At 47.9% G+C, this 57671-nt stretch carries 44 protein-coding genes (2 of these 44 cut by a window edge); 25 read left to right on the top strand and 19 right to left on the bottom strand.

Annotated features, from left to right (window positions below; translation table 11 throughout):
• From ACWIP2_RS08565 to ACWIP2_RS08580, 4 genes are all read left to right on the top strand, one after another.
• Positions 1-2816, top strand: partial view of a hypothetical protein gene (locus ACWIP2_RS08565; RefSeq protein ID WP_448519507.1) — the 3' portion only. It extends 409 nt beyond the left edge of the window; 2816 of the gene's 3225 nt are visible here — the last part of the coding sequence; its start codon lies off the left edge, out of view; its stop codon occupies positions 2814-2816.
• Positions 2817-2891: 75 nt separating this feature from the next.
• Positions 2892-3500: a bifunctional nuclease domain-containing protein gene (locus ACWIP2_RS08570; RefSeq protein ID WP_448519508.1), complete on the top strand. Its 609-nt coding sequence runs from the start codon at positions 2892-2894 to the stop codon at positions 3498-3500.
• The gene (locus tag ACWIP2_RS08575; protein WP_448519509.1) at positions 3501-4091 is read left to right on the top strand and encodes a Maf family nucleotide pyrophosphatase; all 591 of its coding nucleotides are present in this window, start codon (positions 3501-3503) and stop codon (positions 4089-4091) included.
• Between the two features lie 18 nt (positions 4092-4109).
• Positions 4110-5195 carry an aminotransferase class V-fold PLP-dependent enzyme gene (locus ACWIP2_RS08580; RefSeq protein WP_448519510.1) on the top strand — a complete coding sequence of 362 codons (1086 nt, stop codon included), beginning with the start codon at positions 4110-4112 and terminating at the stop codon, positions 5193-5195.
• Between the two features lie 11 nt (positions 5196-5206).
• Here the strand turns inward: ACWIP2_RS08580 and ACWIP2_RS08585 are convergent, their stop codons facing one another.
• Positions 5207-6331, bottom strand: a complete 1125-nt coding sequence (locus ACWIP2_RS08585) for a glycosyltransferase family 4 protein (RefSeq protein WP_448519511.1) — start codon at positions 6329-6331, stop codon at positions 5207-5209.
• 128 nt (positions 6332-6459) lie between these two features.
• Positions 6460-7224 carry a tRNA pseudouridine(38-40) synthase TruA gene (truA, locus tag ACWIP2_RS08590; protein ID WP_448519512.1) on the bottom strand — a complete coding sequence of 255 codons (765 nt, stop codon included), beginning with the start codon at positions 7222-7224 and terminating at the stop codon, positions 6460-6462.
• Positions 7225-7293: 69 nt separating this feature from the next.
• Here truA and ACWIP2_RS08595 point away from each other — a divergent pair, with 69 nt between their 5' ends.
• The 3 genes from ACWIP2_RS08595 to ACWIP2_RS08605 all read left to right on the top strand — a co-directional run bounded on the left by ACWIP2_RS08595 (position 7294) and on the right by ACWIP2_RS08605 (position 8973).
• Positions 7294-7566: a hypothetical protein gene (locus ACWIP2_RS08595; RefSeq protein WP_448519513.1), complete on the top strand. Its 273-nt coding sequence runs from the start codon at positions 7294-7296 to the stop codon at positions 7564-7566.
• Between the two features lie 213 nt (positions 7567-7779).
• The gene (locus ACWIP2_RS08600; protein ID WP_448519514.1) at positions 7780-8598 is read left to right on the top strand and encodes a glycoside hydrolase family 16 protein; all 819 of its coding nucleotides are present in this window, start codon (positions 7780-7782) and stop codon (positions 8596-8598) included.
• A gap of 54 nt (positions 8599-8652) precedes the next feature.
• The gene (locus ACWIP2_RS08605) at positions 8653-8973 is read left to right on the top strand and encodes a DUF1800 family protein (RefSeq protein ID WP_448519515.1); all 321 of its coding nucleotides are present in this window, start codon (positions 8653-8655) and stop codon (positions 8971-8973) included.
• A gap of 243 nt (positions 8974-9216) precedes the next feature.
• Here the strand turns inward: ACWIP2_RS08605 and ACWIP2_RS08610 are convergent, their stop codons facing one another.
• From ACWIP2_RS08610 to ACWIP2_RS08635, 6 genes are all read right to left on the bottom strand, one after another.
• The gene (locus ACWIP2_RS08610; protein WP_448519516.1) at positions 9217-10413 is read right to left on the bottom strand and encodes an efflux RND transporter periplasmic adaptor subunit; all 1197 of its coding nucleotides are present in this window, start codon (positions 10411-10413) and stop codon (positions 9217-9219) included.
• Between the two features lie 43 nt (positions 10414-10456).
• The gene (locus ACWIP2_RS08615; protein WP_448519517.1) at positions 10457-14884 is read right to left on the bottom strand and encodes a CusA/CzcA family heavy metal efflux RND transporter; all 4428 of its coding nucleotides are present in this window, start codon (positions 14882-14884) and stop codon (positions 10457-10459) included.
• A gap of 223 nt (positions 14885-15107) precedes the next feature.
• Complete coding sequence (locus ACWIP2_RS08620) at positions 15108-15476, bottom strand: hypothetical protein (RefSeq protein WP_448519518.1); 369 nt, start codon at positions 15474-15476, stop codon at positions 15108-15110.
• Between the two features lie 54 nt (positions 15477-15530).
• Positions 15531-16661, bottom strand: coding sequence for a trans-sulfuration enzyme family protein (locus tag ACWIP2_RS08625; RefSeq protein ID WP_448519519.1), 1131 nt, complete (start codon positions 16659-16661; stop codon positions 15531-15533).
• Between the two features lie 8 nt (positions 16662-16669).
• Positions 16670-17521: a hypothetical protein gene (locus ACWIP2_RS08630; protein WP_448519520.1), complete on the bottom strand. Its 852-nt coding sequence runs from the start codon at positions 17519-17521 to the stop codon at positions 16670-16672.
• A 35-nt stretch (positions 17522-17556) separates the two neighbouring features.
• Positions 17557-18366 (bottom strand): DUF2490 domain-containing protein, encoded by an 810-nt coding sequence (locus tag ACWIP2_RS08635; RefSeq protein WP_448519521.1) that lies wholly within the window; start codon positions 18364-18366, stop codon positions 17557-17559.
• Positions 18367-18682: 316 nt separating this feature from the next.
• Here ACWIP2_RS08635 and porN point away from each other — a divergent pair, with 316 nt between their 5' ends.
• Positions 18683-19510, top strand: a complete 828-nt coding sequence (gene porN, locus ACWIP2_RS08640; protein WP_448519522.1) for a type IX secretion system ring protein PorN/GldN — start codon at positions 18683-18685, stop codon at positions 19508-19510.
• A gap of 60 nt (positions 19511-19570) precedes the next feature.
• Here porN and ACWIP2_RS08645 read toward each other — a convergent pair whose 3' ends face one another.
• Positions 19571-20329 carry an OmpA family protein gene (locus ACWIP2_RS08645; protein WP_448519523.1) on the bottom strand — a complete coding sequence of 253 codons (759 nt, stop codon included), beginning with the start codon at positions 20327-20329 and terminating at the stop codon, positions 19571-19573.
• Positions 20330-20450: 121 nt separating this feature from the next.
• Here ACWIP2_RS08645 and ACWIP2_RS08650 point away from each other — a divergent pair, with 121 nt between their 5' ends.
• The 4 genes from ACWIP2_RS08650 to ACWIP2_RS08665 are packed head-to-tail and all read left to right on the top strand — an operon-like array spanning position 20451 to position 23363.
• Complete coding sequence (locus ACWIP2_RS08650) at positions 20451-21950, top strand: magnesium chelatase (RefSeq protein ID WP_448519524.1); 1500 nt, start codon at positions 20451-20453, stop codon at positions 21948-21950.
• 18 nt (positions 21951-21968) lie between these two features.
• Complete coding sequence (locus ACWIP2_RS08655) at positions 21969-22268, top strand: nucleotidyltransferase family protein (protein WP_448519525.1); 300 nt, start codon at positions 21969-21971, stop codon at positions 22266-22268.
• Complete coding sequence (locus ACWIP2_RS08660) at positions 22249-22605, top strand: HepT-like ribonuclease domain-containing protein (RefSeq protein ID WP_448519526.1); 357 nt, start codon at positions 22249-22251, stop codon at positions 22603-22605. The genes ACWIP2_RS08655 and ACWIP2_RS08660 overlap by 20 nt, the downstream gene beginning before the upstream one ends.
• Positions 22602-23363, top strand: coding sequence for a DUF2279 domain-containing protein (locus tag ACWIP2_RS08665; RefSeq protein WP_448519527.1), 762 nt, complete (start codon positions 22602-22604; stop codon positions 23361-23363). Before ACWIP2_RS08660 ends, ACWIP2_RS08665 begins: the two co-directional genes overlap by 4 nt.
• Before the next feature lie 219 nt (positions 23364-23582).
• On the opposite strand, the gene ACWIP2_RS08670 is transcribed toward ACWIP2_RS08665, so the two are convergent.
• Positions 23583-24659 carry a zinc finger Ran-binding domain-containing protein gene (locus ACWIP2_RS08670; RefSeq protein ID WP_448519528.1) on the bottom strand — a complete coding sequence of 359 codons (1077 nt, stop codon included), beginning with the start codon at positions 24657-24659 and terminating at the stop codon, positions 23583-23585.
• Between the two features lie 133 nt (positions 24660-24792).
• Entirely contained in the window at positions 24793-26472 is a 1680-nt protein-coding gene (gene lnt / locus ACWIP2_RS08675) for an apolipoprotein N-acyltransferase (RefSeq protein WP_448519529.1), read from the bottom strand.
• A gap of 128 nt (positions 26473-26600) precedes the next feature.
• On the opposite strand from lnt, the gene ACWIP2_RS08680 reads away from it, so the two are divergent.
• The 9 genes from ACWIP2_RS08680 to ACWIP2_RS08720 all read left to right on the top strand — a co-directional run bounded on the left by ACWIP2_RS08680 (position 26601) and on the right by ACWIP2_RS08720 (position 38646).
• On the top strand, positions 26601-27467 hold the full coding sequence (locus ACWIP2_RS08680; RefSeq protein ID WP_448519530.1) for a hypothetical protein: 867 nt from the start codon (positions 26601-26603) through the stop codon (positions 27465-27467).
• An 11-nt stretch (positions 27468-27478) separates the two neighbouring features.
• The gene (locus tag ACWIP2_RS08685) at positions 27479-28333 is read left to right on the top strand and encodes a hypothetical protein (RefSeq protein WP_448519531.1); all 855 of its coding nucleotides are present in this window, start codon (positions 27479-27481) and stop codon (positions 28331-28333) included.
• Between the two features lie 113 nt (positions 28334-28446).
• Positions 28447-29328: a hypothetical protein gene (locus tag ACWIP2_RS08690; protein ID WP_448519532.1), complete on the top strand. Its 882-nt coding sequence runs from the start codon at positions 28447-28449 to the stop codon at positions 29326-29328.
• A 17-nt stretch (positions 29329-29345) separates the two neighbouring features.
• The gene (locus ACWIP2_RS08695) at positions 29346-30140 is read left to right on the top strand and encodes a hypothetical protein (RefSeq protein WP_448519533.1); all 795 of its coding nucleotides are present in this window, start codon (positions 29346-29348) and stop codon (positions 30138-30140) included.
• A gap of 71 nt (positions 30141-30211) precedes the next feature.
• On the top strand, positions 30212-31819 hold the full coding sequence (locus ACWIP2_RS08700) for a sensor histidine kinase (RefSeq protein ID WP_448519534.1): 1608 nt from the start codon (positions 30212-30214) through the stop codon (positions 31817-31819).
• Entirely contained in the window at positions 31791-32477 is a 687-nt protein-coding gene (locus ACWIP2_RS08705; RefSeq protein ID WP_448519535.1) for a response regulator transcription factor, read from the top strand. Before ACWIP2_RS08700 ends, ACWIP2_RS08705 begins: the two co-directional genes overlap by 29 nt.
• A gap of 63 nt (positions 32478-32540) precedes the next feature.
• Complete coding sequence (locus tag ACWIP2_RS08710; RefSeq protein ID WP_448519536.1) at positions 32541-35909, top strand: ThuA domain-containing protein; 3369 nt, start codon at positions 32541-32543, stop codon at positions 35907-35909.
• Positions 35910-35950: 41 nt separating this feature from the next.
• Complete coding sequence (locus ACWIP2_RS08715) at positions 35951-37318, top strand: lactate utilization protein B (protein ID WP_448519537.1); 1368 nt, start codon at positions 35951-35953, stop codon at positions 37316-37318.
• A gap of 83 nt (positions 37319-37401) precedes the next feature.
• Positions 37402-38646: a pyridoxal phosphate-dependent aminotransferase gene (locus ACWIP2_RS08720; RefSeq protein WP_448519538.1), complete on the top strand. Its 1245-nt coding sequence runs from the start codon at positions 37402-37404 to the stop codon at positions 38644-38646.
• A 208-nt stretch (positions 38647-38854) separates the two neighbouring features.
• On the opposite strand, the gene katG is transcribed toward ACWIP2_RS08720, so the two are convergent.
• The gene (gene katG, locus ACWIP2_RS08725; RefSeq protein ID WP_448519539.1) at positions 38855-41107 is read right to left on the bottom strand and encodes a catalase/peroxidase HPI; all 2253 of its coding nucleotides are present in this window, start codon (positions 41105-41107) and stop codon (positions 38855-38857) included.
• A gap of 311 nt (positions 41108-41418) precedes the next feature.
• Between katG and ACWIP2_RS08730 the strand changes: the two genes are divergently transcribed.
• Positions 41419-43614, top strand: coding sequence for a DUF4954 family protein (locus tag ACWIP2_RS08730; protein WP_448519540.1), 2196 nt, complete (start codon positions 41419-41421; stop codon positions 43612-43614).
• A 6-nt stretch (positions 43615-43620) separates the two neighbouring features.
• On the opposite strand, the gene ACWIP2_RS08735 is transcribed toward ACWIP2_RS08730, so the two are convergent.
• From ACWIP2_RS08735 to ACWIP2_RS08760, 6 genes are all read right to left on the bottom strand, one after another.
• The gene (locus ACWIP2_RS08735; RefSeq protein ID WP_448519541.1) at positions 43621-44601 is read right to left on the bottom strand and encodes an AAA family ATPase; all 981 of its coding nucleotides are present in this window, start codon (positions 44599-44601) and stop codon (positions 43621-43623) included.
• Positions 44602-44665: 64 nt separating this feature from the next.
• Positions 44666-45907 (bottom strand): 3-isopropylmalate dehydratase large subunit, encoded by a 1242-nt coding sequence (locus tag ACWIP2_RS08740; protein ID WP_448519542.1) that lies wholly within the window; start codon positions 45905-45907, stop codon positions 44666-44668.
• 215 nt (positions 45908-46122) lie between these two features.
• Positions 46123-47958, bottom strand: a complete 1836-nt coding sequence (gene glmS, locus ACWIP2_RS08745; RefSeq protein WP_448519543.1) for a glutamine--fructose-6-phosphate transaminase (isomerizing) — start codon at positions 47956-47958, stop codon at positions 46123-46125.
• 140 nt (positions 47959-48098) lie between these two features.
• Complete coding sequence (locus ACWIP2_RS08750; protein WP_448519544.1) at positions 48099-49181, bottom strand: DUF6268 family outer membrane beta-barrel protein; 1083 nt, start codon at positions 49179-49181, stop codon at positions 48099-48101.
• Between the two features lie 4 nt (positions 49182-49185).
• On the bottom strand, positions 49186-49653 hold the full coding sequence (locus ACWIP2_RS08755; RefSeq protein ID WP_448519545.1) for a DUF2147 domain-containing protein: 468 nt from the start codon (positions 49651-49653) through the stop codon (positions 49186-49188).
• 64 nt (positions 49654-49717) lie between these two features.
• Positions 49718-50455: a hypothetical protein gene (locus ACWIP2_RS08760; protein ID WP_448519546.1), complete on the bottom strand. Its 738-nt coding sequence runs from the start codon at positions 50453-50455 to the stop codon at positions 49718-49720.
• Between the two features lie 210 nt (positions 50456-50665).
• On the opposite strand from ACWIP2_RS08760, the gene ACWIP2_RS08765 reads away from it, so the two are divergent.
• The 3 genes from ACWIP2_RS08765 to ACWIP2_RS08775 all read left to right on the top strand — a co-directional run bounded on the left by ACWIP2_RS08765 (position 50666) and on the right by ACWIP2_RS08775 (position 55565).
• Positions 50666-52621, top strand: a complete 1956-nt coding sequence (locus ACWIP2_RS08765; protein ID WP_448519547.1) for a CBS domain-containing protein — start codon at positions 50666-50668, stop codon at positions 52619-52621.
• A gap of 14 nt (positions 52622-52635) precedes the next feature.
• Positions 52636-53688 (top strand): hypothetical protein, encoded by a 1053-nt coding sequence (locus tag ACWIP2_RS08770; protein ID WP_448519548.1) that lies wholly within the window; start codon positions 52636-52638, stop codon positions 53686-53688.
• Positions 53689-53759: 71 nt separating this feature from the next.
• Entirely contained in the window at positions 53760-55565 is a 1806-nt protein-coding gene (locus ACWIP2_RS08775; RefSeq protein ID WP_448519549.1) for a M61 family metallopeptidase, read from the top strand.
• 451 nt (positions 55566-56016) lie between these two features.
• Here the strand turns inward: ACWIP2_RS08775 and ACWIP2_RS08780 are convergent, their stop codons facing one another.
• Positions 56017-57671, bottom strand: the 3' portion of a protein-coding gene (locus tag ACWIP2_RS08780) for a TolB family protein (RefSeq protein WP_448519550.1). 1240 nt of this gene lie beyond the right edge of the window; 1655 of the gene's 2895 nt are visible here — the last part of the coding sequence; its start codon lies beyond the right edge, outside the window; the stop codon is at positions 56017-56019.

Consider the following 57671-nt stretch of genomic DNA (forward strand, 5'->3'; position numbering starts at 1 on the left):
ACCGCGCCGAGTTGCGACTGCGAATTGCCGAAATGCTCATCTCCGAAATGATGTACGGCGGCAATCTGAAAGACGTACTTCAAAGCTCCTACCTGCTCAATTTGCCTGATTGGTTTTTAGCAGGCGCTGCGCGATACATTGCCTACGGCTGGAGCGCAGAAATGGACGACTATACCCGCGACGCACTGGAAAACAGAAAACTGCGCAAAATAGCCAACATAGAAGGTGAGGAAGCCTATATGATCGGGCATTCCATCTGGAATTACATCGTCGAAAAGTATGGGCGCACAAACGTTGCCAATATCCTCAACCTGACGCGATTAGTGCGCAACGAAGAAAGCAGCATCGAAAACACGCTGGGCATTGCCTACCAGCGTTTCCTGAACAACTGGCGCAACTTTTACTTAGATCATGCAAAAGCCTTGCGCGACAACCATCAGTATATTCTCTCGGAAAACAGAATTCTTGCCAACCCAAAAGGTATGCTGTTCCATCGGGTAAAAATTCATCCGAAAGATGACCTAATCGCCTATGCGCAGAACAACAAAGGACGCTACCATATTCGTCTGAAAAATCTGACTACCCAAAAAGAAACCGTACTTATGCGCGGCGGAAACCGCGTCCTCAATCAGGATATAGACAAAGTTCTGCCGCTTTTCGTTTGGAAAGATGCACAAACACTACTGGTAATCAACCGATTCGAAGATTATTATCGCCTCAGCCAAATCACCACGGGTAAACGCCGTAAAATCAGCCATCGCCCTCTTCCCACTTTTACCAGCATCCACGATATGGACATATCAGACGATGGTAAGCGTTTAGTCATCAGCGCAACGCAGGGCTTGCAGAATGATATTTACACCTATGATCTCGAGCGCGAGCAGATCAACCGCATTACCAACGATAACTCAGATGATCTGCATCCTACATTCCTGAAAGGCAGAGGCTATCGGATTGTCTTTAGTTCCAATCGCAACAACGATACGCTCGGTACGAAGTCTAATACTGAAGATGAGAACATAAAGCGTTTCAATCTTTTTATCTACGATCCGCAACAAAAAAATGTGCTTAAGCGCATTTCCAATACACTCAGCTACGATACGCGCCCCAAGGCAATGTCTGAAAATGTACTGCTTTTTCTCAGTGATCAGCGCGGTATTACCCACCTGTTTCGTTATGATGTCAAAGACGAGGTAAGTACACAAATTTCCGCATTGCCGTACAGCATCAAATACTACGACATTTCGGGCAAGCAATTGACATTCATAAGTATGTTTCAAGGTGCTGACGGGATTTTCAATATCTCCGATTTTAATATTGGCAACTCGCTATTTACGCCGAAAACCTCGCGGCAGCAGTTGGTAGATTTGCGCAGGCTGAACCAGATGCGGCAAAAAGCAGAACGCAACCAACTGCCTGCTACCTCCGGCAGTACCACGCAGCCTACTGTACCCAGCGAGGAGCCTAAGGTTGCTCTATCAGATACGATAACCCATAAGAAATCGGACGAAATAGACACAGAAAATTACCAGTTCGATACTTTTACCAAAACCGAACGACGCAAACTGATCAAGAACTATCGCCCCGGTAATCCATTCGAGCCAATAGAAGGCAGGAACATTAGCCTGACACGCCCACAAGCCTACGAAAGCAAGTTTAGCGCCGAAAACTTAGTTACTTCTATCGTTACCGATCCTTTGCGCGGGCTGGGTATCGTACTGGAAACAAGCATGAGCGATGCTCTCGAAAATCATAAATTCAATGCAGGGTTGTTTGGACTGACTACTTTGCGCAGCGCGATGTACTACGCTGAGTATCAGTACTTGAAGCAGCGCATAGACTACAAAGTCCGCTTCGATCGCCAGTCGCTCACAGTTACGCCGCTCGATTTCGTCCAGAAATATACACTCAACAAATTACAGGGCACAGTCTCTTATCCGTTTAGCGTAACTACCCGCATTTCGGCAAGCCCATTCTTTGCTAATACGACATTTACCCCAACCAGCGATATCAACCCCGTTGTGCAGCAAATCTCCGATCGCTCGTTCAGCTATGGGGGTATTGGCTTCGACTTTGTTTTCGACAATAGCCTGACCATTGGCCCAAACCTCATGGAAGGAACGCGTGCCTTTGTTCGCTATGAAAACTGGGTTGGGGTTACAGCGCGTGACAGAAACTTCAGCAACCTGACCATTGATGCCCGCACTTATCGGAAACTCAACAGTTCGCTGCTTTTTGCTGGACGCTTCAGTTACGGGCAGTTTTTTGGTCCTGCGCGTAAAAGCTATCGCCTCGGCGGCATGGATAACTGGATCGGCAACCAGAGCGATCCTGTGCCTAATACAGATCCTTTGTTTGTAGATGCCACCCAACCCGGCAAAGACTTGAGCGATTTGTTGTTCGTCCAATATATCGGCAACCTGCGTGGCTTTAACTGGAATAAACTACGCGGCAGCAGCTATATCTTATTTAATGCTGAGTTGCGACTACCCCTGCTCAAGTATTTTTACAAGAGCGCCATTACATCAAACTTCTTCCGCAACCTGCAGTTTATTGCCTTTACAGATATTGGCGCAGCATGGAGCGGCACAAGCCCGTTCAATCGCGAGAACTCTCTTAATACCGTAGAGATTGTTCGGGAGCCATTTGTTGCACGTGTTTCAAACTTTAAAAATCCATTCCTGATTGGCATAGGCAGCGGGATGCGCACGATGCTTTTGGGGAGTTACTATACTAAATTTGATGTAGCGTGGGGCATCGAAAATGAACAGATACAAAAACCAATGTTCTACTTTACGCTGGGCTATGATTTCTGATTTTTCCTGAAAGGGAATAGCCGTTTCGGTGAACTTTTGTTAAATTCGCACACTATTTTTTATTAGCAAGACAAGGTGGAAAAAATACAACTTGAAATACTGGGTCTTTCATCAAGTCAGTCGCAATCAGGCTCGTTTGCACTTGTGCTTGGGGAGGTTGGTAAAAAAAGACGTTTACCTATTATCATTGGTATGTTTGAAGCACAGGCAATTGCTATCGAGATCGAGAAAATTACCTCTGCCCGTCCAATGACCCACGATCTATTCAAGGCTTTTGCAAAGGCATTTCATTATGAAGTAAGCGAAATTATTATTTCCGAACTTCGCGAAGGTGTGTTCTATGCAAAAATTGTTTGCAATTCAAATAATTCTTATGAGCGTGTTGAGATAGATGCCAGACCATCGGACGCTATTGCTATAGGGCTGCGATTCAACGTTCCGATCTATACCTACGAAGACGTACTGTCAGAGGCAGGTATTACCATATCAGACATGGACGAAGACGAGGAAGAAATGGAAGCATCTCCTCCAAAAGAGCGCAGTAGCGAAAAGCGCCCTGTCGCTTCGGGCAACCTTGCAAACCTGACCAAAGAGCAGTTGGAAACCGAATTGCAACAGGCAATTGCCAACGAAGACTACGAAAAAGCTGCCAAAATCAGAGACGAACTCAACAAGCGCAGATAAGTGCTGATACGTACAGATTTACATTTGATCTTAGCCTCTCAATCTCCGAGACGCAAGCAGTTGCTGACCGAACTAGGTTTTGACTTCTCCGTTCAAACCAAAAATACTGACGAAGCAATCCCGCTGCATATCGGGGCAACAGAGGCAGCAGCCTATCTGGCAGAAAAAAAAGCCCGTGCGTTTGAAAATGAATTGCTTGATAATCAAGCAGTTTTGACGGCTGATACCGTTGTAGTCTGCAACGGCGAAGTGCTAAACAAACCTGCTGACGAAGCAGAAGCTGTAGCTATGTTACAACTGCTTTCCGGTAATGCACATCAGGTAATTACGGGGGTGAGTCTTTTGACCAGACAAGGGATTACCACGCGTAGCGACACAGCAAAAGTTTACTTTCGCGTTCTTTCACTACAGGAAATAACCCATTACGTCCAACACTATCGCCCTTTTGACAAAGCAGGCGCTTATGGCATCCAAGAATGGATCGGCATGATTGGCATTACCAAAATAGAAGGCTCTTTCTTTACTGTTATGGGGCTGCCAACGCACTTAGTTTACGATATGATTCAGCAGTTGCCTGCTGCTACTCGATGATTAGAAGCTATATTGATCATGGCGCACACTTATTTTCTTACCCCCGGTCCTTCCGAGTTGTTCCACACAGTTCCTGACCATTTAAAAACAGCTCTGAAAGAAAATGTATGTGCTATTTCGCACCGCAGCAAAGCATTCCAGCAAGTTGTTGCGCACACAGTCGCGCAGCTCCGCGAGCTTTTTCGGCTGCCAGAAGGCTATTATATCGCTTTTACATCCTCTGCTACCGAAGTATGGGAGCGGGCCATTCAGAACATGAGCGAGGAACACACGCTGCATTTTGTCAATGGCAGTTTTTCAAAGAAATTTTACGACTTTAGTAAGCAGTTGCATCGGCAGGCAGAAAAATGGGAAGTGCCACTCGGACAGGGCTTCGATCTGACACAAATGCCTGATTTCCAATCGCCGGAGTTGCTTTGCCTGACGCATAACGAAACCAGCACGGGCGTTTCAATGCCTCTGGCAGATATTTATGCGATGCGCAAAAAGTACCCCGATGCATTACTAATCGTAGATGCAGTGTCCTCTGCTCCCTACCCTGCTATTGATTTTACGCAGATAGACAGCTTATTTTTCTCTGTACAAAAATGCTTTGGATTGCCTGCCGGTTTGGGTGTTTGGATTTTTAACGAGCGCTGCCTTGACAAAGCCGAAGCACTCTTAAGCAAAGGCAGGAGCATCGGCACCTATCACACGCTGCCCGCACTGGTAAATGCCATTCGCAGAAATGAAACCCCTGAAACACCTAACATGCTGGGGATCTATCTGTTGGGCAAAGTCGCGGAAGATCTCAACCGCCGCGGCATCGAAACAATCCGCCGAGAGACTGATGCAAAGGCGGCTATTGCCTATTACAATCTACAAAAAAATGCAGATAAGTTTTCGTTATTTGTAGAAAATCCTACACATCGCTCAGCCACCGTAATTGTAGCCAATGTACTGAACCGCCCTGCCGCAGATTTTATCAACTACTGCAAAGAGCAACACATCGTGCTGGGCAATGGCTATGGCAGCCTCAAAGAAAGTCAAATCAGGATAGCCAACTTTCCGACGCATTCCAAAGAAGTATTCCAGCATCTGTCAGACCTGATGGCGAGCTGGTAAGCGCCTGACTTTTACAACACCTGCACACTTGCCACCACAGATGCCAGCGCCTGTTGGTATTTGTTAATTACAATTTTTTGATCGAAACGCTCAACAGCAAGTTTGCGGCTGTTATCACCCATTTTGCGCAGGGTAGCTTCGTCTGTCTGCATCATTTTTTCCATTTGCAGCGCTAAGTCCGCCGGATCTTTTACTTTGCAGAGGAATCCATTGAAGCCGTGCTGTACGGTCTCGCGGCATCCCGGTACATCGGTTGCAATGATCGGTTTCCCTAAGCTCGCAGCTTCCAGCAAAGTACGCGGCGTACCTTCGCGGTAAGACGGCAACAGCACACAATCAGCATGGCGAATGACAGAAATCACATCATCAGTTGTTCCCAGATACGAAATCAGTCCCTCTGCTTCCCAAGCTGCTACCTCTTCGGGCGGAATGCCCAATCCTGCATCAGTGTCAATCTTGCCCAACAGGCAAAATCTCGCCTTCACCCCTTTTGCCTGAAGTAAACGAATAGCCTCCACATACTCTAAAATTCCCTTGTCGTACAGCACGCGGGCAATGAGCAAAAAAGTGAATAACTCATTACGCCCCTCTGCCTGCATGGGCACAAACTTTTCTACATCTATGCCCGAACCCGGCAGCACATCCGTAATTTCCGGTTTTACGAGTTTGTGCGTGATAAACAGTTGTCTGTCGTCCTGATTTTGAAAAAATACAGTTTGAGGGAACTTGAAAGCAATACGATAAAGCAAATGTGCAATGCGGGCTGTCAGATTGCGGTGCAAAAAAACAGTGCCCAAACCCGTAACATTATTGATCACAGGGATACCCAAGATCGCAGCGGCAAAAGTACCGTAGATATTAGGCTTGATGGTATAATGAAGGACAACATCAGGCTTTTCTGTGAAATAAATTTGTAGAAGTTGTATAAAAAGCCAGCAATCGCGTAGTGGATTAGAGCCTTTGTTGTCAATATCAATGATATAGTGGCGGCATCCTAACTTTTCCAGATGCAAGATATATCCGTCATCGGGAGCTACCGTTACGATCTCGTGCTTGCTCTTTTGCAGGGATTGAATCAGACCGGAACGAAAATTATAGATGTTCCATGATGAATTGATAACAATGCAAATCTTCATCGTTTATTCGTCAGTGTTTAATACCATGCCAGCGCGTTTCGCTGCTCTAAGTGCTTCAAAAGCCTTACCAATCTGAGGGACTAATGAAAAATTTTGAACTTAAAAAATCAAACTTAATATTAAATTCATCATATTTTGAGCCAAACATCGTCAGGATAGCTCACCTCACAGAGAAATAAACCGTGTGGAGGCACAGCCCTGCCCGCCTTTGTGCGATCTTTGACCTCAATCATTGATCTAAAATCATCAGCGGTGCTTTTACCCAAGCCGACATCTATCAGCGAGCCAACGATTGCGCGTACCATACCACGCAAAAAGCGATCTGCTTTAATCCGAAAAATATATCCTGTTTGGGTTGCTTCCCAAAAGGCATAAAAAATATTACAGCGAAAAGTTTTGACATCTGTCTTTACTTTGCTAAAAGACTGGAAATCATCATATGCCAATAGTATGGCAGCCGCTCGATTCATAGCCTCTACATCAAGTATGTAAGCAAACTGATAGGAGAGATCTTTGCTGAATGGATCTTTTTCGCGGGTAATATGGTATTCGTAAGCCCTACTCAGCGCACTGAAACGAGCATTTGCCTCAGGCCGTACAGGCAGGCAGTTTTTCACCAAAATATCAGGTGGAAGGCAGCGGTTCAGCGAATAAATAAATTTGGAAATATCCTCGATCGCTTTTTCTGCGTCGAAGTGTACATATTGGCTTTTGCAATGTACCCCCGTGTCGGTGCGCCCACTGCCGATAGTCTCTACTGCCGATTGGCGCAAAATAAATCCTAATGCGCGGTTAAGCTCACCCTGTACGGTTGAGGTGGTATTTTCCTGCGCCTGCCAACCGTGGTAATTTGTGCCTTTGTAGGCTATTTCGAGAAAGTATCGTTGCTTCATGCTGATTGTCTTACAAAATTACGCCTTCCGTTTTATTTTGTAGCTTTGACTATACAGCAATTTTTTGCCATGCGACATCGGATCAAAAGCGAACAATGCCTGAACTGTGGGCTAAAATACCAATCACAATACGGCCGCTGCCTACAATACGGACAGGAAAATACCACCATTTGTATATTTTTCCTACAGCCATTGCGCGATTTATTTGACAGCCACATCACCCTCGATTTGCGATTTGGCAGGGCTATCATTCCCTTTCTTTTCCGCCTCGGCTATCGGAGCGCCTATTCAATGAAGGTAAAAGCATCGGCTATGTACATCCGGCACGGCCCTGTATCCTGATGAGTTGGCTGTATTTTTTATGTTTGGGCTATGCGTCTAACCTTAAAAATCTGACCATTCGGGCAAGCAAAAAATAAAATACAGCAGGATAGTGCAGAAACGAAGCATTCCGGCTCATCTTTGCAAAATATTAGCAACAACTGGCTGATATGGCACACTATTCTTTATTTTTCTTACCTTGAAATTCTTAGTTTCATTTTCCCATTCTAAGCTATGAGAACAACACTTGGCTACCTGACGCTTGGGGCTATCTTGCTACTAAGCGCCTGCGGGTCGGACAAAAACAAACAGGTTGCCGATGGCGTAGCTACCATACAACCATTTTGGCAGGACGAATTTGACCGCGACGGAATGCCCGATACGACCAGATGGGGCTACAGCGTCGGCGGGCATGGCTGGGGCAATAACGAATTGCAGTATTACACCAATGCCAACCCAAAAAACATCCGTATTGAAAATGGCATTCTCATTATTGAAGCCCACAAAGACAGCATGGAAAACAACGCCTACACTTCGGCTAAACTGATTAGCCAAGGCAAGGGCGACTTTATGTACGGACGGATAGAAGTACGGGCAAAACTCCCCAAAGGTAGAGGCACATGGCCTGCGATCTGGATGTTGCCGACGCAAGAACCGCTGAAATGGCCGGAAGACGGCGAAATTGACATCATGGAGCATGTAGGACACAATCAGGGTTTCATACACGGAACTATCCATACCAAAGCCTATAACCACATCAACGGCACACAGCGCGGAGATACGCTCTTTGTAGCCGACTGCTCGGAAGTCTTTCACACGTATGCTATTGATTGGACACCTGAAAAAATTGACTGGTTTGTTGACGGCGAAAAATATTTTACCTTCCCCAATGAAAAGAAAACCGACGCAGAATGGCCTTTCAATAAGCCTTTTTATCTGATTCTGAACCTTGCCGTAGGTGGCGAGTGGGGCGGTGCAAAGGGCATAGACGAAAGCATTTGGCCGCAGCGAATGGAGGTAGATTGGGTACGAGTTTACAAAAATCAAAAGTAAGCTAATTAAACCATCGCCAATCAGGTTTGTCAAACGCTGTAAAACCAATTGGCGATGTCTGCTCATCAAAAACACATCCAGCATCTTTATCTACGCGCCGGCTTTGGCTTGCTGCCACAGGAACTATCTGCCGCACTGCAAATTCCCCTGAGGCGGCACGTAGAAATAATTTTTGCCGATAACCATGACTTTCAGCTACTAAATCTGCTGAATGACAACGAGTTGCGACTTGCGCGTATGTTCTTTTCCGACAAGGACGAATGTCGCGAAATAGTGATGGAATCGCTGAACCATGGACGCGAACTCAACCTACTCTGGCTGCGGCAGATGGCTGAAAGTAAGGCAAGTTTGCGCGAAAAAATGACGCTTTTCTGACACGCACACTTTGCTACACGCACCAACAATGCCTTCTTTGCACAACTGCAAAACAACCTGATTTGTGAAAAATCATTGCGCTCTTTGCAGTAGCGCCTTTTTTACCGCAAAGAATGCCAAGTTTTACGCGGAGAATACTGAGATTAAATTCATTTTAGTATAAGGTAAGGGGTTCGCAATAAAATAACAGGCGGATGGCACAAAATACTGTACTATCCGCCTGCCTTTGATCTGTTGTTTTGATTACTCACCGCCGACATTCATACCGCTCATTTGGCGGCGCTGCGTTTCCAGCACCATCACGTTAGTTTTAGCAACCATCGTATTAGGCGGCAACCCATTGGGAAAAATAATTTCTGCAAGTGTATCGTTGGTACTGCCTACTTTTACTTTGTAACGGGTAATTTTCAGTTTCCCTTCTGGATTGGGTTTATTCTCTCCTACGAAGACATAAGTCTGATCGTCTTCTTTTATCAACGACGACAGCGGTACGGCAATAGCGCCTTTGGTTCCTTCTTTATTAAGAATGATTGCCCGCACGTTCATGCCGGGAAGGATCAGGTCGCCTTTGCGGGCAGCGAATTGCACAAAGGCGGTAATCGCGCGGGTTTCTGTATTGATCGCGCGGGAAACGCTCATTACTTTGCCCATTACGTTGTCAAATTTGCTGTTGATGAAGTCAATTTCTACTTCCTGACCTTCTGTGATAAGGTCAAGATCTTTTTCATAGACAAAAACTTCCGCATATAGTTGGCTTGTATCTACAATTTCAGCTAATTTGGTTTGCATGGAAGCAAGCATTCCTATAGTAACAGGAAGTTCGGTAATGTAGCCGTCAATCGGCGATTTGATGATTACCGAAGGGGCAATGACTGAGGTTTTAGGGTTTTTGAACTGATCTGCATCAATGTCGAGTAGTTGGAGCTTGGCTCGCAGCGCCTTTTCGCGGCTCATGGCGGCGTTGTACTTGGCTTCTGTAACCTGAAAGTCTGCCAGCGCGCCTACGTTGTTTTTTATCAACTCTTCTTGACGCTTGAATTCGATAGCGTAGAAATCTACTTCGGACTTAGCGGCGAGGTATTCATTCTGTAGCTCGATGAGTTGCATGCTGCTCAGTACCATCAGCGCTTGTCCTTTACGCACCAAACTGCCCTTAGTGACAAACACTTTTTCAACTTTGCCCTCGATATTGCTGCTGACACTCGCGCTCAAGTTAGGCAGCGAGGTTACTTTGCCGTTCAGGTAAATATTAGAAACAATTGGTTGTGTGCTGGGCGTTGTCATCTGAACTTCCATGGTTTTCAACTGTTCGGGAGTCAGCTCTACAAACTCCACTTGACGAATTTCGGGGTCGTTGGCGGCAGTTTCCTGCGTACCTGAACAACCGACAGCCGCCGCAAGCGTCATGCTGCACAAGATATAGCTAATAAAACGGTTCATTTTTGAATGTCGGATTTTGAGTATTTGAAAATGTTGATGCCTGTTATTGCTCGCCGCGTAGGTATTTGAGATAAATGATGGAATGATTGTAGTCGCGCAGGGTGTTGAGGTAGTTCATCTCCAACTGAAAGGCAAGCTCGAGGTTTTGCAAGTACTGGTAGTAGGTGATGCTGCCCAATCGGTAGCTGGTGCGGGCATCGCGAACGATTTCCTGTGCTTCGCGCAAGCCGACTGTTTCGAAGTACTGCAAATTCTCATTTGCCTGACGGTACATCGCAATGGCTTTGGCGTATTCTGCACCTAATTGCAGATTGGTAGCCTGCGCCTGCGTTTGCGAAATAGCAACGCCTTTTTTGGCAGCATTAATATTGGCTTTGTAGCTCCATGCCCAAACGGGCAGCGTCAAACCAAAGCGGAAGCGCGAACCCAGCGGAGTGCCGCCTGATGCTTCGCTGCCGGGGTTGCCCTGATTGAGAAAGCCGATCTGAATGCCGGGCAGCATTTTGTTGCGCTCTACGCTCAGCAGGCTTTGTTGCAAACTCACATTGCGCATATTGAAGCCTACAATCGGGTTGGCAGCAAAGGCAAGCGTATCGGTTGCATATAAAAGTCCCATATCGGGAAGTTTGCTCAGCGGCTTGTCGGGGAGCAAGGTCGTATCGCCGGAACGCCCCAGCAGTGAAGCCAGCAGCGCCCGACCGCCTTTTAGCTCTGCCTGTGCCTGCTTGAGGTTGTACTGGATGCGTTTGTACTGGCTTTCGCCGTTGATCCGCTCTAAGTTGCTGATTTGTCCGACGCGATAGCGCACCTCATTCACGCGGATAATGTCGTCATAAATGGTATCTTGACGGGTCAGCAGCAGGTACTTTGCCACCATAAACTGCAAATCATTAAAGGCGACTTTGGTTCTGAAAATCAACCCGTTGATAGTTATATCTTTTTCGGCTTGGGCTAATTCTACGCGCTTTTGCTGCGCGATTGCCTGTGCGCTGTAAACAGTAGGAAACTCAAAAGTTTGCAGTACGCCGGGGCGCAAATCTTCGCCTGTCGGGGCTTCGAAAAGCAGATCTAAATTGGGGATATTGTAGGCTGCGGGTTTGAGCAACTGCTGTTGTTCGATTCGCTGGTCTGCCAGCCGCATTTCGGGATTTTTAGAGATGGCAATCTTTACGGCTTCCTCCAGACTAATGCTTATACCATTCTGCATGAAGGGTGTCTGTGCCTGTACACCCGTGCCAAATACAGCCAGCAATAAGACCAAGCCTAAGACTTTAGCGCTCAAATAGGCGTGGGTGTGTTCCACTTCTTGATCTTCAGCCGAAGCCCCGCCAGAAATGCGGTTTTTATTGACTAATGCGTACATAACAGGGAGAACAATTAAAGTGAGTACAGTTGCAGTGAAAAGCCCGCCGATAACAACAGTTGCTAATGGTTTCTGTACCTCCGCGCCTACGCTCGTGGAAAGTGCCATTGGCAGGAAGCCCAATGCGGCAACGGCAGAGGTCATCAGCACAGGGCGGAAGCGCTCGTTAAGTCCTTGTCGGACAGCATCTTCGGCACTCATGCCGCGCTTCATCAGTTCGTTGAAGTGGCTGACTAAGAGAATGCCGTTCAATACGGCAATACCAAAAAGTGCGATAAAGCCTACACCTGCCGAAATACTGAAGTTCATATCGCGCAGCAGCAGTGAGAATACGCCGCCTACTGCCGAAAGCGGCACTACGGCATAAATCAGCAAACTGTCGCGGATATTGCCAAAGGAAGCAAACAGCAACCCAAAGATAATTGCAAGGGCAATCGGTACAACAATACCGAGGCGCTGTTTGGCGCGGCGTAGGTTTTCAAACTCGCCGCCAAACTCCAGCCTATAGCCTGCGGGAAGCATTACGTTCTTACCTACCAGATCCATTGCTTCATAAACCAGCGATTCTACGTCGCGTCCGCGCACGTTGAAGCCGATGTTGGCGCGCCGTCCGAGGTTTTCGTGTCCAATTTCTGAAGGGCCTACATTTTCCTGAATATCAGCCAGTTCTTTGAGCGGAATCGGATTGCCGTCCTTGCTTTCGATCAGCAGATTTTTGATGTTTTCAGGACGCACCCGGTCGTCGTCCGAAAGGCGCAGGGTCAGGTCAAAACGCTTGTCTTTTTCATAAATCAGTCCGGCGGTAGCTCCGGCAAAAGCAATTTGTAGGGTACGGTTCATTTGTTCAACCGTGATTCCGTAGGTTGCCATTTGGCGGCGGTCGTACTGGATGTTAATTTGCGGCAAGCCGAAAATCTTACTTTCCTGTACATCTACAGCGCCGGGAATGGTGCGCAAGATGCTGATGATCTCATTGGATTTTTTCACTAAGGTATCCAGATCGTAGCCGTAGAGTTTTACTACAATATCTGTCCGCGAGCCTGCCATTAGCTCGTTTACGCGGTTTTCAATCGGTTGTTGGATCGAGAGTACCAGTCCGGGAAAGGCCTTCATTTCATCGGCAACCATGTCGGCGAGGTCTTCCTGCTTTTTGGCTTTTTTCCAGACTTCTTTTGGCTTGAGTACAACGATTGTTTCCATCGCCTCCATCGCCTGTGGATCGGTCGGTACTTCTGAAGTGCCGATTTTGGAAACGACGCGCTCTACCTCATCGGGGAATTTTTCTAATAGCATTTTCTCTACTTTGGTAGAGAGTTTTATGGATTCGGTCATAGACGTGCCTACGGGCAGGTTCATTTCTACGACAAGATCGCCCTCTTGCAGTTTGGGTACAAACTCGCCGCCGATAATTTTAAAACCCCAAATACCTGCTCCCAGAACGCCCAGTGCGACGGCAATAGTGCCGTATTTGAACTTCATCCCAAGGCGGATAATGGGTTTGAATACGCTGTAGATCGCCTGAACGATTTTTTCGGAAAAGCCGTGGTCGTGCGGATCTTTGGGAGGCTTAATAATCAGGGCGCTCATCATCGGCACGTAGGTGATCGCCAAAATCAGCGCTCCCAGAATCGCAAAACTTACCGTCTGTGCCATCGGGGTGAACATCTTGCCTTCGATGCCCTGTAAAGTCATGATCGGGAAATATACAATCAGGATGATTGCGCCGCCGAATACGACCGATTTTTTTACTTCTGCTGCCGATTGGATCACGACTTCCTGTCGTTCGCGGTAGCTTAACTCTGTATTTTCGCTTTTGCCGTTAAACTTCAGATGGCGCTGATAGGCAAGCGCAAGGAAGAGTACAACCGACTCTACGATGATAATTGCCGGATCTACAAGCAGCCCGAAATCAATTGCCCCAAGGCTCATAATATTGCCTACTACTCCGAAATACTGCATCCAGATAAAGGCAAACAGCATTGCCAGTGGAATAACAGAAGCCGCAAGTAAACTCGCCCGCCAGTTGCCTAAAAATACGACAATCACCACTATGACAATCAGCGCACCTTCTATCAGGTTGGTGGCAACGGTTTTGATGGCATTATTTACAATTTTGGAACGATCTATAAAAGGCTCGATCACAAGTGTCGAGGGCAGTTGCTTCTCAATTGCTGCCATTTTTTCCTTAACGCGGGTAATAACTTCGTTGCCGTTGCCGCCTTTGACCATCATAATAATGCCGCCGACTACTTCGCCTTCGCCGTTCATAGTCATAGCGCCGTAGCGGATAGCGCTGCCAAATTCTACAGTGGCTACATCTTTAATCAGGACGGGAACGCTGCCTTTATTTTTGACAACCGTATTGGCGATGTCGTCCAGATTAGTTGCCAGACCAACGCCGCGAATGGTAAATGCTTTATTTTCTTTTTCTATGTAAGCGCCGCCGGTATTGCTGTTGCCTTGCGAGAGCGCCTCGTACACATCATCTATGGTGATGCCCAGCGAGCGCATTTGGTCTAATTTGAGTTTGGCTTGGTATTCTTTCTTGAAACCGCCAAAGCCGCTTACTTCGGCCACGCCCGGTACGCCGAGCAACTGTTTACGAATGAACCAGTCTTGCATGGTGCGCAGCTCCATCGGCGAAAAAGACTTGTCGGTCAGGTCGCGAGGGCGAATCACGTATTGGTAAACTTCGCCTAAGCCGGTAGAAACGGGCCCCATGTAAGGCTCGCCTGCAGCTTCAGGAATTTCATTCTTGATTTGTTGCAGGCGTTCGAATACCTGTTGGCGCGCCCAGTAAATATCGGTGTCGTCGTTGAAAACAAGTTTGACAACAGACAAACCAAATTTGGAAATAGAACGGGTTTGCAGCAGCCCCGGAATATTGGACATCGCCATTTCAATCGGCGAGGTTACAAACATTTCCATCTCTAGTGAGGCCAGACTGGGCGTATAAGTAATTACATCTACCTGATTATTAGTAACATCAGGCACAGCATCAATCGGCAAATTCTTCAAAGAATAACCGCCGGCAATTGCCATAATGAGGGTTAGCGCACCAATCGTGAGCGGATTGCGCACACTAAACGCAATGATTTTGTCAATCATCTGTATTAGAAAATATTGTTGAAATGAATTTTTGAAACAAAGTTGTCCCGATTTTAGGACGTGGATGGTTGGCGGATAAGGTGGGGATATGCAGATTCCGTCAGAAGTAATATTTCATCAAGCAACATTACTTCGCCTGCTGTAGTTCGTGGGGACGCTAACTACGGCAGGTGCTTGTGAGACACAAGCAACGCATACATGTCTCATCCGCAATGTATGCGTGCTATAACCTAAGCCGACAGGTGTAGAGGAAAATTTTAACAGATATATTGCTGTATAGCTGCTGTATAGCTGCAGCCTGAACAACAGCTTTGGCATCATGCAAAAAAATAGCGGTAGCAGGGTAAAAAATACAAGAAAATTCAGATGAAGGCTGGCGATTTTCTTCTTGCGAAATGCGCTGCCGTTTGCCTGTGTTTGTGTTGGGTTGGTTATTGTCTAACCACGAAATCAAAGAAGAGGGGAGGTTGTCTTCCTGTAGGGTAAAGTCCTCATAATCATTTATTTCATAGACAGGACGGATCTGATAATGGTCGGCATGTAGCGACCATACGAGCCAGAACCATGTTGAAATAACGACGAGGATACGCAAAATTGGTTTGTATTATTGTTGCAAATCTACGATTAGAACGTATGAAATACAATTTTAGTGTGGATCGAGTTCCCTCAGTGCCTTGTTAAAATCTTCTATTAGGTCGTCGGGATGCTCCAATCCGATGGAAACACGCAGCAAAGAATCAGGAAAATTAGCATGGGCTGCCTCTACCGTCGCCCGATGCTCGATCAGGCTTTCTACGCCTCCCAGACTGGTAGCGCGGGCGAAAAGTGTCAGCCCTGCAATGGTTTTCAGGGCAGCCTCTTTGCCTCCTTTGAGTTCGATGGAGAGCATCCCTCCAAACGCCGACATTTGCGAAGCAGCAAGCCTATGTTGCGGATGCGAAGGCAGCCCGGCGTAATGTACTTTTTCGATCGCAGGATGTTGCGTCAGAAATTCGGCTACGCGCATAGCATTGCGGCAGTGTGCTTCCAAACGCTGCGGCAGCGTTGCAATGCTCCGCAGCATCAGCCAGCACTCGAAGGGCGAAGGCACAGCCCCGCCGATTTGCTGAAATAAGCGAATTCGCTGCATCAGTTCGCTGTCTGTGCGGGCAATGACCGCGCCGCCGAGCAAGTCGCTGTGTCCGCCAATATATTTGGTAGTAGAGTACATGACCAGATCTACGCCCAGATCCAGCGGTCGTTGGATGAGCGGAGTCCATGTGTTGTCGCACACGCAAACCGCGCCGATGCTGTGGGCAAGTTCGGCAATGCGCCGCAAATCTGTGATTTTGACTAAGGGATTGGAAGGTGTTTCTGTCCAGATCAGGCGCGTATTGGGGCGAATAGCCGCCTGTACCTGTGCAAGATCGGTCATATCTGCCATGCTTACTTCCAAACCCCAGCGCCTGTAAAGCGTTTCCAACTGCACCCGTACACCAAAGTACATGTCCGGTGAAATAATGAGGTGGTCGCCGGGTGAGAGGCTGTGCAGGATAGCCATAGCCGCTGCCAATCCCGATGAGAAAGTTACTGCCACTTCAGCGCTTTCTATAGCTGCCAGCCGATGCTCCAACTCTTGCCTGTTGGGATTGTTGGCCCGCGAGTAGATAAACTCGCTGATGAGTTGGTTATTCTCGTCGCGGGCAAAGGTTGTAGAGAGTACTAAAGGCGTAATGACGGCACCTGTATGTGGGTCAGTATGGTGTCCGGCGTGGATAGCAGCGGTTTCGGGACGCATAGGCGGTGTTATTTTCTCAGCAGCAATTTACCATTTTCCCAAATACCTGTAACCGTTCTTCTGTCCGCTCCAATAATTTCTCCTTCGCCGTTCATCAGATCGTCTTTCCAGTTGCCTTTGTAGATTTCGCCTGTGGCGTAGTAATAAGTTCCGTAGCCCGACCGCAAGTCGTTTTCAAAATAGCCTTCGTAGCTCGAACCGTCTTTGTAGAAGTGCTTGCCCCAGCCGTTGCGTGCATTGCCTTTCCATTCGCCGATGTAGTACCCGCGTCCTTCATAGAAGCCTATGCCAAATGACTGTGGACTTTCTTCAAAAAGCTTTCCGTAGTAAAAAATCTTATTGCCTTTGGGTGAAATAATGGTCATCGAGTCGATATTGGTATGAAGTAGCTTGTAGTGCAGCAACTCGAGTGCCGCTGCCATAGAGTCGGAAAGTGTAGTTTTACGTACAATATCGGATGTGAGCAGTTCTATTTGATGCTCCGATTCACTTTTGGCATCTTCGAGACTTTGAATTTTATTTTTAAAAAACACAATCTCGTTTCGGTAATCCTCAATTTGTTTTTTGCCTTGTTCGGAAAGGAGGTAAAGGTCGTTCGTTCTACTTATATAGGCTGCCAGTAACGTGTCGAAACCGATTAGTACATTAGGCTTTTCATCGTTGGCAGAACTGCTAGGCGCATATTTTGCAAAGATGCCGCGCAGTTGATCTTCTGAGCGCCTGTAATCTTGAATGGCTAAACTGTCAGTTTTTATTCTGGCAAGAGTTGCCTGCAAATCCTTATTAAGTTCATTTACTTGTTTATAGTAAGTTGCCGTTGTGGCAGACAAGCCGATACACAACAGTACAAGTACTGCCAAAACTATCTTATAATGATGAGTTATCGCCTGATTCATCAGTAGCCTAAGTTTATTTGAGGTAATTTGCTGTCTAATTTTCTGAAATCCAGACCCACAAGTACGTTGAGTCGGATGATATGACTTGTTCTGTATTCAAAGCCCGAGCTTCTCTGTCCGAATGTCCACATATGTCCTGCAAAAAAGGTGATCTTAGGGTTTAATACGTACCCAAAGCCATTGTAGGTTCGGAAATCTTCAAAGGGATTGTTGACAATAGATCGTCCTCTTTGCATAAAAATCTCTGCACTTGGAGAAAAAAACAGGGTTTTTACCTCGATCTTTTTTTTATTGAGCGGAATGTAAGTAAAAAACTTGTAGCGGAAGCGGTCGGTGTAGTCATATGTAGATCCGATTTTATTGCTCCTGCGCCAGCGATGTTCAAAGCGAAACTGATGGAAGATTTTGAAGCGCCCCATTTCGGGCATGATAAAGAGCCATTGATGCCAGATGCGCGGCTCTAAAGTTGTTCGTTCAAAATTTTCATTCGTAGGGTCGGGGGTGTAGTTCCAGACAAGCGTTGGCCCAATAACAGCTTCGAAGTAATTATTGAACAGAATGTTGATACCTGCGCGGTTATAAATTTGTCTGGTTCTGCCAACGAAAGATGTAAGATTGTCTAATCTATTGCGAACGCGGAAATGGTGTTCGCCATAGTAGCCTATTTTATTGCTAATCCTGCCTTTAATATACAAGCCATTCCAGATGCCTGTTTCTTCTAATGAACTGGTCGAGGTGTTTTGTCCGTAAGCAAGCGCCACTTGTAGCAATAAGCCCACAACAGTAATCAACCTAAAACATGTACGCATTGTCAATGTTTTGTGTGAATCAATGAGAGGCGGGCAAATCAATTTGTTGATTAGATTAATGCGCATTAGTAATTTGTTATGCAAAGATACCGTTTGCGAGCTACAGATAAAAGTCTGACCCTCTCTCTACTTGCTGTATTAACATAAATTACACATCGCATTCGCCCGACAGGGGCGAGCCTTTTCATTTGTATCATTGCTTACACAGCAAAAAAATTTCAATAAAAATAGGGAACGTTGATGACATCAATGGTATTAAACGTTGAAATCCATTGCGCAAAGGATGAAGATGTTCCAACCATTAATCAAAAAAATCATGAAAAAGTTATTGTGTGTATTTGTTCTGGCCACTGTTGCGATTGTACAGGCTGCTAATGCCCAAGAATACGAAGAATGGGGTTACAATAAGAACTCTTTACGCCCTATCAAAAACACAGACCAATTATTCAAGAAATCGCTTTGGTACACAATTGACCTGCGCGAAAAGCAAAATAAACCGTTCAATGCAAAAGGCTATGAAATCACAGGCCTGTTGATCGAAGCGGTGCAAAGCGGAATTCTGCGCCCTTTTACCGATGAAACCCTCAGTGAACGCCTGAGCTTGGAGGAATTTACCAAAAGACTTACCAAACAAGCTCCTGCATATGACCCAGATGACTTAGTATTTGAAGATGACGGTTGGGGGGGCGAGCCAGGATCGGACGGCACAGCATCAACCGAGCCGGAGATGTATTTGCCGGGCAAAGAATTGTACCTATTGGAAATAAAAGAAGACCTGATTTTTGACAAAAAACGCTCGCGCATGTATCGCGATATTCAAACAATCACCATCATTCTGCCCGCTGAAGTTAATACCTCCGGCGTAGATAAGCCTATTGCTACTTTTCTTTACAAAGAAGTGGTTGAAAACGTGTTTAGGGATAACAACAAGGCAGTCTGGTTCAACAATGCCAATCCGCGCGAGCACCGCAATATGGCAGAGGCCTTTGATCTGCGGCTGTTTAGCGCACATTTGACTAAGTATGAGAACGGCGATGGCGCTACTATTGCCGATATCTATGGCGAAGGAGCGCGTGCCATGTACGCCTCGCTGCAAATTGAGTATGCGCTGCTGGAGTTTGAAAGCAATCTTTGGGAAAATTAAATTGCCTGCCGCTTAAAAAAGCATAGCGCACGACTGTTCAGTTGTGCGCTATGCTTTTTATTAATCCACTACTTTAATTTCCACGCGGCGGTTCAACTGGCGGCTGTCGGGCGAATTGTTGGAAACCGCAGGTCGTGTTTCGCCATAGGCTTTTACAATAATCGCATCTTCGGCAATACCTGTCGTTTTTATCATAATGGATTTGATGCGTTCTGCTCTTCTTTGGGACAGGCGCTCGTTGTAAAAATCGCTGCCAAAGCTATCTGTATGACCCTCTATCACGATCCGATAGCCATACTGTACGTAATTTGCCGCGTTTTGGATGGTTTCCATGTCTTCTTTGGTGAGTTCGTCTTCGTCAAATACAAAGTACAAAGGGCGCAGCGTAGGCTTAGGCGGTTTGCCCGTACTGACTGTAGAGGGAGTAATCGTTTGTTTTTCAGGGATGGTAATTTCGGGAACACTTCCGTAGGGGGGTGGCTCATAGGTTGTATTGGGTATGCCCTGATAGGCGATAGCTATTTGCCTGTTGCCGGGGATGCGAACTTCAGGCTTCAGATCGGGGCAGGGCATGTCTGCACCGCCCGCAGGTCGCGTAGCGCCGGGCTTCATCATGCGCCCCGATTTTTTGATCGGGTCGCCTTCTAATGAAAACGCTACAGCATGTGTGCGCGCATGGCGCGAAGTGGTAAAATTCGCTGCCGATTTATTCTGTTTCTTGCGCTTTTTCTTTTGTTGAGCTTCAGCCACAAAGGGCAAGGATACAAGTATTGCCAATAAAAACACAAAGCTGATAGGGAGGAAATAATAGCGTGCCATAGCAATAGAAATTTACCGGTGAACAATTACTTAAATTTACGATTTTTAGCCGCCAATGGCTAACTTTAGCGGGCTAAAAAAAGTTAATACTTCCAAATAGCATCACTTCTAAACCAACTGCATGAAATATTCCCAACTATCCTCCGATCAACTACTGAAAATCAAGACATTAGGCGAACTAAAAGCAGCAGGCTATACCAGCCGCACCGTTAAACAGGAACTGCGCGACAACCTGATGCGGCGCTTGCGCGAGGGCAAGCCCGTGTTTGAAGGCATTCACGGTTATGAATTTACCGTACTGCCCGAAGTAGAACGCGCCATTCTTTCTATGCACAATATCAACCTGCTGGGTTTGCGCGGACAGGCAAAAACGCGCATTGCGCGCCTGATGGTCAATTTGTTAGATGAATACATTCCTATTATCAAAGGCAGCGAGTTGAACGACGACCCGCTACAGCCACTTTCGCGCTTTGGCAAAGACGAAGTAGCCACTCACGGCGACCATACCGCCATTGAATGGCTGCATCGCTCGGAGCGCTACACCGAAAAACTCGCCACTCCCGATGTTTCGGTGGCTGATCTCATCGGCGATACCGATCCTATCAAAGCGGCTACGCTCAAACTGCCTTATTCAGATGAGCGCGTGATTCACTTCGGACTCATTCCGCGTTCGCATCGCGGCATTTTTGTCATCAACGAATTGCCTGATTTACAGGCGCGTATTCAGGTGGCGCTCTTCAATATTTTGCAGGAAGGCGACATCCAGATTCGCGGCTTCAAACTGCGTCTGCCGTTGGATATTCAGTTTGTGTTTACGGCAAACCCCGAAGACTACACCAATCGCGGCAGCATCGTAACCCCGCTGAAAGATCGCATTGATAGTCAGATAATTACGCATTATCCAAAAGATATTGCCACAGGGCGCAAAATCACGCAGCAGGAGGCATACATCAAGCCCGAACAGCAAAAAATTGAGGTTTTTGATCTTGCCAAAGACATGATTGAGCAGGTAGCGATGGAAGCTCGCAACAGCGAATATGTGGATGCCAAAAGCGGCGTTTCGGCACGTTTGACCATTTCTGCCTACGAAAACCTCATCAGTGCTGCCGAGCGGCGTACCCTGATCAACGGCGAATCGGCGACGCACATCCGCGTGAGCGACTTCTGGGCAATTATCCCGTCTATTTCGGGCAAGGTAGAACTTGTTTACGAAGGCGAGCAGGAAGGTGCTGCCTCCGTAGCGCAGGCGCTGGTAGGCAAAACCATCCGCACCTATTTCAAACAGTTTTTCCCTGACCCCGAAAAGGAGAAAAAACGCGCCAACGGTGCTTACAAAGCTATTCAGGATTGGTTTGGCAATGGCGAGCATTTAGACCTGCTCAACGATGCCGCCGACCGCGACTACCGCGCCGCGCTGGATAAAGTACCCGGGCTGCGCGACTTGGTAAAAGCTAAATTGCCTAACCTAAGTACCAACGAGCAATATTTTATGATGGAATTTGCCCTGCACGGACTGGCGGAGTATTCCGTTGTCAGCCGTAAGAATCTGGAGCGCGGCATCCAGTTCAAGGACATCCTGAGCGGCATGTTCAATCTTGGTGCTGATGACGATGAGGAATAGTCAAACGAAAGGATATTTATGATAAACATTGAAGAAATCAAGCAGAAAACGCGTCCGATTTTTCATAAATACAATATCAAAAAGGCAGGTATTTTCGGATCCTTTGCAAAGGGAACTGCAAATGCCCGAAGTGATATTGATTTACTGATAGAAACGCAAGAGAATATTAGTCTGCTTGATTTCATTCAAATCAAAAATGAGCTGGAAGATACCTTGTCAATGCCTGTTGATTTAGTGCTTTATGATGCTGTTAAAGCACGGCTACAAGATGATATTTTCGCAGAGGAAATCAGAATTTATGGCAAAGAGCAGAAATGATCTGGTTTTTTTGGAAGATATATTGGACTCTATTGAAAAAATTGAGTTTTACGTCCAATCTTTTACCGAAGCTGAGTTTGAGAAAAGTTCGGAAAAACAAGATGCTGTTATTAGGCGACTTGAAATTATTGGCGAAGCTGTAAAAAACTTATCTGATACCATCCGGAATACATACCCGCATGTAAGATGGAGACAAATTGCAGGTATGCGCGACGTACTTATTCATCAGTACTTTGGTGTTACCATCGGTTTGGTTTGGCGAGTGATCACATCAGACTTACCAATCCTTAAAGAGGTAGTGAAAGAAATTATTGACGATATGGTGAAAGATAAATGAACAAACTATCCCGAAGAGCATTTTTGGGCTGTGGCGTTTTGGCGCTCGCAGCCCTTATTTATTACCTTTTGGACAGACTTTGGTATGCCGCCGCTCCCCGCAACAGCCCCCGCTGGTTCGATGATAGCCGCGACTGGCAACAGATGGACAAGGCAGGGCATGCTTTCTCCGCCTACCACCTCAGCCGTTTGGCACACCGCCTGCTGCTTTGGGCAGGCATAGCTCCTGAAAAGTCGCATCACTACGCTGCCCTGTTGGGTTTTGCTGCACTCTCACCGATTGAATTGTTAGATAGTCTGGCAAGTACCCACGGCGCAAGCGCCTATGACCTGCTCGCCAATGCAACGGGAGCGGCGTTGTTTACCGCACAGGAGCAGGTGGCAGGCAAACAGTTGCTTCGCCCCAAGTTCTGGTTTGCGCCAAGCCCTTACGCCGTCCTTCGCCCCGACAAACTCGGCAGCAACCTTGGTGAACAATTCATCAAAGACTACAATGGGCAAAGCTATTGGCTTTCGTTTCCTATGCCTTTTTTACCTGCTGATTACCAATGGATTAGGGCAGCCGTAGGCTACGGTGCAACGGGTATGGTCTATGGCAACCCCGACCAGAACCGCCACGCAGGCTACCAATCGCGCCGTCATTTTTTTTTAGGTTTAGATGCCGAACTGCCCGCCCGCCTGCAACAAAAAAATGCAGGAAAAATCATCGGTTTTCTATCAGAAATGTTCCGACTGCCGTTGCCGAAGGTTGAGAGGTAATACTGAAATGAATCATCTATCACGTAAATTTTGAAAGTGTCCAAAAAGTAACACGGACTTTAGTCTGTGATTTGTCAATCAGTTGATAATCAAATATCTACAGATTGAATCCTGTGCTACATTCAGCCTTTTTGGGCAGCCTCGATTTATCCATCATGCAATTCATAATGGCATAAAGAGCCGACTATTGTACAACTTGTTCCATAGCAAAGTATATTTTTATTTTTCTTCGGTAACAAGCCCGTAAAAACTTCCCAGCGCATTCTGTCGGGCTTTGAGCCGTTCGCCTGTATTCTTTTGCTGCCAGAAATCGAACTTTACTGCTTCGCGATACTGATTGCCTTTTTTGTCTTGAAGAACCAGCGTATAGGTTTCTGTGCGTTTACCTTCGCGCCAGTCGTCGCCGGGCAGGGCTTCCTGTGGAAAGTAGGGCTGCTTATCGCTGCCTGTAGCTTTAGCGGTACGATCTAAAGTCCAGCGGTAGATTTCGTATTTATACTTGGTTTGGAATACGGGTACTTGTTTGTAAACAGGTTCGTCGTAGGTTTCTTCGCGGTTTTCGTAGATGGGACGGTCGCAGTAAACATCTTCAAAATAGCCGTTGCCTAAGTCTTTTTTGCCGCAGCGTTCGCGTTTAGTGCCTGTTTGTACGCGTACATTGCGTGTTTTCTTCTGATAGCCTGTCAGAACCTGGTTGTAATGATGCACGTCCTGTCGCTGAGAAATCAACTTAGCTGCGGCGGGGAGTGTCCAGTCTTCTTCTACAAAGGCTCGGTTGTGTTCAATGGCAACGGTTCGCTCCCACTCGTGTCCGACAACTTCTACCTCAAAGCCGCGTGGTTTGAACATGTACCACAAAGCAAAGACAGCGAGCAGCAGGAATGACCAGACAACGATTCGGTACTTGCGTTTGTCTCTTGTCCGATTGTCGGCAGGGTTAAATTTAGGCGGTGGTGGCGGTATTGCTCGTTGCTGCTGTGCAGGAGCATCGCTCGCACGGTCGTAGATCACTTTTTCCGAGCGGGCAGTGTCTTCATGATCGCGAGCGTTGCCGCAAGCTCTGCAAACAGTGTCGGCAGCTTTGTTATCGGCTTGGCAGTAGTTGCAGCGCCAGTCGGCGCCTGCCTTTGCCTGCCGGATTTTATCCGCATCGGTTACTTCTTCTGCATCATCGGGCAGATAAAACTCAACTTCTTTACCGCGCGGCGAACCGCATCCTGCACAATGTGTATCCGGGCCTAAGTTGCCTTTCAGCCCACATACGGGACAGTCCCATCTGCCTACTCTAATGGTCATATGTTTGCTTGCGATCGGGTGTGGTTGTCAATATAGTTTTTTCCTGCGAGTTACGAAGGAAACTTGCTAAATTTTTGGAGCATTGATGCGGGCAAAACTGTCAGACAAGGTATAAAAGCATATGCAAGTCCTATTAAGTTGCTTTCTGTTGCTTGCGAGGCGGATGGATGCCCCGAACTTTTTTCCTGACAAAAGCCGAAAGGATCATAAAGCCCGCCAGAAAAGCTGCCAGCCTTGATAGTGCATCGCCGGTGCGAGCGTAGAGGGTCATGCCGCTGTTGGCGTGGATGCCCATTGCCTTTGCTCCTTTCTCTGCGTAAGCAATGCGCTCTAACACATCGCCGCGCTGGTTGATAAAGCCTGAGATGCCCGTATTGGCTGCGCGGGCGATGCTCCGGCGCACCTCGATTGCCCGCAGGCTTGCCAACGCTAGGTGCTGTACGTGTCCCGGGGTATTGCCCCACCAGCCGTCGTTGGTAATAATGCCCAGTATGTTTGCGCCCTGCTGTACGTACTCGGTAACAAATTCGCCGTAGGCAGATTCGTAACAAATCACAGGCGCTATGCCTATGCTGTCGTAGCTGAAGAAGACGGCACGCTGCTCTTGCGTACCAAGGTTACCGACAGTGCCGCCCAAATTGAGCATCAGGTTGTTATCTAAGGCTTTAAAGAGTCTTGCCAACGGGTTCGATTCAACTCCAACTACCAACTTGGATTTGTGATAATACTGAACCGTCGTGTCTTCGCGGATGAAGAGTGCTGTATTGAAAACCTCGTAGCCCATGCCCGTGCCTTTTCTTACGGTCGGTCGGTCGGGGAGGCTGTCGGGATGAAACGCAATGTAGGTGTCCGCGCCGCTAATGAGGTTAATTTGCGGATACTGCCTTTTGAACTTGCCTACTTCCGACATGGGAAAAGGGGCTGTAAGGTTGGTAAAGTCTGTGTCTTCAACAAAAGTCTGGTGTAGGGAGGTTTCCGGCCAAAGCACAAAAGCTGTTTGCGGGCCAATTACACTGCGGCTCAGTTCGATAAATCGCGTCACTTGCGCACTGTAAGGCACGTAAGTAGTGTTGGTATTAAAGTCGCCTGTTTTGGAATTGTACTCAAATTTTTCTGCGTAGCAATCTAAGTTAGGCTGAACAACAGCAATTTCTACTACTGGCCCGCGCTCTTTATAGTTGTAATAAACCACCAACGAGGTAGCCATCGGCATCAGTAGCACCAGCAGCGTAAATACAGCGTTAAATTTCCACAGCCGAGGAGCTTTCCACAATGTTTCAAAAAGCATCAGATTGACAGCCAGCACCCAGATTGTGCCGCCTGCCGTACCTGTGTACTCGTACCATTGCACCCACGAGGGCACAAAGCCAAAAGCATTGCCCAGTGTTAGCCATGGCCAAGAGAAACCCCAGTTGTGGTGGAAATATTCAAAAGACATCCACAAAACAAAGAATAGCAGGTAGCCAAACTTATCGGAAGATGCGCGAACGGTAGCGTGAAAAAGCGTGAAAGTACCTGCCATAAGCGCCGCATTAGCAGTAAATGCAAACATGGCAGCTCCTGCGGAAGCGTTCCACAGCCACCAGGTCGCAACAACGTTCCAGACCAGAAACGCTATGTAGCTGTAGCCGAAACAAGTCAGTAGATAGTGCCGTACATTACTCTGACGGATGATATATTCTATAGCAAACAGTGGGGCAAAACCAGCAAAAATAAGCCAGATAGTAGGCGCATACCACGCCGCACCGAGCATTGCGCCGGCTACTAAAGCTAATAACAACAAATAACGATGCGAAAGTTGCAATGGCAACATAAGGGGATGCGAAAATAGTTAGCGCAAATTTAACGGGTTAAAATTGGTAAAATATCGCACCTGATAGTACTTATCGGTGAATTGTTTTTAATTTAGCTTTGCACAAAAAATTTATGCACCCAGATTCTATGATACAATCAGTGAAAATCGGCTTGTTCTATCTACTGGCAGCGAGTTGTCTTTTTTGCACGCAGGCAGCATTTGCCCAGCAGAAAAAATCTTCGGCTCAGCAACCCTCCGAAATTAGAAAATTGACAATTTCTTTTGTAGAAAATTACGGCAAGTTTACCCAGACCAAAGACAAGTCATCTGTGCTTAAGTTTATGCACGACAAGGTAACCGCCTCTTTGTTTAATGCAAACGTAATGGGGAGGTATCGCAGTTTCACAGGCGACTATCAGGGGCTGGACGAGCATCTGACCAAACTCGCCAATGCAGACAACCTCAATCTGAACTATAAGCTCACAGGCATCGCTGCCGAGCATCTTTCCGAAGACATCGGGTCTGTTGTCTATACAGCCGACTACCAGATGGAGCGCGAAGGCAGTGTTTGGGAAAAAGGGACAGAGCAGGTGACCTTAGTATTCAAAAAGTTTGGCAACGAGTGGAAGATCGTCTATTACAACACGATCAACATCGAGGACGAAAAACTGCGCGGCGACTGCTTCTGCGAAATATTTGAGTCTAAACCCGGCAACTTCGTAACCAAGACTACTTTGCCCGGCGGCAGAGGCTACACCGAAGACCTGCAAAATTTCGAGTTCCTCCAGCGTCCCGAAGGCAGAGTGATCCGTTCGGGAATGCAGATTTTCCGGTGGTCGGATGCAGGTGAGATTTCCTACACGCCCCAGCGCGATTCCAAGCCATCCAGCGTTGCTCCTGCAGAGGTAAAGTTGCCCGGATCGGCTACTGAAAGAGATCAGGCTATCATGTTGATCCTCAAAGAAGTTAACTATAAGGAAAGTTGTGCCAATATTAAGGTGCGCAGAAAATAATAATAGAGCCGATGAGAGCAACAACACGACATATCACCCCGACCTGTGTGTTGTTGCTTTTTTTATTCATTTTATTCAAACTGACCGCACAGCCCTCCGCAAGCGAAGCGAGTAGGATGGTGCAACTTTTTGCAACAAGCTATGCAGCTAAAGGAGCGAAAAGCGAAGCGCAGCTAAAAACACTAATGGCAGTTACCGATCCGGGACTGACCTTCGAATCGAATACCGTAGCACTTAGCGGCAATAAAAGATCGCGCAACGGCGATGTGACTGACTTTTTACAATTCCTGCGCAGGATGCACACCGAAGGCGGCAGCCAAGTAGTACGCACCCTGAAGAAAATTGAAAGCCTGCACCCGCGTAGCAATAGTATTTATGCCAATATCCATATCGAATTTGTGCATATGGCAGGTGACAAAGTCCTTGTCAAAGGTGATGAACATTTGAGTCTGTTGCTGCGCAAAGTAGATGATCAATGGAGGCTCGTGGATATCCGTTCGCTGATGATAGAAGCCGAAAAGTTTCGCGGGAGCTGTCTCTGTGAAATATTTACTTCTCAAACGTCGACTAATATATCTGCTAAAATTACCATGCCGGCAGGCGCTAATTACCGCGCATCTACAGTTGTCTTTGAAATTCAGGAATGCGACCCGCGACAAAAAACCTTCCTCATTCGCATCAGTAACTACGAGTTCAAATGGATGGCAACGGGGCAATTATACCTGCTCAAAGACGATAAACAGTGTGGGCTGAGTACCATAGAGCCGGAGCCTGTCGGCACAGCGCTCGACCAAAAGGATGCCTTCGGGCTAATTATCCGCAAATACTTGTTCGCATTCGAGTGCGCCCAGATCACTTTCAAATAGCAGATAATTTTATTATAGAGTGTCGCGGTGCTTCAAGCCCAAAGTAATTTTAGTGCTTTTTGCAAATTATGTTAAGGCTTTACTATCTTTCGATAACCAACTCATGACACTCGATGATAAAACATGTACACACTGCCTTGCTAATAGTCATCAGTGCTGTTGTGCTATATCCCGCCGGTGGCTTTTCACAAGTCAAAAAAGGCTCGCCTGCGCGGGCGAGTACACAAAAGCCTGCAAAGGATGGGGCTTCTGAATGTATAGAGGCGCTGCAAGAGTTTGCAAAAGCCTATTCAGGTATTGCCGAGCATCGCAACAAAGACAAAGTACTTGCATTTTTTACCCCTAATCTGGCAACTGAAATAACAACGATCAACATCCGGCGCAATATCCAAAACAGATATTCCGACTACCGGCAATTTTCTCAATACTTAGACGGTATTGTGAATACCCGCTCGCTGAGTGTGCGCTACACAATCGAAAAGATATTACATGCAAGAACCAAAGGTAACTTTGGAGTAGTTGTCTATGAAGCTGCTTACGAAATTTTGCGCGATGGCGATATGCTTATTCGAGGCAAGGAGATCAACACAGCCAATATGCTCAAAACGGGCGATCGCTGGCTGATCAACTACTATACAATCTACGATATTGCAGCTAACCAGCAACGGGGCAGTTGCCAGTGCGAAATTTTCAAGGGTGAAGACGGAAAATACATAACGCGCACAAGTTATCCCAGCGGCACGCGCTACGAAGTAATGATGGATAATTTCACCATTTCTTACAACGAGCGCTTAGATGCCCGACTGGTTCGCGTTCGCGACCATTATTTTGTCTGGAAACGCAACGGCAGCCTGATGGCGCTCACCTTTGACAACGGTCAATTTGCAGAGGTTGGCAACGAACTCGGTATTACTGATGACGCCAACGAAGTGCTTCTAATCATTTTACGCACTGCTCTTTTCTCTGATAATTGCTTATCTGTCAGAAAACGCTAAGACAAATCTAAAAGAACATGAAAAACGCTGCTGTAAATATTGCCCTGTTTGCGCTGCTGGTACTTGCCTACAGCCCGCGCAGTTTTGCGCAGGAAGCACCGCTGAGCCTGAAAGACTTCTTCAATCGCTATGCGCAGATGCGCAGCCAGATGCACCAATTAGGCGCAGAGGCAATACTCACCGAATTTTTTGATCCGCGCATGACAGGCTCCCGCGCCGACTACGACATTAGCAATCAGTTGAAGGTCAGAAAATTAGACTATAAAAGTACGCGAGAGCGCTACTTAAGCGAGTTAGAGAGTGGCATTATCACCCAAATTGTTCCGATCAGTATTCTGCACGAATCCGTGAAAGACAACATCGGGTTGCTCACTGCTATCAACGAACAGGCGAAGATCAAGGATGGCGATGTGATGGAAAAGCACACCGTTATTTATACCATGCTGTTGCTACTGGACGAACAGCGCAAGTGGAAAATCTACAATTATACAGCCACTTACCTGATTGAGGAGAAGAATAAAGGCATCTGCAACTGCGAACTGTACAATAGTCCCAAAGGTAACATTGCCAGCCGCCTGATCTATCCCGAAGGCGAGTCAATGACTACTGCACTGGATTATTTCGCTTTTAACAGCAATACCAAAACAATTACTGTCAGCAGCGGCGTTACTTATCATTGGGATGGCAACACCGTTAGTAAAGGCAATAAAAAAGAACAGATCGGGATAGCTAAAACAGCCAGAGATGCCATTGTAGTGATTATCCTGAAGGATCTGTACAGTAACTATTGTACTGAGATCAGGCTAAAGTAAGCGCTTGTTAAACTATGTTAAGCCGTGAAGCCACTCCGCAGGTTTCGCGTTAATATTGCAACAAGCAAACAATGAGCAAAAGACAACTACGATATATCATTGTATTTATGACCGGCGCTACGCTCGGGCTGATCGTGCTCCAATTTTACTGGATCAATAAAGCTTTCGAGTTGAGTGCTGCTCGTTTTAAAAGCGAGGTAATGGGTGCTTTGGAAAATGTAGCCCGCACGTTGGAACGTCGGGAAATACATGCAGCCATGCACAAGCAAAATGCACTGCTTGCCGAACGCAATATACTGCTAGCACAGATCTACAGTCGGATCAATGAAAGCAAGCCCCAGCCCCAGCTACCTGCCGGATCTTCCGAAACGTCTTTGCTGCAATCTGGTCAAGATATTTTCTTCGAGCAGTTTTCTGTGCGTAGTCGCTTGCGCAATAGCAGTGCCATCGGCCATTCTTGGGCGCGTAGTTATCTAGTCATTGGTGACTCGACAGCCTACATGCAGCAATTAGAGCAGCAGCAACTGCTGGAAAATCTCGAAGAGTTAGACATGATTATGGGCATTATCAACAACCGTCGCAATTTCAATCGCCCAATTGCCGAGCGAATCAATGTCGCACTGCTGGACTCGCTGCTGGCACGCGAAATTACCGCTAAAGGTATTAACCTTCCCTATCAATTTGGCGTATTGGTCAAAGATACAAGCAGCGCGTATCAGTTTATCCATACCAAGTTGCAGGATAGCCAAGCCAATGCAGAAATTCTGCGCAACGGCATATCGGTAAGGCTGTTTCCTAACGATGATATGTCGCCGCCTAGCTTTCTGCACGTACATTTCCCCGACAACTACAAGGAAATCCTGCGAGAAATGACGGCTGTTTTAGTGTCTTCTGCTGTTTTTAACGTTATTATTATTGCCTGTTTTGCCTTTGCCATTTCTACTATCATTCGCCAGAAAAAAGTCTCGGAAGTAACCCGCGACTTTATCAATAATATGACGCATGAGTTCAAGACACCAATCTCAACCATCTCATTGGCTTGTCAGGCGCTGCAAGAGCCTGATATGCGGGCCAATAAGCGAATTTTAGATCGTTACTTAGGCATCATTAAAGATGAAAACGATCGGCTGGGGCATCAAGTAGAAAAAGTGCTTCAAATTGCATCTTTAGAAAAAGGCGACTTCAAACTCAAGATAGAAAACATAGATGTACACGAACTGCTCAATCAGGCGGCCGAACACATGAAACTCGGCATCGAAAGTGAAGGCGGACGACTTTCCAAGCAATTGGAAGCCACAAAGACGGTGATTGAAGCAGATAGAGTACACCTAACTAATATTTTCTACAACCTGCTCGACAATGCCACCAAGTACTCGCCCGAAAATCCACAAATCAGTATTACAACCGAAGACGGGCGCGATGGTATCATCGTTTCCATCGCAGACAAAGGCATGGGCATGTCTAAGGATGTTATCAACCGTATTTTCGATAAATTTTACCGCGTACCAACAGGCAACATTCACAATGTTAAAGGATTTGGACTGGGCTTGAGCTATGTAAAAACGATGATAGACGCGCACCACGGACAAATTGCTGTTCAAAGTGAACCCGGTAAAGGCAGCACATTTACCTTATTCTTACCGTATCAGTATGACGCTCAACAAAATTTTATTAGTTGAAGATGACCCTAATCTGGGACAGATTCTTAAGGACTACCTCGAAGTAAAAGGCTTTGAACCGGTTCTCTATCGCGACGGAAGATCTGCGCTGCGAGCTTTCAAAAGCGAGGTTTTTCAGTTGTGCATATTTGACGTCATGATGCCGATTATGGATGGCTTCGCACTGGCAGAAGAAGTTCGAAAAATAGAAAAAGATGTACCGATTATTTTCCTGACAGCCAAATCCATGAAAGAAGATACGATTCGCGGCTTTCAGGTAGGTGCAGATGATTACATCACCAAACCTTTCAGTATGGAAGAGTTGCTCCTGCGGGTCAATGCTGTGTTGCGCAGAACCGTTAGGCAGGTAGTTCCGACCAACGGCAGCTACCAAATCGGCAATTTCACCTATGATACCAAGCTCCACATTCTTTCGGGCATGGGCGAGGAAATGAAACTCACCTCCAAAGAAGCCGAACTGTTGGAAATGTTGTGCCAGCACAAAAATCAGGTATTGGAACGATCCAAAGCCTTGCGCAAGGTTTGGGGAGATGATAACTACTTCAACTCACGAAGCATGGATGTTTATATCACCAAGTTGCGCAAGTATCTTAAGGCTGATGAGCGCATCCAGATTATGAACATCCACGGTACGGGGTACAAATTGCTTGCACCGTAGTGGTTGTTATTTGATGCTTTTTTCCGAAATTGGGTAAATCACACTGCCCTTTTTCCAAAGAAAATGAAAACAAAGCTGCTAACGACCATATTTATTTTGCTGCTGCTCGCTGTGGCAGACAGTTGCTACATGCGTTCCAAAGACCCTGTCCGCATATTGGTATTTTCCAAAACTGCCGGCTTCAGGCACTCGTCCATTCCCAACGGTATTGCTGCCCTGCGGAAGATAGCCGAGCAAAACGGCTACCTGATGGATACCACCGAAAATGCCGCCAACTTCAACGAAGACAACCTGAAGAAATATGCAGCAGTAGTATTTCTCAGTACGACAGGCGATGTGCTAAACGAAGTACAACAAGCTGATTTTGAGCGCTATATACAGGCTGGAGGAGGCTATGTCGGCATCCATGCCGCCGCAGATACGGAGTATGACTGGCCTTGGTACGGGCAACTTGTCGGCGGCTATTTCAACGGGCATCCTTCTACGCCTTCCAACGTACAGCGCGGGCAGATTTTTGTCGTTGATAAAAACCATCCCTCTACCGAACACCTGCCCGATACGCTGGAGCGCACCGACGAATGGTACGACTACCGCGACATGTACCCCGGCGTGCGCATACTGATGCGCATCAATGAAAAATCTTATATCGGGTCTAACATGACCGACCATCATGCCATAGCATGGTATCATGAATTTGACGGCGGCCGAGCATGGTACACCGCAGGCGGGCATACGGAAGAGAGTTTTTCCGAGCCTGACTTCTTGCGCCATATCAGCGGGGGGCTAAGGTATGCAATCGGTAATGCTGCGCCTTTGGACTATCAAAAAGCCAAAAGCAAGCGCGTACCCGAAGAAAACCGATTCACCAAAGTAGTATTAGACAGCTACTTAGATGAGCCTACAGAACTAACCGTACTACCCGACGGGCGCGTCCTCTTTCTGGAGCGGAAGGGCAAGATCAAAATTTACCGCCCCGACGAAAATAAAGTCAAAGAAGCTAACCAATTCAAGGTCAATACTACCCACGAAGACGGGCTGCTGGGGCTTGCCGCCGATCCTGATTTCGCACAAAACAAGTGGATATACTTGTACTATTCGCATCCTGTAGCGTCGGTCAATCAGTTGTCGCGCTTTACGATGAAAGGCGACAGCCTCGACCCCAGCACTGAGGTTCAAATACTGACAGTGCCTGTACAGCGGCAGGAATGTTGCCACACAGGCGGATCAATTGCTTTCGACGGGCAGGGTAACCTATTCCTTTCCACAGGCGACAATACCAATCCCTTTGCATCAGACGGGTATTCGCCCTCCGACGAGCGCCCCGATCGCAGCCCTTGGGATGCGCAGCGATCATCGGCAAATACTAACGATCTGCGCGGTAAAATCTTGAGAATCAAGCCACAGGCAGACGGCTCTTATACCATCCCCGAGGGTAATCTCTTTCCAAAAGGCACTCCCAACACGCGCCCTGAAATCTATGTAATGGGTTGCCGCAACCCTTACCGCATTTCGGTTGACAAAAAAACAGGCTACTTGTATTGGGGCGACGTAGGCCCAGATGCAGGCGAGGACAGTCCCGAACGCGGCCCAAAAGGATACTGTGAAATCAATCAGGCCAAAGCGCCCGGCAACTTTGGCTGGCCGCATTTTGTTGCCGATAACAAAGCCTACCAGCGCTATGATTTTGAGACCAAACAACCGCTGGGCTTTTTTAATCCTGAAAAGCCGATGAATCTTTCGCCAAACAATACCGGACGCAAAGAACTGCCACCCGCGCAAAAAGCCATGATCTGGTATCCTTACGGCGAATCCAAAGAGTTTCCGATCGTGGGCACAGGCGGGCGCAACCCGATGGCGGGCGAGGTGTTCCATGCCGATCGCTACCGAAAGTCGGACATCGGCTTTCCTGATTATTTCGACGGTAAATTGTTCATCTACGAATGGATGCGCGGTTGGCTAATGACCGTTTCTTTCGACGAGCAGGGACAAATGAAAAATCTGTCCCGCTTTATGCCTAATACGGTTTTCAACAATCCGATGGATATGGAGTTTGCGCCCGATGGTTCGTTGTACATGTTGGAGTATGGTACTAACTGGTTCAGTCGGAATGCCGATGCGCGGTTGGTGCGCATAGAATACAGCGCGGGCAACCGTCGCCCTGTTGTAAAACTGAATGCAGACAAAGTAGTAGGGGCAACTCCGCTCAAAGTGCAGTTTGATACCAAGGGAACAGTGGACTTCGACGGCGACCCGTTGCGCTACGAATGGTTTTTTACCGCAGATGCGAAGAAGCCGCAGGCAACCACTGCCGCACCGAGTTTTATCTTTGTTAAGCCGGGCATATATCAAGTGCGCTTGAAGGTTTCCGATGGCAAAGGAGGCACCGCCCAACAAACAATCGAAATTCGGGCAGGCAACGCACCGCCCGAAGTCAGTTTGACGGTCAGCGGTAATCAGACCTTCTATTTCGACAACGAGCAGCGCAATTACACGGTCAGCGTGCGCGACAAAGAGGATGGAACAGTAGAGAGCGGCGGCATAGATCCCGAAGAGGTAATTGTTAGGATGGACTACCTGTCCGAAGGCAAAGACCTGACCATCATTGCGCAAGGACATCAGGTCAACAGCAGCGAGATCACAGGTTTTCTGGCAGGTAAACGCCTGATAGATGACAGCGATTGTCGCGCCTGCCATGCCCTGCAACAGAAATCGGTAGGCCCAAGCTATACAGACATTGCCAAACGCTACCATCAAACCCATAATGCGGTTGCTTATTTGGCAGAAAAAATCATCAAAGGTGGCGCTGGTGTTTGGGGCGATAAGGGAATGGCAGCCCACCCGCAGATCAGTTTGGAGCAGGCTTCCGAGATGGCACGCTATATTCTCAGTCTCGCCGAAGACAAAAAAGCGGGTACATTGCCAATGAAAGGCAACTTTATCGCAGACCGGCATATTGGTAAAAATGAGAAAGGCATTTATGTTCTTCGTGCTGCCTACACCGATAAAGGCGGCAATGGAGTAGGGGCAATTACTAACACCAGTACGCTCGTGCTGCGCCCACCGACTCTCAAGGCAGTAGATGCCAATGCGCCTGCGAACCTGATGAAGGTAAACTTCAATGGGAAAGATTACGCCATTATGGGCGATAATACTTTTGCAGCATTCAAAAATATTGATCTGACAGGTATTGCGAGCATTACGCTGGGCGCTGCTACACAAGGCACAAGCGCGGTCATCGAAATAAGGCTGGGCGCACCCGACGGCAAACTGATCGGGCAAGCAAGCATTGCAGGCGAGCCTGTTTTCCAAATGCCCAAAATTGCCATTCCGCCGCAGCAGGGTAAACACGACCTCTTTTTTGTTAGCCGCATCAAAGAAGTCAAAGCACAGCCAATGGTTGCGCTGGAGTGGTTGCTGTTTGGACAAGAGTGATTTATATTGCATATCACAAAACGATATTCCGCCAAGTAGCTATGAACCATTCCCGCGAAGCTGCCAAATTTAATCAGGATCTGTCGCGCGCCAACTGGCACGATGAAACGCTTTGGTTTGTCCGCCAAAAGCGCGATGCGGCTGTTCGCGCTGTTCCCGAATGGGAGCAACTCCGCGAACTGGCTTCACAGATCAAAGCCAACGTATTGTCCAACTTAGATGATTATCTTGTTGAATTTGAAAAAAATGCCACCAAAAATGGCATCATTATTCATTGGGCAAAAGACGCAGCGGCGCACAACCAAATCGTACTACAGATTTTGCAGGCAAAGGGCGTACAACGCATGGCAAAAAGCAAGTCAATGCTGACCGAAGAGTGCCATCTGAATCAATTTCTGGCACAAAATGGCATAGAAGTAGTAGATACGGACTTGGGCGAGCGCGTCGTGCAGTTTGCTAACCAGTCGCCAAGCCATATCGTTCTGCCTGCTATCCACATGAAAAAAGAGGAAATAGGGGAGTTGTTCCATGAAAAGTTAGGCACAGAAAAAGGCGCAAGCGACCCCAAATACCTCACCGAAGCAGCAAGACAGCACCTCCGCGAAGTATTTCTGCAAAATAAAGTAGCGCTTACAGGTGTAAATTTTGCCATTGCTGAAACGGGTGGTTTTGTCGTTTGTACCAATGAAGGCAATGCCGATATGGGCGCACACATTGCCGACGTGCATATTGCCAGCATGGGTATCGAAAAAGTTATTCCCGCACAGGAACACTTAGGCGTATTCCTGCGGCTGCTCGCTCGAAGCGCCACCGGACAAGCGATTACGACCTATTCCTCCCACTTTTTGAAACCCAAAAAAGGCGGCGAAATACACGTCATTCTGGTAGACAACGGGCGCACGGAACAGTTAGGCAGACCCGATTTCCGCAAGTCGTTGTACTGCATCCGCTGCGGAGCTTGCATGAACACCTGCCCTGTTTACAGGCGCAGTGGCGGGCATAGCTATGGTTACACCGTCCCCGGCCCGATCGGCTCTATTCTTTCACCTAACGTGAACATGCGCGAACACGCCACACTGCCCTTCGCTTCTACCCTTTGCGGCTCTTGTAGCGACGTTTGCCCTGTAAAAATTGATATTCATCAGCAACTCTATAAGTGGCGGCAGATAATTGCCAAAGAAGGTTTATTGCCGCTTCCCAAGCGCCAAGGTATGAAAGCGTTGGGCAAAATTTTTGGCAATCCTATTTTCTACCGAGCAGCGGGAAAAATCGGACGCGGCTTTTTGCGCTTTGCGCCCGAATTTTTGGTCAATAATCCGCTCAATGTTTGGGCAAAACGCCGGCAAATGCCCGAGCCGCCCCAAGAAAGTTTCCGCGAATGGTACTTGCGCAATCGCGTACAGCAATGAAAAAAGTGCAATAATGCGCTTATTGCTATGCAATCTTCGCAAAAAAACAGCATAAATTTGCAAACTTAAAGGTATCCTTGCTTATGAGTTCCCTTGCTACATCCCGTATACATGCAGGCCCGCAAAGCCTTTCCGACCGCATCAATTCACTGGCCGAGTCGCAAACCCTCGAAATGGCAAAAAAAGCCCGCGAGCTGAAAGCCAAAGGAATAGACGTTATCAGTCTAAACCTTGGCGAACCCGATTTTCAAACTCCGCAACACATCAAAGATGCCGCCAAAAAGGCGATTGACGAGGGTTTTACTTTCTACACGCCTGTGGCGGGCATTCCTGACCTGCGCAAGGGAATCGCCGACAAACTCAACCGCGAGAACGGTTTGGACGTGAAACCCGAAAATATCGTGGTTTCGACAGGTGCTAAACAGTCGCTCGCCAATGTGCTGCTGTGTTTGGTAAACCCCAGCGATGAAGTGATTATTTTTGCGCCATTCTGGGTGTCGTACATGGAAATGGTGAAATTAGCCGAAGGAACGCCCGTAGTCATCAGCGGTTCGTTGGACAATGAATATAAAGTTACTGCCGAGCAGGTACGCGCAGCCTTGACCCCTAAAACAAAAGCAATCATGTTTTCTTCGCCCTGCAACCCGACAGGTGCAGTATTTTCACGCGAAGAGTTGACGGAAATTGCCAAGGTTGTCAAAGAACACGAAGAAAAAATAGGCAATTCTGTGTATATTATTGCCGATGAAATTTACGAGTATATCAATTTTACAGGCGAGCATTTTAGCATAGGCTCTTTGGATTTTATCAAAGATAGTGTCATCACGGTAAATGGCTTTTCTAAGGGCTTCGCCATGACCGGCTGGCGTGTGGGCTACATGGCAGGCGCTAAATGGATTGCCGATGCTTGCGACAAAATGCAGGGGCAGGTAACTTCTGGCACCTGTTCCATTGCACAGAAAGCAGCAGTAGCAGCTATTACGGGCGACTTAGCCCCTACGCGGCAAATGGCGGAGGCATACCTGCGCCGCCGCGATCTGGCAAAGCAACTCTTAGATCAGATCCCCGGCATCAAGACCAATAACCCCGAAGGCGCGTTCTATATCTTCCCTGATGTAAGCGCCTATTTCGGCAAGTCTTATGGCAACTACCACATCAAAAACTCTTACGATTTGTGTATGTACTTGCTCAACGAAGCGCACGTTTCCATTGTAGATGGGGATAGTTTCGGCGCGCCTCCTTGCGTGCGCATATCCACAGCCGCCGCCGATGAGCAAATCAGAGAAGCCATCCGCCGCATCGGCGAGGCGCTGGCGAAGTTGAAATAAGGTATTTTATACTAAAATGCATCATATACCACGTAGTTTTTATCCCGTAGGAACTGTGTTCAAATGCAAGCCAGAGGGATTGCATGTTGGTAGCATAGAACCTGCTTACATAAGCACACCATAAAGGGCGTGTTACTAACACATCATCCAACAAAAAACCGATGGGCTTTGCAGCTCATCGGTTTCTTTATTTGATGCTTATTGGAAATTAGCTTTGCAGATCGAAGCGATCGAGGTTCATTACCTTGTTCCATGCAGCTACGAAGTCTTTTACAAACTTCGCTTCGCCGTCGGTGCAGGCATAAACTTCAGCAATCGCACGAAGTTCGGTATTAGAACCAAAGATCAGGTCTACGCGAGTTCCTGTCCACTTCACAATGCCTGTTTTGCGGTCAATTCCTTCAAAAGTTTCCTGCGCGGCAGAAGTAGCCTTCCAAGTCGTGCCCAAGTCGAGCAGGTTTACGAAGAAGTCGTTGCTCAGTACTTCCGGACGGTTGGTGAATACGCCGTGCTTAGAGCCGTCAAAGTTAGTATTCAGTACACGCATACCGCCTACCAACACCGTCATTTCAGGAGCTGTTAAAGTCATCAATTGCGCTTTGTCAATCAGCATTTCTTCCGCAGAAGCTGTATAGCCTGTTTTTGCTTTCTTGTAGTTGCGGAAACCATCGGCAACCGGCTCAAGGACTGCAAAGGATTCTACGTCTGTTTGTTCCTGCGAGGCATCTGTTCTGCCCGGGGTGAATGGTACGCTTACTTCGTAGCCGGCAGCTTTAGCAGCCTGCTCGATAGCAGCGCAACCCCCCAATACGATCAGATCGGCAAGCGATACCTGCTTGGCTGTATTAGCGGTGTTAAACTCTTTTTGGATGCCTTCCAAAGTATCCAATACTTTAGATAGTTGGATGGGATTATTAACCTCCCAGTACTTCTGAGGGGCCAGACGGATGCGAGCGCCGTTAGCGCCGCCGCGCTTGTCCGAATTGCGGAAGGTAGAGGCAGAAGCCCACGCAGTACCTACCAGTTGCGCCACAGACAATCCCGAAGCAAGTATTCTGTTCTTTAGCGTGGCGATGTCTTGCTCGTCAATGAGTTCGTGCGTAACAGCAGGTATAGGATCTTGCCAAATCAACTCTTCGGCAGGGACTTCAGGTCCGAGGTAACGTACACGAGGGCCCATATCGCGGTGTGTCAGTTTGAACCATGCGCGGGCAAATGCATCAGCAAATTCATCAGGGTTTTCGTAGAAACGGCGAGCGATCTTTTCGTAAGCCGGATCGAAGCGGAGTGCAAGGTCAGTAGTCAGCATCATAGGTGCATGGCGCACGTTCGGATCGTGTGCGTCAGGTACGGTACCTGCACCTGCATCGCCTTTGGGCTTCCACTGCCATGCTCCGGCAGGACTTTTTGTCAGTTCCCACTCGTAGCCGAAGAGGTTTTCAAAGTAGTTGTTGCTCCACTGGGTTGGCGTAGTTGTCCATGCGCCTTCCAAACCACTGGTGATAGTATATTGTGCGTTGCCGGTGCCGAAGGTATTCTTCCAGCCCATGCTTTGCTCTTCGATAGCAGCACCTGCGGGTTCGCGCCCTACGTATTTGGCCGGATCGGCGGCCCCGTGTGCCTTACCAAAAGTGTGTCCTCCTGCAATCAGGGCAACGGTTTCTTCGTCGTTCATTGCCATGCGGCCAAAAGTTTCGCGGATGTCGCGGGCAGCAGCAATTGGATCGGGTTTGCCGTTGGGCCCTTCAGGGTTTACATAAATCAAGCCCATCTGTACAGCGGCCAGCGGGTTTTCCAGTTCGCGATCGCCGGTGTAGCGGTTGTCGCCCAGCCACTCGGTTTCAGAACCCCAGTAGATGTCTTCTTGCGGCTCCCATATGTCTTCCCGACCACCGCCAAAGCCAAAGGTTTTGAAGCCCATAGATTCTAAGGCACAATTACCTGCCAGAATCATCAGATCTGCCCAAGAGAGTTTCTTGCCGTACTTCTGCTTGATAGGCCAGAGCAGCAGGCGGGCTTTATCTAAATTGGTATTATCCGGCCAACTATTGAGTGGGGCAAAACGCTGCGCCCCCCCGCTTGCGCCGCCGCGTCCGTCGTGGATGCGATAAGTACCTGCACTGTGCCATGCCATGCGGATAAAGAGTGGCCCATAATGACCGTAATCGGCAGGCCACCAGTCTTGCGAAGTAGTCATCAGTTCGTAGATATCCTGCTTCACTGCTGCCAAATCTAAACTTTTGAACTCCTTAGCATAATTGAAATGCTCATCCATTGGGTTGGAAAGCCTAGAATGCTGACGAAGGATATTCAATTTCAACTGGTTGGGCCACCAATCGCGATTGGTCATGCCGCCACCTGCCACTTGTTTCAGCATGCCATTGGTAAACGGGCATTTGCTTTCCCCGTTGGTACCATTCACATTATAGGAAACTGTGCTTGTTGATGCGTTGTGTTCCATTGTATATAAAAGATGATTGATGAATAGTTGTCAATTATTTCAGGTTTGCAATTTACGCTATCTTGAGCAAATTAGTTGTTATCACAACTAATTTTTTCGCCATGAGAACAAGCCCGGCTACTATATCTGCATGTGTAGTGTTACGTTGTCGCTATTGTACATCGCTTACAGTCTTGATAATTTCGACAGCATGCACACTATACATAGCAGCGCATTATCTGTAAATGCCCAAATTTGCAGTGAATTTACATATAAACCCGAAGACCTAATAGGCTTTAAGTAAACTTAACATTAGGATTGTACCACAGACCATGAACAAGATTACTCGACATCCGATTCAGCAGTTAGGCTATCAGTTTATACCCGCCCAATATCTGCCCGAAGGCAAGGATGAATACTATCTCCGACGCGAACAGAACCCCAACGGCAACTATCGCCACCTGACAGCTTATGAAATAGAGGCACTTGTGCGCAACAACAACACAAGTGATGACTGGAACCAGATCTGGGTCAGCGCGGCCTTCGACCCGCGCTTAGTTAAAAACTGTCAGTTTTTCGGCTTGATCCGCCTCGGTAAATTAGAACCTTATTATTTAGAATACCACAATCTGCGGATGCGCGTCGGGCTATACAACAGCACCATCATCAGTTGCGACATTGGCGATAACGTTGTGATTGACAACGTGAATTATCTTTCGCATTACCTCATTGGGAATGAGGTAATTATGGCGAATATTAACGAAATGGCAACTACTGACTACGCCAAATTCGGCAATGGAATGCTCAAAGAAGGCGAAGACGAAGCCGTCCGTATCTGGTTGGAACTTTGCAACGAAAATGGCGGGCGAAAAGTGCTGCCCTTCGACGGGATGCTCCCCGGCGATGCGTGGATGTGGACACGCAACCGCCACGATGCTGCGCTCATGGAAAGTTTTCGGCAAATGACGCTGCAAAAATTCTCTAACAAGCGGGGCTTTTACGGTAGAATTGGCAACCGCTGCATCATTAAAAACACCAAAATTATTAAAGATGTCAGCATGGGGTCAGACGTGTACATCAAAGGTGCAAACAAACTGAAGAATCTGACCATCAATTCGTCAGCAGCCGCACATACCCAAATCGGGGAAGGCTGCGAGTTAGTGAATGGTATCATAGGGGAGGGCTGCCGTATTTTTTATGGTGTAAAGGCAGTCCGTTTTATCATGGCATCGCATTCGCAACTTAAGTACGGGGCGCGGCTGATTAACTCTTATTTGGGCAATAATGCTGTTATTTCCTGCTGTGAAGTACTGAACTCGCTTATTTTTCCGGCGCACGAACAGCACCATAATAATTCCTTTCTCTGTGCGGCACTGCTGAAGGGACAAACCAACATAGCCGCAGGCGCAACCATTGGTAGCAACCACAACAGTCGGGGCGCTGACGGCGAAATGATTGCAGGCAGAGGTTTTTGGCCGGGGCTGTGTGTCAGTATCAAACACAATTCTGTTTTTGCCTCTTTTACCATTCTGGCAAAAAGCGATTTCAACTATGAAATGAATATTCCGCTGCCTTTTTCCTTAGTCAGCAACGATCTGCACGAGAACCGCCTGCTGGTAATGCCCGGCTACTGGTTTTTCTACAATATGTATGCCCTTGCAAGGAATGCACGGAAGTACAGCGACCGCGACAAACGCACCGACAAAGTGCAACTGCTGGAGTATGACTACCTCGCCCCCGACACAATCAACGAGATGGTTCATGGCTTAGATGTGATCGCCACAGCCGTTGCACAAACGCACCTGCAACAGGAAAACCGACACCGGAGCGAGTACAGCGCAGATGAAATCCTGCCGCTGGGGCACAGACTGTTGCAACAATCGCCTGAAGCAGTAGGGCAAATGACAGTACTGGCAAACGGTTTTGAGAACAGCCGCCGCCCCGTTGTGATCCAGAAAGCGGTGGAGGCTTATACTATCTATCGCGAACTGATCAGCCTCTACCTAGCCCGACAGTTGGTAAACTTCGCCCAACTGCGCGGAATCAGTAGTTTGCCAATGCTTGTTGCAGCGCTACCCACAGATTACAGTTTTTTGGCATGGGAAAATGTAGGTGGGCAACTCATCCGCCGCGATACCTTCGAGCAGTTGCTGGAGCGCATCAAAACTGGGCAGACTACACGCTGGGACGAGGTACACCAGTTCTATCGCGAGCAAGGCGCAATTTATCCTATGGAAAAACTTAAGCACGCCATGGCCGCCTATGAGCGCGTTTTCAACCAGTCCCTAACTGATCCTGCGGTAATTGAGCAGGTGCTGGAGGAAAGCCTGTTTACCGATGAGCGACTGACGCAAAACATTTTCAACAGCCGCAAGAAAGACTACGATAATCCGTACCGGAAAGCAGTTTATGCCAACGAGCGGGAAATGGACGTTGTCATCGGCAGCCTAGCGGACAATAGTTTCATCCAATGGGCAAAGACCGCACACGAAGACTACCGCAGACAAGTCATGCAACTGCTGGCATAGCGTTGTCTATCGGGGAATTTCTACCCGATCAATTAGTTGCTGAACGACCTGATCAGAGGTAAATCCTTCCATCTCCTTCTCGGCAGTGAGCATGATGCGGTGGCGCAGTACGTGTGGCGCGACAAAGCGTACATCTTCAGGCGTTACAAAATCGCGCCCGTTGAGCAAGGCATATGCCTTCGAGCTGTTCAAAATAGCAATTGAAGCACGCGGGGAAGCGCCCAAATAAACGGCAGGTTCGTTGCGGGACTGCCCTACGACCTGTACAATATACGAAAGAATAGATTCTTCCGCGTGTACACTGCCCACCAGCGCACGGTAGCGCATGATGTCCTCTGCACTCAGCAAGGGGCGAATGATAGAAAGGTCATTTTGCGTCCGACGGGTGTGGAAACCGTTTAGCATGGTTAGCTCCTCTTCGTGCGAGGGGTAATCTACCTGAATCTTGAACAAAAAGCGATCTAACTGCGCTTCGGGCAGCCGGTAAGTGCCTTCCTGATCAATCGGGTTTTGGGTTGCCAGTACAATAAACGGGGGCTGCATTGGGTAGCACTTGCCGTCAATAGTAACCTGCCGCTCTTCCATCACCTCGAAAAGGGCTGCCTGCGTCTTTGCCGGAGCGCGGTTGATTTCATCAATCAGTACTACATTGGCAAAGATCGGCCCTGCTTTGAACTCAAAATTGCCACTTTTCAGGCTGTACACCGAAGTTCCCAGTACGTCGGAAGGCATCAGATCGGGCGTAAACTGAATCCGCGAAAAGCGAATATTCATAATACGCGATAAAACTTTGGCAGTCAGTGTTTTGGCTATTCCCGGCACACCTTCTATGAGCACATGCCCGTCAGCCAAGATAGCTGTCAGCAGCAGGTCTATCATCTGCCGCTGTCCGATGACGAGCTGTGCCACTTCGGCACGAATGTCTGTAATCGTTTGTGTGAGTGCACTCAGGTCTGTGCGCGGTTGAAAGTTGTCCTGTTGTTCCATCATGTTATGTTTTGCAGCAAGGTTTCGCACGCGTTCCACATTTGCTGCGATTTTCTAATTTTCATTACAAATCTGCCGCATCGGTAATACAACCTGCCACAGCCGAAGCCGCTACAGTGGCGGGCGAACCCAAATAAATTTGGGCTTTCGGATTGCCCATACGACCTTTGAAATTGCGGTTGGCAGCCGAAATGACTACCTCGCCATCGGCAGGAACGCCCATGTGTGAGCCTACGCAAGGCCCGCAGCCCGAAGTGGCAAAACTAACGCCCGCATCCATCAGGATTTCCATAGTTCCGTCGCGCATGGCTGCTTGAAATACCTGCTTAGAGGCAGGAATAACGAGCATACGCACCGAAGGATGTATTTTTCTGCCTCGTAAAACATCGGCAGCCGCATGCAGATCTTCCAGTCTGCCATTAGTGCAAGTACCGATAAATGCGTAATCTATTTTTATGCCTTTGATTTTTTCCAGATCCTGCACCCGATCGGGCTGGTGGGGGAGGCTTATCTGCGGCTTTAGCTCACTTACATCCAACTCCAATACGCGGCTGTAGGCAGCGCCCTCGTCGGGTACGATCGGCACAAAGTCATAGTCTAACTGTAAACCTGCGGGATGCACCAAACCTGCTTTCCCGCCCATTTCGACTGCCATATTAGCCAGTACGGCGCGGCTGGAAAGGCTCATGTCGGCAACTGTTGAACCGCAGTATTCAATCGCCTGATAGGTTGCGCCTTCAATTCCCATGTGGCTCATCACGTGCATAATGACATCTTTGGCATACACGCCTTTTTGCAACTTGCCGTTGATTACAATTTTGATTGTGCGCGGCACTTTGAACCATATTTTGCCCGTCAGCCAGACTGCCGCAAGGTCAGTCGCGCCTACTCCCGTCGAAAAGGCATTGATGCAGCCATAGTGCGTTGTGTGCGAATCTGCTCCTGTAAATACGTCGCCCGGCTTTACATAGCCGTTTTCCATAATTACCTGATGGCAAATGCCTTCGCCCACGTCAAAAAGGCGGATATTGTGCTTTCTGCTAAATTCGCGCATGAGTTGGTGCAGGTTGCTGATGGTTTGATTGGGCGCAGGGGCGGCATGATCAATCACCAAAGCAATCTTTTCAGGATTCCATACTGTTTTTCCGCCCGCCATTTCTTCAAATGCCTTGATGGCGTAAGGCGCAGTCGTATCGCTTGCCATCGCGCCGTCCACCTGCACAATCGTCAGTTCATCGGCATAGACTGCCTTTCCGCTATGATTGGAAAGGATTTTTTCCGCAATGGTTTGAGGCTTGTAGCTCATACATGTAAAACTTTTCTATCGCCCTAAAGATACAGAAAGTGCAGGAAAACAGCATTCGTTTGTTAGCTTTGGCAAAACCTGATTAGAAGAACCCGTGAATCACTTGTGGCTTTGGATGTTATTGAGGTTCTTTCCTGATGGAATGTAAGCAGGAAATCTGCATGAGATCGCATCATCTGTCTCTACCTGCATGCTGTTTTGGTTGAAGTTAAGCACTATTCAACCGTTACCGATTTGGCAAGGTTGCGCGGCTTATCTACATCCAGATTTTTGGCAACGCCGATGTAATAGGCAAGTAGCTGCATCGGAATTACCGTTAGCAGCGGGGTGAGCAACTCATCTGTTGCAGGAATTTCGATAGAGGCTTCGCAGAGCTGTGCCGTGAAGTTGTCGCCTTCTGTCAGAACAGCAATCACTCTGCCTTTACGGGCTTTGATCTCCTGCATATTGCTGACAACTTTTTCGTGGACAGCATCCTTAGTTGCTACAAAAACTACCGGCAGTTCTTCGTCCACGAGCGCGATCGGGCCGTGTTTCATCTCGCCTGCGGGGTAGCCTTCGGCATGTATATAGCTGATTTCCTTGAGTTTGAGCGCGCCTTCTAATGCAATCGGGAAATTATTGCCGCGCCCCAGATAGAGGAAGTTGCGAGCATCTTTGTAGCGCTGCGCAATGGCTTGAATGGCGGGTGCATGCTTGAGAATTTGCCCGATCTGTTCGGGAATATTAGCCAGTTCGTTGCAGAGGTGCAAAAATCGCTCCCTGCTAATGGTTGCTTTAGCGAGCGCCAGACGTAGGGCAAGCAAGGTAATGACCGTTAGTTGTGCTGTGAAAGCCTTAGTAGAGGCTACGCCTATTTCGGGGCCTGCGTGCGTATAAGTACCTGTGTGCGAAAGCCTTGCGATAGAACTGCCTACGACATTGACAATGCCATAGATAAAAGCGCCGTTTTCTTTCGCCTTTTCGATCGCTACGAGCGTATCGGCAGTCTCGCCGCTTTGGCTGATGGCGAGTATTACATCGCCTTTGCCGATAACAGGATTGCGGTAGCGAAATTCGGAGGCATATTCTACCTCTACGGGCAGGCGGCAGAGTTCTTCTATCAGGTATTCACCTACCAGCCCTGCGTGCCAGCTGGTGCCGCAAGCAATGATAATGATGCGTCGGGCTTGTATAAGGGTTTGCAGGTGCTGTTCAACGCCACTGAGCGTAATTAATCCTTGTGCAGCATCCAATCGCCCGCGCAGGCAATCAAATACGGTCGTAGGCTGCTCAAAAATTTCTTTGAGCATAAAGTGCTCATAACCACCTTTTTCGATAGCTGCCAAATCCATATCCAGCTTGGTAATGAACGGGGTTTGGCGTTCGTTGCCTAAATTCTTGAGAATCAGTTCATCAGACTTGACAATAGCAACTTCGTAGTCATTCACATAGACAACCTCTTTGGTATATTCCAAAATTGGCGAAGCATCAGACGCAAGGAAGTGCTCGCCTTTGCCAATGCCGATGACCAAAGGACTGCCTTTGCGTGCCGCTATCAGTGTATCGGGATTTTCAATATCCAGTAGCACAATTACGTAAGCGCCAACAATACGCTTCAGCGCGATGCGGACGGCTTCCTCAAGTGAACACTTGTTGTTTTCGCGGATGTCGTCAATAAAATTGAGCAGTACTTCGGTGTCGGTATCGCTGTGAAACTGGTAGCCTTTGCCAGTTAGTTCTTGCTTGATAGGGGCGTAGTTTTCGATGATGCCATTGTGAATCATGGCAATTTTTCCGCTTTGTGAAATATGCGGGTGCGCATTGCGGTCGCTGGGTTCGCCGTGGGTTGCCCAGCGCGTATGTCCAATGCCTATATTGGAGGCTAATTGAACTCCAACAAGCCGCTCCTCCAGATCTGCCACGCGCCCTTTGCGCTTATAGACCTTGAGTTGCTCGTCTATAATGGCAATACCTGCGCTGTCATAACCGCGATATTCCAGCCGTTTGAGGCCTTTCAGCAGGATTGGATAGGCTTGTCGCGGGCCTATGTAGGCAACAATTCCACACATATAGTCTTAAGAGATTTTTTGTACCCAAACTTTTTCAGTGTCCGAAAGTAGTACGATTTTGTCAATGGAAAAAAATAAAGCCTGTAAGGGTAGAAGATCTACGCTTACAGGCGGGCGGTTGGGTAAGTATGTATCACATATTACGGGCTAACTAAATTGATGCTGAATGCAAAAAATAGCGGATTGGTGAGTGTATTTTCTACGATATACTCACGGCGTGGCGCATTTTCGGCTGCCGATACATTAAAATTAGCATTTATGCGAATACCTGCCTGCGCAGACAGCCAGATAAATCCTGATATTTGCTTTTCGTAGGTGAGCCTTGCCTTCAGTTCAGAGCGGCGCACTTCAGACCTGTTGATCAACTGGCTGAAAGGATCGCTGCCACGGGAACGGATGTGATAAGAGTTACCTTCCAACTCATAACCCAATAGCAGGAGCGAGGTTGGCGAGAAGTTTCTACGCACATTGAAGCGGGCAGGCAAGAGGGCTTCAATTCCCCAACGGTCGTTGAATGTGCGATTGTACATCAGCAAAGGCACGGTGTTATTGACCTCGCCGAGGCGGTAGGTGCGCGCCCAGCCCAAGCCCCACATCAGTTTATCAGATTTTTTCCAGCCGTAAACGCCCAGTATGCTGTAGCGGGTCGTATTCAGTGGTTGTAAGTCCGTAAAGTTGTAGTTGCCGTTAAGGTCTGCATTGGCTGCTACGATGATGAAGTTTCTCTCGTTGAGCGGCTTAAAAATCGTAGCCATCAGACCTGTAGTGCGCAAACCGCGTTCTTCCAATGCACGATGCATGGCGTTGTCCAAACTACCTGCGTTTTCAAATTGCATCCGGCTTTCGTAGTAATTAATGCCCAAATTGACGATGATATTACTCCGCGAGATGACAGGAAAGTTAGCGCCTAAACGAAGCCCATGCGAGAGAAAAGTTGCTCTTTCCTCTTGAGATGAACCTGTGAAGGGCGCAAAAGTCGTCCCGATGGTTTGGGGCAGCTGCAACTCGTAACCAACGCTGATGAGTTTTGTGGGACTGAGGAAAAGCACTTTTTGGGTGCAGTAGCGTTTAACGCTTTCATCGTCGCCATATTCGCTATAGTCTTCAAAATCTTCATTGACTACTTTTGTTGAGTCGGTTTGTGCAACAGTTAATTTAGCTGTCAATAAAAAGGACACAAGCAGTGCGCCTGCTTGTGTCAAAAAGTTGAATCTGGACTGCATACGATTAGTTTTTCTTCACCTGACGTTTCCACACATCTGTTCTGCCGAACAGCGATACACCAATAAATCCACGTACTTCGAGTGTATTTTCATCGGTCAATTTCATTTCGCAACTGTAGTCGCTGCCGTTTTCGGGGTCATAAATGCGGCCATTTTCCCAAACCTTGTTGCCTTTGTAAACAAAGTCGCGAAGGTTAACCAGCCCGATCAGCGGACGGTTGCGCAGCGATTCGTCGCTGTTGTTTCTATCAACTTTGGGCTTTCCGCTTTCGTCGTTGGGTTCTTTGAGCCATACGAGCTTGCCATAGTACTTGTCGCCTTCTTTGTAGATGCGTACCATACCTTTGCCGGAGCCTGTTTTCCAAACCCCAATGATTGCGTCGGCGTATTTATCATTGGCGTAGGCGCTTGCAAATACGTAACAGCAGATGGTAGCGATTGCTACTAACGTTAAGTTTTTCCACTTTTTCATAAGAATTACTGATTTGGTTTCACAAGGTTTATTCAGGATGCAAATTATTCGATTTCAGGAATTTCTAAAATAGGATACCTGCGCGAAGCCCCCAGAACTGGTAGTTTGCCCGTTCCGAGAAAATAGTTTGGGTAAACAAATTGATCAGTTCGATGCGCTGCTGCTGCTGCTGATAGCCAACTTGCGCATAGATGGCATGGCGGGGGGTAAGAAAAGTTTTAATCCCTGCAGCAGCCTCAAACATAGCGCCGCCCCAGTCATTGCCTGATATGTTGTCGCGCCAGCCGACTGCATAGCCGCCGCGCATCAGTAGATAAGGTGAAAATTGTTTGCGCGAGAAATGCGTTCGCACCTCACCAAAAATGGGAATAATGCGTCTGTCGGGAGCCAGTTGTCCGTAGCCCGTACCAATACCAAGCAGCACATAGTCGGCCATATATACGCCTACCCCTGCGAGGAAGGTATAGCTCCGCGATTGGTAGTTGAACGAACCTCTCGAGGTGCGCAAAAGCCCGGTGCTGTAGCCATAGCCGATTTCTTGGAAGACAGCAACCCCCTCCGACTTGAATACACGCTGCTTGATCGAGTCTGTATCTACGGAGGTGCGAGGCTGCTTAGTCAGGCGTTTAACATCTGTCATAGGTATCTCGGTGATGCTTTCGCCATTGGTGCGGATGTGTAAAACCCCGTTCTCTATCCGCATAATTTCACCTCTGACCACGCCGCCATTCTTCAGGTAGATAACATCCTGATAAATGGATTGTGCGCGTGCAGCCTGTGCTGCCAGCAGAAGTATCAGCATTATTACAAACGGACGCATATACAAGTTGGGCATATCTGAAAATAATTAAACATCTTACGGATATTTGGTTCAATTAAGTACTGCGACAGGTAAAGAAATGTTTCATTGCATTTGCGCAGGAGTTGCCTTAAATAGTGATAGCGGCTTGTTTTTGTTCCGAATTAACTTATTTTAGTAACCTGTAAATTCATATAAACGCAAACAACAACTATGGGCGATCAAAGGGTGCGCTTAGCTAAAACTCACACCGACCTGAATCGGTTTACACGCTATTTATTGAAAGATGTGGAAGCATTGGATATCATGCTTCGCGAAGGTTGGTTTGAGACTGATATTATACGCATTGGGGCAGAGCAGGAGATGTGCTTAGTGGATAGGCACGGCAAACCCGCATCCGTTAATGTGGAATTGTTGGAGCAACTGAATCACCCTAATTTTGTAACCGAACTTGCCAAGTTTAACATAGAGGCGAATGTGCCCCCGCTGACCTTCGAGGGTAATTGCTTTTCCGAGCTTGAAAATAGTTTGTCGGATATGCTCAACATCTTGCGCGAGGTAACAACAAGCCACGATACGCAGGCAATTCTGACCGGTATTTTGCCTACGATCCGCAAGTTTGACATCAATCTGGACAACCTGACTCCCGTAGATCGTTACTATTCGCTCATGGAAGCGATCAATATGATGCGCGGCAACAGATACGAAGTGCGCATCGAAGGATTGGATGAACTGAACGTATTAGTTGATTCTGCCCTGATAGAAGCCTGCAACACCAGCTTTCAGGTGCATTTGCAGATCAAACCCGATGATTTTGTCAAAAAATACAACATTGCGCAAGCAATAGCCGCGCCTGTATTGGCAATAGCTACCAATTCGCCGATGCTTTTTGGCAAGCGGCTTTGGGCGGAAACGCGCATTGCCTTGTTCCGGCAGTCAATAGATACGCGCATTGCATCCGAGCATCTGCGCGAGCGAAGTCCCCGTGTAACTTTTGGCAGCCAGTGGCTGAAAGGATCTTTATTGGACATGTACAAGGAAGATATTATGCGTTTCCGCGTAATATTTATGTCCGACATAGAAGAGGATGTGCTCGAGTCGGTGCGCAGCGGGCAAACACCTCGTCTTCGGGCGCTTAATATCCACAACTCCACTGTTTACCGATGGAACAGAGCTTGCTACGGGATCAGCCCTAATGGCAAGCCGCACCTGCGCATAGAAAACCGCGTATTCCCATCCGGGCCATCTGTGATAGATGAAGTGGCGAATGCGGCTTTCTGGATCGGCTTGATGAATGGCTTTGAAGATGCCTACGGCGATGTTACAAAGTTGATGGATTTTGATGATGCCAAATCCAACTTCTTAGCTGCTGCTCGCGTAGGTTTAGGGTCGAAGTTTACTTGGTTCCATGGCAAGAAAATCATTGACATGGAGCTTATCCGCAAAGAGCTGATACCGCTTGCCAAGGAAGGTTTGAAAAAGGCCAATGTAGCCAAGGAGGATATTGATAAGTACATCGGAATTATTGAAGCCCGCAACGAGACAGGTACTACAGGCTCGCGCTGGATTCTGAACTCATACGCCAAGCTAATTAAAGAAACAACCAAAGAAGAGGCTACTGCAGCGATCACAGCAGCTATGATCAAAAATCAGGTGCAGAATATGCCTGTTCACCAGTGGCCGGATGCCACTACAGAGGATATTGTTGAGTACGAACCTACCAGTATCATCGTAGAAGAGTTTATGACCACCGATCTGTTTACTGTTAAAAAAGATGACTTGGTAGAGCTAAGTGCAGATATTATAGACTGGAAGCGCATCCGCTACATGCCTGTTGAAGACGACGAAGGGCGCTTGATTGGTCTAATATCGTCCCGGGCGCTTTTGCGCCATTTTCTGCGCAAAAGTCGCTACCCCGACAGTAACGATACGAGGGTTGAAGAGCTGATGGTAAAAAATCCGATTACGATAACTCCTCAGGCTACTATCTACGAGGCAATGGATTTGATGCGCAACAATCAGTTGGGTTGTTTGCCGGTAGTCAATAAGGATAGTTTGGTCGGCATCATCACCGAATCAAACTTCTTAGACATTACCGCCAGTTTGCTCAAACGTTTAGCTAAAAAGCGCGATAAGAACAAGAAAAGAGAGAAAAGTAAATCGGCGTAGTTTAATCTTCAATAATGGAAAACGAAATCTACGTACTCCCCGAAAAAACACCTTCCAAAAACGTTGCGCTCAGTTACTTGCTCGGCGGAGTGGTGCTGGCTGTGATCGGCTGGTTGATCGGGGGCATGGCGATGCTGGCGCTGGGTGCTGTCGGGCTGGTTGGTATTGGCATCGGCGCGGTGCAGTATTTTTCAAAGCCTGTGCAAACCATCTTGCTCAGCGAGGAGCGGCTGGCGCTGCAATCGGCGGGTAAGACGCAGGAAATTCCGCTGGCAGCCATAGACAAAGCCGAACTGGTACAATTAGCCGACGGCAAGGTGCAAAAAATCCCCTTGCAGCAGTTGCAATCGTTCACAGCCAACGAGAAAGCCATTCTTTCCATTGCAGATACCAAAGGGCAACGCATTGAAATTCAGGCTGCTAAATTTGGTCTTTCCGACTTTGAAAGTCTGGTTTACGTGTTGCAAACGCAGCTTTCGGATGTGGCGATGCTGCCCGATGCTTCGCAATACGATGCGCTGATTGCCGAAAACAAACAGTACATCCGCCAAGATGAGCAACTCAAAGAATCGCTGACTAAAAGCCTGATAGACAGTCTCAAAGCGCTGTACGTGCCGCGTGGCGAATTGTACATGAAGGAACATCCCGATGCGGCGGTAGTTTTCAAGCATCAGCCCAATCCCAACGACGGAGCAACTTACTTTCTGGAAAATGACTATCAGCAGGGTTTGACTCCCGAAGCGATTGAGCAGGGCAAAAACTTGCTGTTGAAAGCGCACACCAACCTTGAAACCGTAGCGCAGCGGATACAGGCGTATCGCCAGATAGCGGACAAACTCGCAGGCATGAAGCAGGAACTGCTCGCACAGCGCAAACTGGCGCAGGCTGGTGCAGAACTCCAATCGCTGGAGGCAAAAAACCAACGCGGCAACGAAGCCCAAGGCAACCACGAACTGCAAATAGCCACCTTCCATCAGCTCAAACAACTCACCGCCGATTTGCATAGCATCCGCGACTTTGGCGATACCGCGATTCTGGCAGAGGTGGATAAGATTTTGAAGGGTTAGCGCTCCGGCAGCTATTTTCCGTGCAAAGCGTTTACTTTTGCCATTATTGCAAATCAATGAACAACAGGACGATGAAAACAAAAATCCTCGTGTTACTGTCTGCGCTCTGGCTGACAGGCAGTGTTTGGGCACAGCAACTTTCTTACCGCCTGAGCGTAGAAGCGCCGCACACGCACTACGTAGATATGGAAATCCGATTTGAAAATCTGCCCGCCAATGTTGTCAAACGCGGCTATGTGGATTTCAAATTGCCCGTTTGGACACCGGGTTCTTACATGGTGCGTGAGTTTTCCCGCAACGTAGAGGGTGAGTCAGCAAAAGATTTGAACGGCAATCCGCTCAAATTCCAGAAAATCAATAAAAACAACTGGCGCGTACAACTTGGCGCTGCCAAAGGTGTTGTTTTCAGCTACAAGGTATATGCCTTTGAGCAGTCCGTGCGCACAAGCTTTGTGGATGCTTCACATGCGTTCATCAGCCCGCCGAGCGTGTTTATGTTCCCCGACGGCTTTGTAAACCTGCCATCTACTATTCAGGTGCAGCCTTACAAAGACTGGAAAGAAATTTCATGGACATTAGACAAGGTAAACGGCGATAAATACACCCGCCGCGCCCCTAACTACGACGAACTGGCAGATGCTCCGATTGAAATTGGCAACCAGAAAATTATTTCCTTCATGGCGGCAGGCGTTCCGCACCAGTACGCGATGTACGGCGTGGCGCAATACGACGAAGAGCGCCTCATTCGCGACACGAAAGCCATTATTGAGGCTTCTGTGGAAATTTTCGGCGAACTGCCTTGCAAAGAGTACATTTTCATTGTACACAACCTCGGTGGCGGGGCTACGGGCGGTTTGGAGCACCTTAACTCAACCGTTCTGGCAGTCAATCGCAACGCTTACCAGACCCAAAGCGGCTACATGGGCTTCCTCAGGCTGGCTGCACACGAATATTTCCATCTCTGGAACGTAAAGCGCCTGCGCCCCGACGTGCTTGGGCCGTTTGACTACGATCAGGAAAACTACACCCGACAACTCTGGATGGCAGAGGGTTTTACTTCCTACTATGACGATTTTATCGTGCGTCGCGCCGGACTCATTGACGAAAATTCTTACCTGCGCGACGTAGCCGCCAACATTAATGAGCATGAAAACTCACCGGGCAGCAAGGTACAATCCGTTGGCGAAGCCAGCTTTGACGCGTGGATCAAGTACTATCGCCGCAACGAAAACTCTATCAACAGCACCATCTCTTACTACGGTTCGGGCGCTCGCGTTGCGATGATCCTTGATTTGGAAATCCTGAAAAATACCAAAGGGCAGAAAAGTCTGGACGATGTGATGCGCCTGCTCTATGCCAATACCTACAAAAAATTCAATCGCGGCTTTACTGAGGCAGAACTCCAAAAAGCCTGCGAAGATGTGGCAGGCAAAAAGTTAGACGAAATTTTCAACGATTACGTATTCGGCACCAAGCCTACCGACTATGCAAAGTATTTGGAATATGCAGGGCTACGTCTCAATGTAACGCCTGATAACACGCCAAGCCTCGGTATGACCGTTGCCGACGAAAATAACCGCGTGATAGTAAAAGTTACCCGCCGCGATGCACCTGCCTACAACGACGGCATCAATGTAAACGACGAAATCATCGCCGTGGACGGATTCCGCATGAACAGCGCCGCTGCTATGAATGCTTACATTGCAGGCCGCAAAATAGGTGATGTGGTGAAAGTTATCTACAACCGCGATGGACTTGTGGGCGAATTAGACGTAAAAGTTGGTACAAATGGTACAGCACAATATACCCTTGTGCCTGTGAGCAACCCAACCGAAGAGCAGCAACTCATCTTTCGCAAGTTTACGGGCAAGCGATAGTTGATTACGGGGGTAGTTTTGCTGTGTGAATATTTAATACCATTATGAATTGCATGATGGGTCAATCGAGGCTGTCCAAAAAAATGAATGCAGCACAGACTTTAGTCTGTATCTATTTGATTATCAACTGATTAATAAATCACAGACTAAAATCTGTGTTACTTTTTGGACAGCCGCTCAACATCGGTAGTACAATCATTGCCCTGTAACACGCCCTTTGGGGTGTGCTTATGTAAAACAGGTTCAATACTAACAACATGCAATCCTTACGGGATAAAAATCTACGTCGTAGATGATTCATTTCAGTATAACTATTTTGTTATCCCAAAAGCAGCAAGCCGGAAAGAAAATACTGCTGCTCACCGAAGAACAAAAATTACTTGCGCGACTTTTTCAACTTGGGTGTTAAAACGCGGAAGTCAGGAAATGACAAAAGTCATCATTGATTGTTCTAACGGATGCCCACGCGCCCGACAACGATCTCTACGCCTGTTGTCTGTGTTTGCGGGAAGTACATCAGCCGCAGCCCTGCATCAAATAGCAGTTGTGCCATTCTGCCCAAGTTAAAATCCATCGTCAGGTCAATGCCAAGTGTCTGGTAGCGCGTACTGCGGTCGCCGACGGCGTTGTCGTAGAATAGCATGGTTTTGATGCGCTGCAAATTGGCGACGGGGCCCAGCGAAATATCGGGATACCAGAGTGGCATTCGGTACTCGACAGCGCTGCCGTAGTACCACTCGTGGCTGCGGTAGGCATAGCCCCGCGCAAAGAGGATCGGGCTGAGGAAGCGGTAGTTGCTCTGTTGCTCGTATTGCATAGATCCGCGTAGCGTAAGGGCGTGGTGGCGAAGCGCTCCGGGCAGGAAGATCTGCCCTTGGGTGGCAAACTGTCCCCCTTCAAAATCGCGGCTGGCGATTACCTGCCGCGCAAAAGTTGCCGTTGTAAAGCCCAGCCTGCTGACAATATCGCGTTCGGCGCGGCGCAGCGTGGATGCATAGCTGAAATTCGCTCCGCCGCTCCAAAGGTTTCCACTGCGGAAGCGGTCGGCAAATTGCCCTTGAAAGTTGCCTGTCTGTCGCGATGAAATTGCAGCGCCTATGTTGGCGCTCCGCAAAAAACGCGAATTGGTCAGGACGAGCGGGATGCGTGCGCCCAACGTAGCCACATTTTCGGTAAACTGCAACTCGCTCATCTGGTTATTGACGCGGACATTGGTGCGCCGCTGCACGCTGCTCAGGTTGAGGTCTAAGATAGGGTAGAAGCCCTGATAGCTGAACTGCCCGAACCAACTGCCCGTTTGTTCGTTGGCGTTGAACCTGTAGCCAACAGTTGTGATGGCAGTGCTTAACAGGTTGCGCGAATAGAGCGCAATTTCTAACTGTTCCAAATTATTAGGGTTGATAAACGGCGACCAGCTGTAAATATTCAGCAACTCGCTGAACCTACCGTACTTGCGCGTGGGATAGGTGCGGCGCGGTGGATTTTTCAGAGTTGCCAATGTTTCGGCTAATTCGCCTTCCTGCTCCAGTAGTGGACGGAAATATTCGGTAGGCACGGTTGCGGTTTGCTCAAAAGGAATCCATAAAGTCGTATCAATTGCAAGGCGGGCTACTTCCATACCGTAGAGGTCGAAATCATTGAAATACAGGAACTTGCCATCGGGGGAAGGTTTGGGATGGTATGCCCCAAACGGACGCGCTGTAACCTGCCATCGCCTGCCGCTTGCTTTGTCTAAGGCATAAATATTGTCTATGCCGCTGTAGGAAGAATGAAAAAACAACCAGTCATCGCTTGCTGCCGGAGCGCCAATATTTTCATAGCCAAAAGGCAGTAAATCCTGCACGTTTTCAGTGGGCAGGTGGATGCGCGAAAGGGCGGTACTGCCGTCTGTCCTGCGTCTGATACAGAGCAGGTGCTGTCCGTCGGTGTCATAGCGCAACATGCTGTACTGTACGCTGTCTGCATTGGGCAGGCTTTGCAATACTTCGCCGCTTTGGCTGTCTAAGATGCGTATCTGCTGGAAACTGTTTGTTGCCACTTCTATTGTTGCAATTTTGTCTGCCTGCGGCGAAAGAGCCGCCGCAGCGTAGCGGGTTTTGCGTGCGA

This window comes from Rhodoflexus sp., assembly GCF_053489755.1.

Excerpts from the sequence above, each read along its gene's own strand:
- ACWIP2_RS08665 (WP_448519527.1), top strand. The coding sequence starts at position 22,602 with ATGAACAAACTATCCCGAAGAGCATTTTTGGGCTGTGGCGTTTTGGCG.
- porN (WP_448519522.1), top strand. The coding sequence starts at position 18,683 with ATGAAAAAGTTATTGTGTGTATTTGTTCTGGCCACTGTTGCGATTGTA.
- ACWIP2_RS08715 (WP_448519537.1), top strand. The coding sequence starts at position 35,951 with ATGAACCATTCCCGCGAAGCTGCCAAATTTAATCAGGATCTGTCGCGC.
- ACWIP2_RS08645 (WP_448519523.1), bottom strand. The coding sequence starts at position 20,329 with ATGGCACGCTATTATTTCCTCCCTATCAGCTTTGTGTTTTTATTGGCA.
- ACWIP2_RS08615 (WP_448519517.1), bottom strand. The coding sequence starts at position 14,884 with ATGATTGACAAAATCATTGCGTTTAGTGTGCGCAATCCGCTCACGATT.
- ACWIP2_RS08660 (WP_448519526.1), top strand. The coding sequence starts at position 22,249 with ATGGCAAAGAGCAGAAATGATCTGGTTTTTTTGGAAGATATATTGGAC.
- ACWIP2_RS08655 (WP_448519525.1), top strand. The coding sequence starts at position 21,969 with ATGATAAACATTGAAGAAATCAAGCAGAAAACGCGTCCGATTTTTCAT.
- ACWIP2_RS08610 (WP_448519516.1), bottom strand. The coding sequence starts at position 10,413 with ATGAACCGTTTTATTAGCTATATCTTGTGCAGCATGACGCTTGCGGCG.
- ACWIP2_RS08720 (WP_448519538.1), top strand. The coding sequence starts at position 37,402 with ATGAGTTCCCTTGCTACATCCCGTATACATGCAGGCCCGCAAAGCCTT.
- ACWIP2_RS08685 (WP_448519531.1), top strand. The coding sequence starts at position 27,479 with ATGAGAGCAACAACACGACATATCACCCCGACCTGTGTGTTGTTGCTT.
- ACWIP2_RS08775 (WP_448519549.1), top strand. The coding sequence starts at position 53,760 with ATGAAAACAAAAATCCTCGTGTTACTGTCTGCGCTCTGGCTGACAGGC.
- ACWIP2_RS08750 (WP_448519544.1), bottom strand. The coding sequence starts at position 49,181 with ATGCAGTCCAGATTCAACTTTTTGACACAAGCAGGCGCACTGCTTGTG.
- glmS (WP_448519543.1), bottom strand. The coding sequence starts at position 47,958 with ATGTGTGGAATTGTTGCCTACATAGGCCCGCGACAAGCCTATCCAATC.
- ACWIP2_RS08710 (WP_448519536.1), top strand. The coding sequence starts at position 32,541 with ATGAAAACAAAGCTGCTAACGACCATATTTATTTTGCTGCTGCTCGCT.
- ACWIP2_RS08755 (WP_448519545.1), bottom strand. The coding sequence starts at position 49,653 with ATGAAAAAGTGGAAAAACTTAACGTTAGTAGCAATCGCTACCATCTGC.
- ACWIP2_RS08600 (WP_448519514.1), top strand. The coding sequence starts at position 7,780 with ATGAGAACAACACTTGGCTACCTGACGCTTGGGGCTATCTTGCTACTA.
- ACWIP2_RS08635 (WP_448519521.1), bottom strand. The coding sequence starts at position 18,366 with ATGCGTACATGTTTTAGGTTGATTACTGTTGTGGGCTTATTGCTACAA.
- ACWIP2_RS08765 (WP_448519547.1), top strand. The coding sequence starts at position 50,666 with ATGGGCGATCAAAGGGTGCGCTTAGCTAAAACTCACACCGACCTGAAT.
- ACWIP2_RS08760 (WP_448519546.1), bottom strand. The coding sequence starts at position 50,455 with ATGCTGATACTTCTGCTGGCAGCACAGGCTGCACGCGCACAATCCATT.
- ACWIP2_RS08740 (WP_448519542.1), bottom strand. The coding sequence starts at position 45,907 with ATGAGCTACAAGCCTCAAACCATTGCGGAAAAAATCCTTTCCAATCAT.
- ACWIP2_RS08735 (WP_448519541.1), bottom strand. The coding sequence starts at position 44,601 with ATGGAACAACAGGACAACTTTCAACCGCGCACAGACCTGAGTGCACTC.
- ACWIP2_RS08700 (WP_448519534.1), top strand. The coding sequence starts at position 30,212 with ATGAGCAAAAGACAACTACGATATATCATTGTATTTATGACCGGCGCT.
- katG (WP_448519539.1), bottom strand. The coding sequence starts at position 41,107 with ATGGAACACAACGCATCAACAAGCACAGTTTCCTATAATGTGAATGGT.
- ACWIP2_RS08690 (WP_448519532.1), top strand. The coding sequence starts at position 28,447 with ATGATAAAACATGTACACACTGCCTTGCTAATAGTCATCAGTGCTGTT.
- ACWIP2_RS08585 (WP_448519511.1), bottom strand. The coding sequence starts at position 6,331 with ATGAAGATTTGCATTGTTATCAATTCATCATGGAACATCTATAATTTT.
- ACWIP2_RS08680 (WP_448519530.1), top strand. The coding sequence starts at position 26,601 with ATGATACAATCAGTGAAAATCGGCTTGTTCTATCTACTGGCAGCGAGT.
- ACWIP2_RS08650 (WP_448519524.1), top strand. The coding sequence starts at position 20,451 with ATGAAATATTCCCAACTATCCTCCGATCAACTACTGAAAATCAAGACA.
- ACWIP2_RS08705 (WP_448519535.1), top strand. The coding sequence starts at position 31,791 with ATGACGCTCAACAAAATTTTATTAGTTGAAGATGACCCTAATCTGGGA.
- ACWIP2_RS08605 (WP_448519515.1), top strand. The coding sequence starts at position 8,653 with ATGTCTGCTCATCAAAAACACATCCAGCATCTTTATCTACGCGCCGGC.
- ACWIP2_RS08695 (WP_448519533.1), top strand. The coding sequence starts at position 29,346 with ATGAAAAACGCTGCTGTAAATATTGCCCTGTTTGCGCTGCTGGTACTT.
- ACWIP2_RS08595 (WP_448519513.1), top strand. The coding sequence starts at position 7,294 with ATGCGACATCGGATCAAAAGCGAACAATGCCTGAACTGTGGGCTAAAA.
- truA (WP_448519512.1), bottom strand. The coding sequence starts at position 7,224 with ATGAAGCAACGATACTTTCTCGAAATAGCCTACAAAGGCACAAATTAC.
- ACWIP2_RS08580 (WP_448519510.1), top strand. The coding sequence starts at position 4,110 with ATGGCGCACACTTATTTTCTTACCCCCGGTCCTTCCGAGTTGTTCCAC.
- ACWIP2_RS08625 (WP_448519519.1), bottom strand. The coding sequence starts at position 16,661 with ATGCGTCCCGAAACCGCTGCTATCCACGCCGGACACCATACTGACCCA.
- ACWIP2_RS08670 (WP_448519528.1), bottom strand. The coding sequence starts at position 24,659 with ATGACCATTAGAGTAGGCAGATGGGACTGTCCCGTATGTGGGCTGAAA.
- ACWIP2_RS08770 (WP_448519548.1), top strand. The coding sequence starts at position 52,636 with ATGGAAAACGAAATCTACGTACTCCCCGAAAAAACACCTTCCAAAAAC.
- ACWIP2_RS08730 (WP_448519540.1), top strand. The coding sequence starts at position 41,419 with ATGAACAAGATTACTCGACATCCGATTCAGCAGTTAGGCTATCAGTTT.
- lnt (WP_448519529.1), bottom strand. The coding sequence starts at position 26,472 with ATGTTGCCATTGCAACTTTCGCATCGTTATTTGTTGTTATTAGCTTTA.